Consider the following 55,187-nt stretch of genomic DNA (forward strand, 5'->3'; position numbering starts at 1 on the left):
GCGGTGATAAGGCCCCAGGCGATGAACGCCCCGATGTTGGGCATGATCATTCCGGACAGGAACGTCCCGAACTTCTGGACGCCAACACGCACGCTTGTGCGGGGTTTTGCAACTGTCTCTGTTGCCATGTGCTTTCCTAACCGTCATTCCTGCTGCTGCGCAGGATGGGTCCGATAGTTACGACGACGTGCTGGTGGAGATCCGGTGAAGCCATTCGAGGAACAGTTTGAGTTCCGAGCTGGAGAGCTGGTCTGAGTGCGATGCCTGGAGTGCCGCGTTCAAGGCGATCGCTGCCACCACCACCGAGGATTTACCGGAGTCGTCCGGTCCGGCACCGGCGCTCTGCTCCGCGGACACCGCAAAAATCATGGCGTCCCGGGTCATGATGGACAGTTCAAGGTTCCGTTCCGCGGCGGGTTCCGCAATCAGCATGAGTGTCACACCCACGTTGGCGGCCAGGATGGACCTGGCTGCTTCCCGCGGCGGGACATTCAGTTGGCCCGCCACCGCCGCCTTGTTCAGCATTTCCTCCATCAGGGCCTCGGCATCGGCGACGATGGCGGGGCGGCTTTCCGGGCGGATATTCCCGAACATCACCAGGTAGAGTTCCGGCTGCTTGAGCCCGAACTGCACGTGGTTGTCCCACATCCTGCGGATGTCCTCCAGCGGCTGGCCGGACGGGGCGAAATCCCTCTCGCCCGCAACATACTCTTCAAAACCTGCGGCGACGACGGCGTCGAAAAGACCTTCCTTGTCACCGAAGTGGTGGTACAGCGTTGGCGCCGTAACACCTGCCAGCTGCGTGATCTGGCGGGTGGAAACGGCCGCCCCCGCGGAATTTGCCAGCAATTCGGCTGCTGCTCGCAACAGTCGCATTTTGGGGGGAAGCTGGCCATCCAAACTCATAGCCGCTACCCTATCACCTATAGCATTGCTATATGAACTGAATCACATACAATTTTTTCAGGCACGTATTCGCTGTCGCACGCAGTCGTCGCGACGGACCCGGCATGGCGCCGGGAACCATGAGGGCGCGCCTGGCTACCGGCAGAGAATGAGGACTTCAGTGCAGACCTTCCCAGGAGTAGGCGTCAGCCCCGGCCGCATCATCGGAACCATCCGCCAGATGCCCAAACCGATCAGCGAACCCCCCGCCGGTGAGCAGTTGGCCGCCGGCACCTCCGCCGAACAGGCCACCGCCGGCCTCAAGACAGCCGCTGCCGCCGTCCACGACGAACTCAAGGCACGAGCTGAAACGGCCAGCGGTGACGGCAGGGCGGTACTGGAGGCCACTGCGCTGATGGCCAAGGACACCATGCTCCTGAAGAACGCCGCCAAGCTGATCGCCCGCGGAACTTCGGCGCAGCGTGCCATCTGGGAAGCCGGCGCCTTGGTTTCAGAAATGCTGCACAACCTCGGCGGCTACATGGCCGAACGCGCAACCGACGTCCTGGACGTCAGGGCCCGCATCGTGGCCGAGCTGCGTGGCGTTCCGGCACCCGGCATCCCCTCCGCCAGTACGCCGTTCATCCTGGTGGCCGAGGACCTGGCTCCGGCAGACACTGCCACCCTGGATCCTGAGAAGATACTGGCCCTTGTCACTGCCGGCGGCGGACCGCAGTCCCACACTGCCATCATTGCCCGTTCCCTGGGTTTGCCCGCCGTCGTCGCCGCAGCCGGCGTGGACGAACTCACCGACGGTACCGAGGTGTACGTGGATGGCGCCGCCGGCCTCATCAGCGTGAACCCCGACGGCGATCAGCGCGCCGCCGCGGACGCCTGGGCCACCAACGCATCGCTGCTGGCCGTCTTTGACGGGAACGGCACGACGGCGGACGGCCACGTGGTACCGCTGCTCGCCAACGTGGGCGGTGGCAAGGACGCCGTGGCAGCTGCCGGCCTCAAGGCCCAGGGCGTTGGCCTGTTCCGCACGGAGTTCTGCTTCCTGGAACGCGACACCGAACCCACCGTGGAAGAGCAGGCCGCCGCCTATAAGAGCGTGTTCGACGCCTTCCCCGGCAAAAAAGTTGTTCTGCGAACCCTGGATGCCGGCGCGGACAAGCCCCTCCCGTTTCTCACCGACGCCACCGAACCCAACCCGGCCCTCGGCGTCCGTGGTTACCGCACCGACTTCACTTCGCCCGGGGTACTGGACCGCCAGCTGCAGGCAATCGCCCTCGCCGAGAAGGATTCCGAAGCTGACGTCTGGGTGATGGCCCCGATGATTTCCACTGCCGAGGAAGCGGCGCACTTTGCGTCAATGTGCGCGGCGGCCGGGATCAAAAACCCCGGCGTGATGGTGGAAGTGCCGTCCGCGGCGCTCACCGCCGAATCCATCCTGCGTGAGGTGGGCTTTGCGAGCCTTGGCACCAACGACCTCACCCAGTACGCCATGGCAGCTGACCGACAGCTGGGCCCGCTCGCCGGTCTGAACACCCCGTGGCAGCCTGCCGTGCTTCGCCTGGTGGGGCTCACCGTGGAAGGCTCCCGCGCGGAAGGGAACAGCAAGCCCGTGGGCGTCTGCGGTGAGGCAGCCGCGGACCCGGCTCTCGCCGTCGTCCTTACCGGCCTGGGGGTCAACACCCTGTCCATGACCGCCCGCTCTTTGGCCGCCGTGGCGGCGGTCCTGAAAACCGTCACCCTCGCCGAGGCGCAGCAGCTGGCCAAGCTGGCGCTGTCCGCCCCCAGCGCCACCGAGGCCCGCGCCTGGGTGCGCGAAAAACTCCCGGTGCTTGAAGAACTCGGACTTTAACGCGGCCGCCCGCACCAACGCCTACCAGCGACGAACACCTACCAGGAGGAACCATGCCCGAACGCATCGCCACCATCGCCAGCCGCTCCGGCCTGCACGCCCGCCCCGCCGCACTCTTCGCGGAAGCCGCCGGCGACGTGGGAGTGGACGTCACCATTGCCATGCAGGGCGACCCGGAGGATGACGCGCTGGACGCTTCCAGCATCCTGTCGCTAATGACCCTCGGCGCCGCCAAGGGCGATGTGGTGGTGCTCCGGGCAGACGGTGACGGTGCCGACGCGGCGCTGGATTCCCTGGTCAGGCTCCTGGAAACGGACCTCGACGCAGAATAGCAGCTAGGCGGTGACGCCGAAGCCGTCTACTCCCCGCGCCCAACTGGTGATCGCTGCGGCGGTGGGCCCCGTGGCGGTGTGCTGGAAAACGTGGCCGTGGCCCGGGATTTCGGCCGCGCTGCCTTGGGGTGCCTGGGCTGCGAGCCACTGGCACCAGTCGCGGCCGGCCACCGGGTCCTTGCCGCCGCGGAGCACCAGCAGCGGCTGGCCGACTCCGCGGATCCTGGCATCCAGGGGATACTGCAGCATCACGGGCAACTCGGTGAGGTACCAGCGGGGGCCGGCCCGGAAATAGTCGGAGAAGACGAGGGTATTGGCGGACAGGCTCTCGCTGAACATGGCGTCCCGGGTCAAGGCAAGCGCCTGCCGGGCAACCGACTTGCGGCGCGGGTCCACCACCGGGCCCATCAGCACCACGCCGGACACGAACTCCGGCTCCTGCAGGGCCAGTTCAACCGCATGCTGGGTTCCCATGGAATGCCCGATCACCACGCAGGACGTCACGCCGGCGTCGGAAAGCGCTGCACGGACGAAGGCCGCGTACTCACCCACCGGCACTTGCCGCCGGGGCCTGGGCGCATCGCCGAAACCTGGCAGGTCAAAGGAGTAGACATCGGCCGCCAGGGCCAGTTCACGGTGCAGCCGCGCGAGGTAGCGGTGGGAGACGCCGATGCCGTGCAGCAGGACATACGTCCGGCGTGGACCGTCGCCGGAGGTCGCCACAGAAGGGTAGAGCCGGCCCGCGAGCCCGCCGGATTCAATGTCACGGCCGCCATTCAGTTTCACCCAGCGAGCATACCGCTGTCCCATACTGCTACCGCGCTAGGCTGTTGGCATGGCACTGATAGCTTCCAGGATGACTGCCGGCCTCCCGGCCGAGGACGCAGGAAAACTGCAGCAGGCCCTGGAGGGCGGCCAGGACATCACTGTCTTTGTGGACGGCACCGTCCACCGGCTGACACCTCAGGCGAGGGACGCCGTCGTCGACCTCCTCAGCCGGTTCGGCCGCGGCGAAGCGGTGACCGTCAGCAGCGTGGAGGAGGTGCTCACCACCTCCCAGGCGGCCGAGCTCGCCGGGATTTCCCACACGTACTTGCGGAACATGACCGATCGCGGCGAGATACCAGTGGAATACCGCGGCACGCACCGCCGGATCAGGCTGGCGTCCATCATGGCCTGGCTGGACGAGCAGAAGAAGAGCGAGCAGCACAACAGCCAGCAGCAGAAGACACCGGGGCCGGCCTAGGAATCAGGGGGCTTATGTCCCTCAGGGCACGCTAGATCCGCGGACGCGCCGCCCAGCGCCGCATTTTCAGGGCCGCGTGGAGTTCCAGCCGGGGCATGCCCTTGAGCGGGTCGACGCCCAGGAGTTGGCGGATGCGGCCCAGGCGGTTGTAGATGCTGCTGCGGTGCAGGTGGAGTTTGGTGGCCACGTCCTGGACCGCGCCGTCGTTGTCATAGATGAGCTCCAGCACAGGGAGGAGCTCGTGGTTCCGGTCATGGTCCTCAAGCATCCGGACGTAGACGGACCCGGAGTCAGCCCACGCCCCGGCACCCCCACCCGCGGATGCCAGCAGCTGGTAGACGCCCGTGGCCCGGCAATCCACCAGTTCGCCCAGCTGGGGATCTACCGCCGCCGCCTGCGCTGCCTGCCGGGACTGCCGGTACGCCTCGGCAAGCTCGCGCGGCCTCGAAAAACCCTCGCTGATGCCCAGGATAATGCGGTGCACCGGCCGTCCCGACCGTTTGGCCAGCTCCAGCTGGTAATGGACCAGGACCTGGGCATGGTTAGCGCGGCCCACGGACTCGCTGAACAGGACCACGGCGTGGGTTTCCGTGCCCGCACTGAACAGCGCCACGTCCACGCCCACGGTGGCCTGCAGCGCGGCGGACCGGTGGATCAGGGTCGAGGCGATGGGGTCGGGACCGCCGGCCCAGCCGTCGGCGTCGAGCACTGTAACCATCTGCCAGGGGCCCTTGCCCTGGATTTCCTTCCACCCCGCCACGGCGGCCACCGCGTTGACCTCGCCAACGCAGGCGGCCAGGAACTCGCGTTCGCGGCTGCGCCGAAACTCTGACTCAGCGGTGTTGGAGTCCAGCAGCAGGCCGGAAAGCAGTTCGATCCCCTGGGCCACGTCCGGCAACTGGGCGAGAATCGCCGTCGGATTTTCCTCTGCCGAGTCCTGTTGGACCCACAGGTAGCCCACGCGAAAACCGCGCACCATCAAGGGGACACAGACCCGGCCCAGCATTCCCAGGTCCGGATTGGCTGGAATCACCACCGGGCGGACCGCCGTGGCGATGCCGTGGGAAAGCTGCCAGGCGCTGACGTCAGCGGGGACCCTCTTGCTCAGCAGGAAGTTCACCCGGACCCGGTCCGCGTGGGACTGGTTGGAGCTGTAGGCGAGCAGCAGGCCGTCCAGGTCTTCGAGCGAAAGCCCGCGCCCGAGCTTCTGGGCCACCTGCTCCACCAGCTGTTCCACGTCCTGCTGCATGGGCTAACACTACTGCCCGCCCGGCCCTCCCGGCGAACGAACATCAGGCGACACCTGACGCCCGCGGACTGAACATTTGTCGATATACGAAATCCAAAATTGCCGGAATCACGCGGGACCGGTGCACTCAGGATCCAGGTTTGCTGTCAGGTGGATCACAGCGGGATTTATTCTGGAATCACAACCTTCCCCGCAATTTCGGACCCATCCGGTACGAGAACATGGAGCCCCAAATGATCATCGGTGTCCCCAAAGAGATCAAGAACAACGAATTCCGCGTTGCCATCACCGCAGCCGGCGTCAACGAGTTCCGCACGCACGGCCATACCGTCCTGGTGGAGCGCGGCGCAGGGCTGGGTTCAGGGATCACGGACGAGGAATACGCGATCGCCGGTGCAGAGATCGTGGCCGACGCCGATAACGTATGGGCCGGCGCGGACATGGTCATGAAAGTCAAGGAACCCATCAAAGCCGAGTACCACCGTTTCCGCAAGGGCCTGATCCTCTTCACCTACCTCCACCTCGCCGCTGAGCCGGAACTCACCCAGGAGCTCATCAACTCCGGCGTCACGGCCATCGCCTACGAGACCGTGCAGGAAGGCCGCACCCTGCCGCTGCTGGCTCCGATGTCCGAGGTTGCCGGTCGCCTGTCCGTGCAGGTGGGCGCCACCTCACTGATGGCACCGGCCGGGGGCAAGGGTGTGCTCCTGGGCGGCGTGCCGGGTGTCCGGCCTGCCAAGGTGGTTGTTCTGGGTGCCGGCGTTGCGGGCACCAACGCCGCGGCCATGGCACTGGGGCTGGGCGCCGACGTGACCATCCTGGACATCAACATCAACCGCCTCCGCGAACTCGACGCCCAGTACGCCGGCCGGCTCAAGACCGTGGCATCCAACAAGTACGAGATCGAGAAGTCAGTGGTGGACGCGGACCTCGTGATCGGGTCCGTCCTGATCCCCGGCGCCAAGGCCCCCAAGCTGGTCAGCAACGAGCTCGTGTCGCGGATGAAGCCCGGCTCGGTGCTGGTGGACATCGCGGTGGACCAGGGCGGGTGCTTCGAGGATACCCACCCCACCACGCACCAGGAACCCACCTACAAGGTGCACAACACCATCTTTTACTGCGTGGCCAACATGCCCGGCGCTGTGCCAAACACCTCCACCCACGCGCTGACCAACGTCACGCTGCGCTACGCCGTGGCCTTGGCCAACCTGGGCGTGCGGGCCGCCTTCGACCGCGATACCGCACTTGCAGCCGGCCTCAACATCGCCGGCGGCCACGTGGCACACCACTCCGTGTCCGAGGCTCACAACCTGCCCCTCGTCGCGGACTGGCACGAGCTCGTTTCGGCGTAGTCCTCCTTTGGCCGTTCCGGTGGTTGAGCCTGTCGAAACTTAGGTTCGACAGGCTCAACCACCGGCCTCTTTTAAGCTGAAGTTACGTGAGTTAAGACAGGAAGATCCCCGGGTTTCCGGGGATCTTCCTGTCTTTTGGTTTGGGGTGTCTGGCTACTTTCTGTGGTTGGTGGCGTGGTCGTGGATGAGGTTTAGGGCTTGGTGCTGGGTTTCGGTGGGCGCGGCGAGTAGCTCGAAGGTGCCGGTGGTGCCGGTCATTTTCATGGTGTTTCTGGTCCTGGTGCCGAGGTGGCGGAGAAGGGCTTGGTAGGAGCGCGCCGGGGTGCCGTCGTCCAGGGTGCGGGTGCTGGCCTTCCGTGCGGCGGCGGTGGAGCGGTGCACGGAGGCGACGGGCTCCTCGGGGACGGGCCGGTCTTCGTCGGTGAAGGTCAGGGGTGTGAGGGCCTGACGCAGGTGCCAGGTCAGGTGCCCGGCGAGCATGCAGAGGAACACGTGGGCGCGGGTGCGTTCCTCGGTGTGGTGGTAGATCGGGCGGATGTGCAGGTCCCGGGATTTGAGGGTTTTGAAAATCTTTTCCACGTTCGCCAGGGACTTGTAAACCCGGACCGTCTCGGCGGCGCCCATGGTGTCCTCGTTGACGCTGGTGCGGATGACATAGATCCCATCCAGATCGGCTTCCCTGGCGATGGTTTCCGGGTTCCGTTCCCAGGCCAGGGTGGTGTCGGTGATGGTGAGGGTGAAGTGCTTGGCCATATTGTTCTTCCCCAGGGTTTTCCCGACTCTGAGCCCGGTCTTCCCGGCGTCCTTGAGCCGGCCCGCGGTCACGGCTTTCTGGATGGTTTTCAACCGTTCTTCGGTCACGTCAAGGAGCTCTTCGCGCTTGCGTTTGCGCAGGGAAGCCAGGGCGGGGTTGTAGCAGGCGATCAGCCGTTCCCCCGGGTAGTCCGGGTGGCTGATTTCGGCGAGGTTCTGCTGATCGAACAGGCTCATTTGCAAGGGGCCCTGGTCCTCGGCGAGGGCCTGGATGGCGGTGTTGCGCAGGGCGCTGACCCAGCCCAGGGCGGTGTTTTTCAGGTCCTGGATGCGGGCGGAGGTGATCATGCCCCGGTCCCCGACCATGACCATGTCTTCCACCCCGGCGAGGGCCTGGATTTCCTTAGCGATGGCAATGAAAGCGGTCGGATCCGCCGTGTTCCCCGGTAACACGCGGACCGCGACGGGGATCCCGGCACGGGTGGCCAGCATCCCGTACTCAATCCGCTCCACCCCGCGCTTTTTGTCCCGGGAATAGCCATGCGCGGCCAGGGGGTTGTGGGTGCCGGTCACCCACGAGGAGGAAAGATCAAACAGGGCCAGTTTCTCCGGGTTCGCCTCCGGGCGCAGATAGGTGAGGACCAAGGCTTTTTCAATCTGTGCTTGGCGGGTGCCGAGCCAGTCCATGGCCCGGTACAGGTCATCGGTGCTCACCGGCCCCAGGTCAGCCCCGAGGGTAGAGTCGGCGAACCAGGACAGGGTCGCCAGCTTCGAGGACGGCGCGCAGATCCGTGCGGCCAGCAACGCCATGACCAGATCCCGTTCCCGGCACGCCGGACCCACCATCGCCTCGAACCCGAGTCCTCGGGCCATGGCGTACACGGCTTCGATATGGCCGTGAGGCAGGGAGCGGGTGATCTGCAACGCCACTCCGGCCTCCACCATCGTCTTGCCCGCCAACGACGCCTTCAGCGTGTCAATGGCTGGAGCCGGCAGCGCCGAGAGGTTGGCGAGGGTTTCGTGTTTGACCTTCCCGTCCTCCCGGAAGGAGCGGCGCAGCAGCACTGAGCGGTACTCGACCTCCACCCCGGACTTGTTCGTCCGGCGGGAAGTATTCACGGCTACATGCATGGCAGGCGCTGCCTTGGTCATACCCCGACAATACGCTTCACCGCGGTCAAAGTGAAGAGATATTCAAAATAATTTAGTGGCTACAAATGTCGGTACAAAAATGGTCCTTCCCCCGGAATCCAGAAGGAAAACGAGGAAAGGACCAACGTAACTTCAGTTTAAGCCAGGTCCCGTGCTCCTTCTATGAGTTTAAGGACGTCGACGGCGGCTGTTGGGTCTACCGGGAGCGGCAGTACGGAGGTGGTTCCGCCGGCGCGGATCTTGTCCGCCAGCAGCCGGTAGAACTCCGGATAGGCGCCGCGTTCGGTGGGCAATGCGTCCAGGTGGCCGTCGCGGCCCAGCACACCCGCCCATTCCGGGGCTTCAACGCCGTAATCTGAATCCAGCGGGCTGCCTCCGGCCACGATGTACGGTTCCTGCGGGTCGATCCCGTGCTTGGTGAAACCGCCGGTGGAGCCGAGGACGCGGAACCGGGGACCCTGCTGGGCGCAGAGCTTGTTCATGGCCAGGTGGCTGAGGACGCCCGACTCGTGCCGCAGGACCACAAACGCGTCGTCGTCAGCCTTCTCCTCGGGCCTTCGGATTCGAAGTTCAGAATGGACCACCGTGGCGGGCCCGAACAGCTGCAGGGCCTGGTCGATCAGGTGGGTGCCGAGATCGAACAGCACACCGCCGCCGTCTGCCGCCGTCGCGCTGGCTTTCCAGGCTTTAGAAATCTGGGGAGTCCAGCGCTCAAAGCTGGATTCAAAGCGCGTCACGTTGCCCAGCGCGCCGCCATTCAGAACCTTGCGGACGGTCAGGAAATCCCCGTCCCAACGCCGGTTGTGGAAGACCGTAAGGACCCGGCCCAGCTGTTCAGCCAACGCGATGAGGTCCTGCCCCTGGGCGCTGCTGACGGCGAAGGGCTTGTCCACCACAACGTCCAGGCCGGCCTCCAGCGCAGCCTTGGCTAGCGGGAAATGGGTGGCCGGCGGCGTCCCCAGCACCACGAGGTCAAGGTCACCAGCCAGCTCAAGGACGGCACCGCCGTCGCGCACGGTTTTGATGCCCGGGTAACGCTCCGTTGCGGCAGCCTGGCGGCCGGCGTCGGACGTTGCGATGACTTCCAGCGAGTAGCGGCTGTCCGCCGCGATGAACGGCGCGTGGAAAACGCTTCCGGAGAGGCCATAACCGACGACGGCCGTCCGGATGGTGCGTTCAGGTTCAGGCCAGGTCATAGGGTAAACGCTACCTGCACGCTCTCTCACTTCCTGCATGTTTAGGACGTACGCTCTCGCACCCTTTAAGGGTCGTTGACCGGCGACGGCCCGACGGTGAGCGAGCGTCCGGGAAAAACCAGCAACACGTGAGAGAGCGTCCGATGGGGCGGGAGTTCTACTTCTTTACCCAGCCGAGGGTGGTCCAGTCCGGAACCTGGGACAGGCTCTGGAAGAGGGACGGGCCGTAGTTGGCGAGGCCGGTGCGAACGAATGAGATCTGCGGGCCGTTCATCACCACACCCATGGAGAAGTACTTCGCCATGTGCTCTTTTTCAACGTCCATTGCTGCCTTGTTGCGCTCGGCGTTGTCCTCGATGGAGGCCAGGGCGGCGATCTTCTTGTCCAGCTCGGCATCGCCCAAGCCGTTCAGGTCGGTCTTGGAGTCGTAGTACTGCTTGACGGCATCCGTGGCGTCGGGGCCCACGGTGTAACCCGAGACGCTGAGGTCGAACTCGCGTGAGCCCAGGACTTTGCCGAAGTCGGCAGATGCTCGCTGATCGATGCCAACATCCATGCCGCCGGCCTGGAGCTGCTTCTGCAGGGTCTGGGTGAAGGCGAGGGTGGTGGGATCGTCACCGAAGTTGCTGATCTTGAAGGCGGCAGGCTTGCCGTCCTTCGCCATGATGCCCGCGGAGTTGGGTGTGTAGCCGGCATCAGTGAGCACCTTCTTGGCTGCGTCCGGGCCGGTTTCCTTCACGGGGTAGTTGTCCTGGTAGTAGTCGGAGAAGGGCAGGAGCATCATGGAGCCGGAGCTGGGCTCTTCCCAGTTCAGGCCGTTGAAGCGCACCTTGCGGAGAGCCTCGCGGTCAACCGCGGCAAAGATCGCCTTGCGCACGTCGACGTCGGTGATCCTCTTGGCGTTGATGTTCATGCCGCCGGCAAACAGGCGCTGGCCGCGGCGAACCTCTGCGTCCTTGGTGCCGTCGAGTTGCTTGTAGAGGGAGATGGTGTTGGCCGACATGCCGTCGATTTCGCCGTTCTTGAAAGCAGCGACCTGTGCGCTCGTCTCCAACTGGCGGAAGACCACGCTTTCCAGGATCGGTTCAGTGCCCCACCACTTGTCGTTGCGTACCAGGCTGACCGTCTTCGCGGCAGCATCGTACTGGTTCAGCTTGAAGGGACCGGCCATCCACTCGGGGTGCATATTGCCGTTGAAACCTTCGTTGAAGATCTCGGGGGTGTTCACGGCCGGGTGGATCAGGCCGAAGAAGAGGGAGTCAATGGGGTAGACCGGCTGGGTGGTCTTGACGATGACTTCCTTGTTGCTGCTGCCGGCCTCCACCGATTCAACGAACTGGTACGCACCGGAGCTGACGATGTCGTAGCCCGCGTCGGGGCTCTTCAGGACGTTCCAGGTGTTCTGGAAAGCCCTGACGTCGATCGGCGTGCCGTCATTGTAGGTGGCCTTGTCATTGACCTTGATGGTGATGGTCTGCTTGCCGTCGACCACTTTGCTGTCCACAGACTCGCAGAATTCCTTGTTGGGCGTGACCTTACCCGCGAAGTCGACCTTCCAGCAGCCGCCAATGCCTCCACCTGTGACCGCGACTGGATTTATCGGGGCCATCAGTGCGGAGTTGTCCGAGCTGTTACCGTTGTTGGAGAACCCGTTGAAGTCCGGCCCGATGCTGCCAAGCGGCAGGGTGACCTTGCCGCCCTGCTGGAGATCGGCTGCAGGCTTTTCGTTAATGCTGATGAGCTTGGAGAGGTCGCTGCCTGCCCCCTGACCCTTAGCGGTTTCCGGTCCGGTGGGCGAGCCTCCACCGCCGCAGGCCGTCAGCGTGAGGGCCGCGGCAATGGCCGCGGCTCCGCCGATCTTGGTCAGATTCCTCATAATTTTCCCTTCATAAGTGCGGGTGGTGCTTGTGATGAGTGTATGAAAGCTAGGGTGCATTGTGGTCCACCCGGTCGTAGACAACCACCATGTCCGGCTCCAGCTCCCCGTCCGGGAAGAAGCAGGCGAACTGCTGGTCAAGGGGCGCGGTGGGTCCGGCTTCGAGGGCCTGCACGGCGGCAGAAGGGCGCACAGCTTCCAGTGGCGGCTCGAGGGTGAGGCACTTTTCCTGCTTCGCGGCCGGAAGCGCAGTATATACGGGGCACCGGGTGGCGAAGTTGCAGCCTTTCGGGGCGTCCAGTGGCGAGGGAGGGTCGCCCTGCAGGATGATGCGTTCGCGGGTGCGCTCCAATTGCGGATCCGGAACGGGGATGGCTGACAGCAGGGCCCGCGTGTACGGATGGCGCGGGTTGTCAAAGACCCGGGCCACCTCGCCGATTTCCACGATCTTGCCGAGGTACATCACAGCCACGCGGTCGGAGATGTGCCGGACCACGGAGAGGTCATGCGCCACCATCAAGTAGCTGAGGCCCAACTCGGCACGGAGCTTGTCCAGGAGGTTGATGACCCCGGCCTGAACCGAAACGTCCAGGGCAGAGACCGGTTCGTCCAGGACCACGAGCTTCGGGTTGACCGCAAGGGCACGGGCAATGCCGACGCGCTGCCGCTGGCCGCCGGAGAACTGGTTGGGGAACCGGTTGACGTGGTCAGGCTGCAGCCCCACAAGCTTCATCAGTTCCATGATGCGCTTCTTGATGGCCGGCCTGTCCATGCCTGCGTTCTGGAGTGGTTCAGCCAGGACCTCGTAGACGGTGAAACGCGGGTCGAGGGCTCCCGTGGGATCCTGGAAGACCATCTGCATTTCCCTGCGCATGGCACCCTTGGCCTTGGCATCGACGGCCTGCTTATTGCTGATGCCGCCGATGACCACCTCGCCGTCCTGATCCTTGTGAAACTCCATGATTTCCAGGAGGGTGGTGGTTTTGCCGGAACCGGACTCCCCAACGATGGAAAAGCATTCGCCTTCGCGAATGTCGAAGCTCAGGCCGTCCACCGCTTTGACGGTCCCGATGCGTCGCTTGAGGAGGGCGCCCTTGGTCAGCGGAAAATGCTTGCGGACGTCTCTGAGTTCCAGCACGGTGGCACGTTTCCCGCGGGGAATGGCGTCAAACCGGGACATCGGAACCGGAGGCGCCGAGAAGATTTCCAGGGCATCCGCACCCGCACCAAGCTCGTCGGACCGGATGCAGGCCGCCCTGTGCCCGGCGTTGCCGTCGGCTGCCAGCAGCGGCGGTTCGCCGGCGAGGCAGGCGTCTGTGACCAACGGACAGCGCGGCGCAAAGGAGCAGCCGGTGGGCGTGTGCAGCAGGTTCGGCGGGATCCCGTCGATGGGGACGAGCGAGGATTTCTCCGCGACGTCCACCCTAGGCACCGCGCCGAGCAGGCCCATGGTGTACGGCATCCGCGGGTTGTAGTAGATGTCGTCCACTCCGCCGGTTTCCACCGGCTTCCCGGCGTACATCACCATGATGTCGTCGGCGATGCCCGCCACCACGCCCAGATCGTGGGTGATCATCACGACGGCGGCGCCCGTTTCCTCCTGCGCCGTATGCAGCACCTCCAGCACCTGAGCCTGGATGGTGACGTCCAGCGCCGTCGTCGGCTCGTCCGCGATCAGCACCCGGGGATTGTTGGCGATGGCGATGGCGATCATCACGCGCTGGCGCATGCCGCCGGAGAACTCGTGGGGGAAGGCTTTGAGCCTGTTCTTTGGGCTGGGAATGCCCACCATGGCCAGAAGTTCGACGGCGCGGGCTTCCTTCGCCAGTTTGCTCATGCCCGGATTGTGGATGGTCAGGGCCTCGGCGATCTGTGCTCCCACCGTGTACACCGGGGTGAGGGAGGAGAGCGGGTCCTGGAACACCATGGCCATGTCGTTGCCGCGGTGCGCACACATGGCTTTGTCGCTAAGGCCAAGCAGTTCCTTGCCGTTGAGCCGGACCGAGCCGGAGATCTCCGCCGTTGCCGGCAAGAGGCCCATGATCGCCAGCGACGTCACCGATTTGCCGGACCCGGATTCCCCCACGATTCCCAGCGTCCTGCCCGGCAGCAGGTCGAAGTCCACACCGCGGACCGCGTGCACTGAGCCGTTCTCGGTGTTGAAGCTGACGTTTAGGTCCCGGACGGACAGCACGGCGTCCGACGGCGCGTTCAGGCCTGCGACGTGGAGCCGTTCGACGGTCGTCCGGGCGGCGTCAGCCGGCTCAATGAAGGTTCCGTTGCTCATTTGCCCTTCCCCTGTCCGCGCTTCTTCCTGGCTTTGCCCACTGAACTGGAGCTCGGATCGAAGGCGTCCCGCAGGCCATCGTTCATCATGGCCAGCGATCCGGTAAGCAGAAACATCACCATCAGGGGAACCCAGAACATCCACGGGAAGGTCTGGACCTGCGATGAGGCACCGCCGATCAGGACGCCAAGGCTGATATCGGGAACCTTGATGCCGATACCGATGAAGGAAAACGCGACTTCGGCGAGGATGGCTCCGGTGACGCCCCGGGTGACGTCCAGGACGAGGAGTGACCCGATGTTTGGCACCAGGTGCCGCCACACGATCCGGCGCGGCGGCACACCCATGTACTGGGCCGCCTTCACGAAGTCCCGCTGCATCAGGGACATGGACATGGACCGGATCAGCCTGGCGGTACCCATCCAGCTGAACACCAGGAGCACAATGATCAGCAGCAGCCAGGACGGCAGGTTCTGCTTGAAGTTCGCGCCGCCGCCGCTCGTGGCAACCGCCACCACCAGGAGGGCGGGCATCATGATGAGCGCTTCGAGGACAAAGAGCATGACCCTGTCCACTTTGCCGCCGAAATAGGCCATAGTGCAGCCGTACACTGCCGCTATCAGGACGGAAACGAGTCCCACGATCAGGCCGATCAGGATGGAGATGCGGGTGCCTTCAACGGTCATGGCGTAGAGATCTATGCCCGCCTGCGACGTTCCCAGGAAGTGCTCCCCGGAAGGTGGCATGGCAATGTTGAAGGGATCGATGGTCTCCTTGTCCCACTGCGTGAAAAAGCCGCCCACGAAGGAGAAGACGGTCAGCGCCAGAAATATCGCCAGCCCCGCGACCGCCGTCTTATTGCGCATAAAGCGGCGGAAGATGATGGTGGACTTGCCGATCACCGCATCGGTGCTCTCCAGATGCGCGTCCTGGGCAACAGCTGCCGGGTCAACGGCGTTGAGGTTCGTCATGGTTACTGCACCCGCACTCTCGGGTCAACAAGCGTTGTGGCGAAGTCGGCCAGGATGGCGCCAAGGGCGAAGATCACCGAGCCGTAAGCAAGGGTGGCCGTGGCAGCATTGACGTCCTGCAGGGAGATGGCGTCGATGCTCCAGGACCCGACTCCGGGCCAGGCAAAGATCTTCTCGGCGAAGAAGCCGCCGGCAAAAATGGCGGGAATGGTAAATGCGATGCTCTGGGCGACGGGAATAAACGACACCCGAAGGGCGTGCCTGGAGATGGCCTGGTTGCGGGTCAGGCCCTTGGCGCGGGCCGTCCGGACAAAGTCCGCGTTGACGTTGTCCAGCAGGTACTGCCGCTGCGCGATTTGATACGAACCCCAGCCGACCAGGGTGATGGCGATGGTGGGTACCGCATAGTGCGCCAGCATGTCCACGAACTGCCCCCACCCCGGTGCCATGCCGGGAGTGGAGATACCGGTGACGAAGAAGATGCGTTCACCGACGGTCTCGTTGATGTTGATGGCACCCAACTGCACCAGGAAGTACGCGATGGGTGCGGGCACGATGTAGGCAAGGTAGCTGTAGGACGTGATGGCCCGGTCCTGGAACTTGTACTGGCGGGCCGCCGAATACACGCCGAGGGCAACGCCGATGACCAGCGTCAGAATGATGGCAGCCAGGAAGAGCCGGGTGGAGATCCAGACGCGGTCGCCGAATTCGGCGTTGATATAGGCGCCGTTGGGGCTGCGCCCCCAGTCCCAACGGGTCACAATGCTTATCAGCCACTCCACGTAGCGCTCCCACGGGCTGAGATCCGGGTCCAGCCCCTTCAGGCGCATGGAGTTGGCCACCTGCTCAGGGGTGGGCCGGGGAATCCGCTCCTGTTCAAGGAGGGCTGGCTTGAGGGAGCTGACCGCCAGGAAGTATCCGGCCGAAGTGGTCAGGAAAATCATAAAAATGTAGGTGATGCCACGTTTGGCAAGGTACCGGAGCATATGGCGTCTATCTCAGGATCGAGGCCGCTCGGGGTGCGGAAGGAATCCCCAGCGGCTCGTCCTGGTGGGCCACCGGATAACTTGCCTTGACTTCATCCATGTTCCAGATCCTTCCGATGTCCGGCAGCCTGCGGATCTTGCTGCTGCCGGGTGTCCACCAGCGCGTCGCTGGCCTCCAGCGACCCCAGGCACGCCCGGATAGTGGACCATGTTACGGGTCACAGTCCAGAGGAAAGTACCACATACACGGAGCCGCGGGGCGCGCCATTGCACCAAAACCGCCGGCCCGTATCAGATCGTTATGAAGAATTCCTTAAAACTGATTTGACTGGGCGATGCCGGAATCTGGAATATCCTATTGGCCGCCGATCACCCGTGTAACAAGTTCGCGCCACGAGGCTGTCAACCGTTCCGGCGCCAGGCCCCGGGCCCGGACGGCGTGCAACAGCCGCTCCGGTTCCAGCGTGGCCATCAGCGCCATGGCCATGAGTGCGGGGTCCGCGTCCATCCCTTCCTCCCGCAGCAGGATCTCCACGTGGCGCTGCCAGAGAACAGCTGCGGGTACGTCATGCCGGTTCTGGGCCAGCTGAACGCCCCCGAGCAGGTTGACGTGGTCATCCACGAAAGCCTGGACAACATCCCGTTCTACAACGAGGACATCGACGTCGAAGGCCAGGTCCCCGCCGCAGCGGCCGCCCTCCGCGCCGCCGCCAACGATGCCGACACCCTCCTCCTGGTCACCCCGGAGCACAACGGCACGGTTCCGGCATCGCTGAAGAACGCCATCGACTGGCTGTCCCGCCCCTACGGTGCAGGCGCCCTGTCCGGCAAGCCCACCGCCGTCGTCGGTACCGCCTTTGGCCAGTTCGGTGGCGTCTGGGCCCAGGACGAGGCCCGCAAGGCCGTCGGCATCGCCGGCGCCCAGGTCCTGGAGGACGTCAAGCTGGCGGTTCCGGGTTCCATGGTCCGCTTCGCCGAACTGCACCCGAAGGACGACGCCGAGGCTGTTGAGCAGATCAAGGGCGTCTTCGACGCGCTGACCGCCGCCCAGCCCGCAGCGTAGGGCCGCCGCAGGCGTAAGCCCGCGATCAAGCCAACTGCATGCCCCGGACACCCAAGTGGTGCCCGGGGCATCAGTCTGTGCCGGTATTTTGTTACCGCACCGTGAGCATGCAAGTGACCATTGGCGCCTGCGTGACCAACTCTTGCCCCAACCGGTACCGCGCGGACATGTTCAGCGCCCCGAGAGCGCCGTAACGTTAATGCACGGTAAGCACGGGAATGGGAACGCGGTGCGGACATGGCAGGCACACGGACGGCCGGGGGACTCATGGCGACGGCGGCGGCGCTGACTCTTCCGCTGTTGCTCGGCTCCTGCAATCCCGGCTCAGTCCCATTCGCCGGCGGCAGCATCCCCGCCGGGGCCACCGCGGTTGAACCCACAGAGTCCGCAGCGGCAGTTCTGGTCCCGGCGCCCCAGCCGCAGGCACCTCCCCCGCCCCTGACAACGCCTGTTGAAGCCGAAGCCGCCGCGCCGCCCCCGCAACAGTCTGCGGTACCCTCCGCCTACGGGAGCACCCCGGATGCCGGCGGAAGCACTGCACGGGTGCCGGGGTCCCTGTCCGGCGCCGCCCAGCCGCGGCCTTCGCCAAGCCCTGAGGCCTCCGCGGCACCGCCGGGACGGCCCTCCGCCGGGAGACCCGCCGGGCCGCCCAGCCAACAGACCGGGGCCAGGCCGGTCACGGCCTACTACGTGCTGCTTGACGACGGCGGCGCCGGCGGGGTTCGCTTTGGCTGCAATGACAGCCTGGCCAGCGTCCGCCGCTCCGAGAGAGGATCCGCCGACCCGCTGGCCGCCGCCATGAACGCTCTGCTGGACGGATCCGCAGAGCCTGCGCCCGGGCTGCACAACGCACTGGCGTCCTCCACGCTGACATTCCTGTCCGGGACGTTCGACGGCACCACCGTCACCGTCTACCTGGCCGGAAAGCTCCGTCCGGGCGGCGTGTGCGACATCCCACGGGTCGAGGCCCAACTCACGCAGACCGCCGTGGCGTCAGTGGGCGCCATCCGCGCTGAGGTCTACGTCAATGGCGTGGGCCTCGCCAAAACCCTGAGCCTCAGGTAACGCCGTCGGCGCGTTGGGGCAAGTTCAAGAAACAACAGGTGTTGCCTTATTGGCAACTGTCGGCTGTATCCTGAGGACGTGACCCACGAAACACTTGACGCTGCAGAAGTGCCGCTCCCAGCCGAAGCCATTGACGCCATCGAACGAGCCGCCACGTCCGCCCACCGCTCGGCCCATCCGCACGAGGCGCTGTTTTCGGAGCGGGCAGCCAATATTAAGCAGTCCGCCGTCCGGGACGTTTTCGACATCTCGCTGCGCCCCGGCCTCGTGTCCCTCGCCGGGGGCAGCCCCTACCTGCAGTCCCTTCCCCTGGCGCGGCTGGCAGCCACGGCCGCCGGCATCATCGCCAACGACGGGCTGACCGCGCTCCAGTACGGCGGCGGGCAGGGGACCGAAGAACTGCGCACCCAGATCTGCGAGGTCATGGCGGCCGAAGGAATCCCGGATGCCCTGCCGCAGAACGTGGTGATAACGGCAGGCTCCCAGTCGGCCCAGGACGTGGCCACGAAGGTCTTCTGCAACCCTGGCGATGTGGTGCTGGTGGAGGACCCCACCTACGTTGGTGCCCTCAATACGTTCGAGTCGTACCAAGTGGAGGTGGCCGCCGTGGAGATGGACCACGAAGGCCTTGTGCCCGAGCTGTTGGAGGCAAAGATCGCAGCACTTCAGACGGCAGGAAAGAGCATCAAGTTCCTCTACACCATTCCCAACTTCAACAACCCCTCCGGAATTACCCTGGCCGGGGATCGCAGGCAACAGATTGTGGATATATGCCGGAAGGCGAATATTTTGGTGCTGGAGGACAATCCCTACGGCCTCCTGCGCTACAGAGGCGAGCCACTTGAACCACTCCGCGCAGCCAACGCCACCGACGTAATCTACCTGGGTTCCTTCTCCAAGATTTTCGCTCCCGGCTTGCGCATCGGCTGGGCCCTTGTCCCAGAACATCTCCAGCGCCGCTACTATCTGGCGTCCGAGTCGGTCACACTGTGCCCGCCCACCCTCAACCAGATGTTGGTGTCCGCGTACCTCCGGGACTACGACTGGAAGGGCCAGATCGAAACCTACCGCGGACTCTACGCCGAAAGGTGCGCAGCGATGCTGACGGCGCTGGACGAACACATGCCGGCCGGCACCAGCTGGACCAGCCCCGAGGGTGGCTTCTTCGTGTGGGTCACACTGCCGGAGGGCGTGGACACGTACCCCCTGCTGCAAAAGGCGATCGACGCCGGTGTCGTCTTTATCCCTGGGGCTGCCTTCACCCCCTCCGATGAACCCTCCAACAGGCTGCGGCTGGCGTTCAGCGCCGTGCCGCCGGCCGCCATCGAGGAAGGTGTCCGCAGGTTGGCCGGGGTACTGCGGGATTCCGTCGCAGCGTTGTAACGTTGGCCGGACTGAACTATGGCCTATTTCATCTCTACCAAGGAGTGCAAAGCATGAGCGGAATAATCGTCGTGGGCGTTGACGGCAGCGGAACTGCCAAGAAGGCCGCCGAAGCGGCGCGGGATCTCGCCGTCGCCGTCGGCTCCTCGCTGCACGTGGTCTCAGCCTTCGACAGCGACCGCACCGAGGTCTTCGGCTCCGGCAGCGACCGGTGGATCGTTTCCGATGCCGACGGCGCCGAGCACGTGGCCAAGACCGTTGCCGATGCCCTGGCCGGTTCAATCAAGGTGACCTACTCGGCGGCCCGCGGCAAGCCGGCCGACGCCCTGATCAGCGAAGCCGAGCGCCTTGGCGCCCGGATGATCGTGGTGGGCAACCGGCGGATGCGCGGCATTGGCCGTGTGCTCGGAAGTGTGGCCAACAGTGTTGCCCACAATGCCACCTGCGACGTCTATATCGCCAACACCTATGACGCCGACTAACTGATGACCTGACACCATGCACCGGCCACACCTATCCGGTGCATGGTGTCTGTTCTCACCCCTTTGAGGCCGGATCCGGCACAGCCGAGGCGATAAAATCGAAGTGCCCCCAACGGAGCGGACAACCACCTCCCACTCAGCCAAAGGGGCCCTCCTTGCTTACTCTCCAGCGCCGCCAGCTTGTTGGCCACGACATCCTCCTCGCCCGCCACGGCAACCACATCTGCTCCATGCGGGTGGACCACGGCAGCGGCCGGGTGATTGCGCTTCTGGATGACGGCTCCGTGGACAGCGCACCCAACCTCATCTCGCCGGATCTTCGCCTCCCGGCCACCATACGGAGTGTCCTGCGCGAGGACCGGAAGTTCTTCGCTGCCGTCACAGCCGCCGCCCTGATCGTTGTCGGCCTGCTGTTCGGAACGTCCGCGGCCCTGGCGGGGACTTGGGCCGGTGATCCTGAAATGGTCGAGATGCTTACGGCCTACTCCGCACACCCCTTCTAAGGGGTGAGAGTCTCTCACCAACGCGGGCACGGAGCCCGTGGACATCTCCGCTGGATCAGGCGCGACAACAAAGACGGCGCCGGCGACGCGTTCATTGAGTTCGTCCCCGGTACGATCATCCAGCCCGGCGCCTTCGAATCGTTCGAACCCGAGCCTGCGTGGCGCCGTTGTTGCGCGTCAGCGGATTCAGCCTGAAGGACAACGACCCCACCAGCGAGGTGCGGGTCGCAGCGGGCACGGTCATCGGGCGGGTACCTTGTGGACGGACGAACGCGGCAGCTGCCGCGTCAGGCTCGGCAAGAATGACGAAATCACAGTCCTGACCGCGGACGGCCTCGGCCTCGTCGACCAGTGCGCCTTGAATCCGGGCCTCTTTCGTCAGCAGCCGTACGTGCCGCCGCTAGAGAAGCCAGCCGCGCAGAAGCAGCCATAAACAGGGCATCACTATCGCGCCGAAGAGTGAGCCGGCCACCACCTGGGCCAGAGTGTGCGCGCGGAGCACCACGCGTGACCAGCCGACGGCGGGGATCAGCAGCAGGAGGGGCAGCCATGCCGGACCGAGCATCAGTACAAAAATGACGGCCGCCGACGATAGAGCGGCCGCGTGTCCGCTGATCTTCCAGAACGGGCTGACTGCGGCCAGCACTACGATGCCAGCGACGAGGGCGAGCACCATGACCACCACGCTGCGCGGCGAACCGACGGTTTCCAGCACCACCAGCCCCGCGATGACAGATGCCAGCGCCATAATCAGCACGGGTGCACGCTGGTGGCGGTTGCTGATGTGATGGTCGGAGACCTTGCCCAGCCTGACGAGGGCGAGCAGCACGAACAGCGGAAGTACGCAGACAAAAAGGGCCGCCAGCGCGCCATACCCCAGTGTGCCCGGGAAGCCCGGTTCGATCACGGAGCTGATGAGCAGCTGCAGCGTCACCACCACCGGAGGCTGGAACAGCTCGGTCAGCCATCTGGCCGCCCGGTTCCTACCCCGGACGGCGGCTGGGTCCACGGACTTGTTCTTCCTAGTCAAGAAGGAGCGCCGGCTCCTCAAGGATGGCGGCGACGTCGGCCATAAAGCGGGCGGACAGGTCACCGTCAACCACCCTGTGGTCGAAGGAACCGCCGAGCGTGGTAATCCAGCGCGGAATGACTTCGCCGTCCAGCACCCACGGTTTCTGCTTGATGGTTCCAAAGGCCACGATGGCCACTTCGCCCGGATTAATGATCGGTGTTCCAGTGTCGATTCCCAGCGCACCGATGTTGGTGATGGTGAGCGTACCGCCCTGCATCTCGGCCGGCTGGGTCTTGCCCGCGCGCGCCGTGGTGGCCAGGTTGTTCAGCGCCAGCGCCAGCTCTTTGAGCGAAAGATCCTGCGCGTCCTTGATGTTCGGAACCATCAGTCCGCGCGGGGTGGCCGCTGCGATGCCGAGGTTCATGTAGTGCTTGACCTGGATCTCGGCGGTGTCGGTGCCGTCCACGTTGTCCACCCAGGTGGCGTTGACGCTGGGGTTCCGGGCAGCGGCCCAGATGACGGCCTTGGCCAGGATCAGCAGCGGAGAAACCCTGATCCCCTCAAAATCGCGCGAACCCTTCAGCCGCTTGACGAATTCCATGGTGCGGCTGGCGTCAACGTCAACAAAGATGCTCACGTGGGGCGCCGCGAAAGCCGACTCCACCATGGCCTTGGCCGTCGCCTTCCGGACCCCCTTCACGGGGATCCGTTCAATCCGCTGGCCCTGCGGCTTGCCGGCTTTGCCCCAGAACCCGTCGGCTTTGTCCAGCTCTGCATCGCGCTGGGACTGGTAGCTGACCAGGTCCTCGCGCGTCACTTCCCCGCGGAAACCGGTGGCCACCACGTCGGCGAGATCGATCCCCAGGTCCCTTGCGATCTTGCGGACGGGTGGTTTGGCCAGGACGCGGTTCACGAGGCCGGTGATGGTTCCACCCAGCGTGGGACGGGTATCGACCGCCCCGGTAATTGCCTGGGTCGCACGAGGATTGACCACCGGCGGACGGGTGACCGCTCCCGTGGCTGGGCGGTTCTCGGCAGGCTCGACCACTGAGCTGGTGGCGGCGGGAGCCGCCTTCCGGGGGCGCCGTTTCAGGGCGTCCGCCTTGGGACCCGATCCCACCAGCGGTCCGCCGGCAAGGGCAACGCCGGACGAGTCGCCGTCGTCCGCGGGAAGCTTGCCGTACAGCGGCTGGACGGGAGTGGCGGGCGCCGGGACATCGGCGGGGCTCGGGTCCCCCGAGAGGGCATCCGAGACACTGATGATGGCGGTGCCGACGTCGATGGTCACGCCCTCAGGGACCAGCAGTTCGGTGACAGTGCCGGCAAAAGGGGACGGCAGCTCAACGAGCGACTTCGCGGTCTCGATCTCGCAGAGGACGTCGTTGACGGCCACCATGTCCCCCGGCTTAACCTTCCAGGCGACGATTTCCGCCTCCGTGAGACCTTCGCCCACGTCGGGCAGGTTGAACTTGTTAAGCGTCATGATGTCCTCTTTTGCGACGAGTTTTGCGGCGAGCGCAGGCGGGGCCGGGCGCTTAGTAGGCCAAGGCGCGGTCCAGCGCCTCCAGGATGCGGTCGATGCCGGGAAGATAGTCTTCCTCGACCTTAGCCACGGGGTACGGCATGTGGAAGCCGCCAACGCGGATCACGGGAGCCTCCAGTGACAGGAAGGCGCGTTCGCTGATCCGGGCCGCGATCTCGCCGCCGATGCCGCCGAACGTCGGGGCTTCATGGGCCACCACGAGGCGGCCGGTCTTCTTGGCGGAGGCCGTGACGGTGTCGAAGTCGATCGGCGAAATGGAGCGGAGGTCGATGACCTCGACACTGCGGCCGTCTTCTGCGGCGGCCTCCGCCGCGGCGAGGGCCACGGGGACGAGGGGACCGTAGGCCACCACCGTGGCGTCCGTCCCCTCGCGCAGCACGTGGGCCTTAAAGGGATCGGCCGACGCACCCGGGGATTCCGTGTCAACCTCCCCCTTGAGCCAGTAGCGGCGTTTCGGTTCGAAGAAGATCACGGGGTCCTGGCACTCGACAGCCTGCCGGATCATCCAGTAGGCGTCGTGGGCGTTGGACGGCGTGATGATGCGCAGGCCCGCCGTGTGGGCGAACAACGCCTCCGGTGATTCCGAGTGGTGTTCGATTGAGCCGATGCCGCCGCCGTACGGAATGCGGACCACGACGGGAACTGACAGGTTGCCGTTGCTGCGCGCGTGCATCTTTGCCAGCTGGGTGGTGATCTGGTTGAAACCGGGGAAGACAAAGCCGTCGAACTGGATCTCGCAGACAGGCAGGTAGCCGCGCAGGGCGAGTCCTATCGCCGTGCCGATGATGCCGGACTCCGCAAGCGGGGTGTCCACCACGCGGTCTTCGCCGAATTCCGCAAGGAGGCCGTCCGTGACACGGTAGACGCCGCCGAGGGCGCCGATGTCCTCGCCCATCAGCAGCGAGCGGGGGTTGTTGCCCAGGGTGGCGCGCAGGCCTTCGTTGATGGCCTTGGCTATGGTCATGGTGGTCATCAGCGGGCCGCTCCTGTTCCTGCGTCATCGGATTTGGCCCTGTCAGGCCCGGCGCCGCCGGCGTCGGCTTCGTCCGCGAATCCTGCGCTGTACTCCTCGAACCAGGCCAGTTCCTCGGCCACCAACGGGTGCGCTTCGACGTACGTGTTGGCGAAGGCGGTCCGGATGTCCGGGGTTTCCAGGTCATGCGTGGTTTTGCGCACATAGGCGGCGAGGTCGTCGCCGTCGGCCTTGACCTGCTCGAAGAAGGCGTCGTCCGCCAAGCCTTGGGCCCTGAGGTACTTTTCCAGGCGGTCTAGGGGATCTTTGGCACGCCAGAGTGTTTCTTCGGCTGACTCCCGGTATTTTGTGGGGTCATCGGCTGTGGTGTGGGCGCCCACCCGGTAGGTGAAGGCTTCGATGAGCACAGGCCCGTGGCCCTCGCGGGCATGCTCCAAGGCCCACTCGGTTACGGCGTGGACGGCGATGACGTCGTTGCCGTCCACGCGGATGCCCGGGAAACCATAGCCCTTGGCACGGTTGGACAGCGGAATCCGGGTCTGTACGGAACTGGGCACGGAGATGGCCCAGTGGTTGTTCTGGCAAAAGAACACCACCGGCGCGTTGTAGGAGGCGGCAAACACCATGGATTCGTGGACGTCGCCTTCGGAACTGGCTCCGTCCCCGAAGTAGACCATGACCGCGGCCTTCGGCTCGGCCGGGCGGTCTGCCGCCGCATCAGTCGCCGCAGCCGCCATTTTCTGGTCGCGCTGGATCCCCATCGCATACCCAACGGCGTGCGGGGTCTGCGCGGCAAGGACCAGGGTGTAGAGGTGGAAATTGGTGTCCTGAGGGTTCCAGCCGCCGTTGGAGACGCCGCGGAACTGGCGCAGGAGTTGGGCGAGGTCCACATTGCGGGTCAGTGCCACACCGTGCTCCCGGTAAGTCGGGAAGATGTAGTCCTGCGGCTGGCTGGCCCGTCCGGAACCGATCTGCGCGCCTTCCTGGCCGGTGAGCGGAACCCAGAGCGCGAGCTGGCCCTGGCGCTGGAGTGCAGTGGCCTCGACATCAAAGCGGCGGATCGTGGCCATATCAGCGTAAAAGCCACGGAGCTTGTCGCCGTCCAGCCGGTCCGCGTATGGCCAAAAAACCGGGTCTGTGCCCAGGGTCCCGTCGGGCGCCAGCAACTGCACCATGGGCTCGACGGGATCACCCAGCCGGGCCTCGGCCTCGGCCTCGAGCTGGTCGTCTACCGCTGTTCCATTGAACTCGGTGGAGGGCAGATGTGTGGCGCCCATACCGTCTCCTTGCTTGCCGCACGCGGATGCGCCGCAATCTCGCTGGGATATATGCCGCGCGGGGAATGCATTCCGCTGATGGCATATATGGTGGCTTTCTGGTCCTTACTTTATCTTCAGTAGGCGCCGCTCCTGACGCAGGTTAGGCGCTAGGAATGCCGTGGCGGCCTTGTGTAGTTCGCACAGAGCTGGAGGAACCGACTGTTGGCTTCCGGTTCGCCGATGCTGACGCGCACTCCCTCGCTGCCAAAGGCGCGCACCGAAAGTGCCTGCTTCCCTGCCAGCTCGGCGAATTCCCCACTGTTTTCGGCCAGATCCAGCCAGACAAAGTTGCCCTGCGCGTTGGGAACTGACCAGCCCAGGTCATGCAACCCGGAAGTCACCCGGGCGCGCTCGTCCACGATGCTTTGTACCCTTTCTACAACCTGAGGGTAGTTCTGCAGCGAAACTATCGCGGCCTGTTCGGCAACCTGCGAGACGGCGAAGGGCGTGGCTGCCACCCTCAGGTACTGGGTCAGCGCCGGGTTCGAGACACTGTAGCCCACCCTTAGGCCGGCGAGGCCATGGGCCTTGGAGAACGTCCGGAGCACCACCACATTGGGGTATTTGCGGTACATCGCGATGCCATCCACAGCATCCTCGGCGCGGACAAACTCCTGGTATGCCTCATCGATGACCACCACCACATCCGCCGGGACGGCCTGGATGAACCACTCCATTTCGGCGGTGGTCAGGATGGGACCAGTGGGGTTGTTGGGCGTGCAAAGGAGAATGACTTTAGTCCGAACGGTGACAGCCGCGGCCATGGCGTCAAGGTCATGGCGTCCGTCTGCTGTGAGCGGGATCCGGACGCTTTCCGCACCCACCAGGCCCACGCTGATGGGATAAGCCTCGAAGGAGCGCCACGCGTAGATCACCTCGTCAGCTTTGCCGTCGTCGTTCTGGCCGGCGAACGTGGTGAGCAGTTGGTTCAGTGCCCCGAGGCTGCCGGCGCCGGTGACGATGTCCGCCGCCGGGACATCCAGGAATTCGGCGAGCGCCATACGCAGCTTAGTGCTGAGCGGGTCCGGGTAACGGTTGAAGTCTGTCTGGCCAGCGATGGCCTCAAGCACTGCCGGGAGTGGCGGCAACGGGTTCTCGTTGGAGGAAAGTTTGTAGCTTGCCAAACCGTCCACGGCGGCCGGGGGCTTTCCTGCGGCGTAACGGGGAAGCCGGTCCACCACTGGACGGGGCCGGATTTCCCCGGACCGGATCTCTGATGACGTCATGAAACCAGCCTACTTTGCTGGGCAGGCATGCCCGCTGGCATGCCTGCCTGCTGTGTGCAGGACCGGATACTTTTGACGGTACCTGCAGCCGAAATGAGCCGGAAGCCTGAACTCCCGGCGGAGGCTCAGCTCGCCCAGGCGCCCTTGCAGACGTACGACGTCGTGGAAGTGTCTCTCTTCGACCATCCCGTGGGCAGGGATGAATCCGTGTCCGCAGTGGATTCGCTGTGGCTCCGCAGGGCGGCCCGCAGGGCTGGCCGAGGGACAGTCCGCATGTGACAGCATTGGCTCATGCTCTCCTTCATTGTTCGGGTCCTCATCAACGGACTGGCCCTCTGGATTGCCGTCTGGATCCTGCCGGGCCTTGATATTTCCACCACCGCTACTACCGAGGCTGTGGTCAGCACGGGCGTAAACCAGGGCACGGAGACTGTCGGCATCATCCTTGCCTATCTGTTTATCGGCCTGATCTTCGGCGTGGTTAACGCGTTTGTCCGGCCGCTGGTCAGCTTCCTGTCCCTGCCGATCACCATCCTCACGCTGGGCCTCTTCACAATCGTCATCAACGCCGCCATGTTGTACCTGACGTCCTGGCTCAGCAGCTACACACCGGTGCATTTCACCATCGACTCGTTCTTTTGGACAGCGGTCTTCGCGGCCATCATCATCACCCTCATCTCGCTCGTCGCGGGAAGGGTGCCGGGCGGCCGCAGGCGCTAAAGCCACGATGCAGGTTGGCCAGGCCTGCTGCCTGGCGCAGCTCTTGCAGTTAGCTGCTGCCCTACGCGACCGGCCGGCCCGACTCCGATTGCTGTGGTGAGGGCTGGCGCGTGGGTTGCAGCCTCGGCCCGGGCGCACTCAGCGTTTCAGCCTTGGTCCGCGTCAAGGCGAAGCGCGTGGCCGTGGCCGTTCCGCCGGCACCAAGCACACCGGCGAGGACAGCTGTGGAATCCTTCAGGGTGGGATCGTCGCTGGCCCCCACAAGGCGTGCAGCGTCCTGGTAATTCGCCAGCCTGTGGCCCGGACCGAGGCCTAAGTCTTCACCCTCCTGCGTGGCCACCGGGCTGCTCAGCGTTACCGTGACCCGATCTCTGGTGTCCGGGTTCGGTGTTCCGTCAGCCCCGGGCACCCAATCCTGTCTATGCTCCAGATGTAGGGAACTGACGGCTGCGGCCGGAACGATGCCACCTACGGGAGACCCTGCCGTCAGCACATATTTCATGTCGTAATCGTTGACGAACAGCTCATCGGCGGCAAGATTCATGGCGTGGATCCCGCCCTGGCTGTAGCCGACTGCCACCACCGAAGCCCCTTTCTCCGCGCCGGCGGACTGCAAAGCGTCCAGTATGGCCGCCTTCACTTCCGCGGAACGGTTACCCAGGCCCTCCGCAATGCCTGCCTCATCGAAGGGGTTGGTCCCGCCCACTACTCCTCCGGCCTGCGTTCCGGGAATAACCACCACGTAGGCCTTCTGGCCGCCGTTATCCACTTCGATAACCTCGATGTAGCCCGCGCCCCGCGCATCGATGATCCGGGCACGTTCCAGAAGGGCGGCTGGAGAGCCATCGAACTCCACAGACAATGACTCTTTGCGGTCCGCGATGACCGGACGCGTCCGGAGACTGCTGGCCGCGCTGCCGAACATACCGGTAAGCAGTGGAACCGCGGCCGCAATGTGCCTCCCTGCCGCCAGGTCCACGCTGAGCGCAATGAAGAAGCGTTCCGGCGAGAGAGCCAGTAAGGCAACCATGGCCAAGGGCCCAGCGGCGAGTTCGGCCACTTCCCTGTTGGGAACGAAGCCCAGCCCAAGGTCTTGTGCCTGCCGGCTCATTGTTCCGGTACTGGTCAGCCCGCCGCCCAGTCCACGCGCGACACTCGCCCACGCCTCCGCCGCCTCGTAGTTCTGCTTGCTGGCGCGCACTTGGCTGCTGATTGTCCGCAGTTCTTCACGGACAGCCTGAACGCTCCACTGGGCCTCCCCGACCGACATCAGCGCCTCCGTCCCGGACAGCCGCGAATCGTTCTGGTATGCCCCGAGGTCTCCCCAAATGCGATGAATTTCGACTTCCACGGCGGCCAGCGCATCCGCAAGGACATCGAGTTTGCCAGCCCCGACCATGAGTTCTTCAAGCTGGAAGGCAATACCCCCGAGGCCGCCCCTGATTTCCAGCCCTCCGTCCACGGCTGGCCCGGTCAGCTCTATGGGCCCCCCACTGCCCGACGGCGTCACCTCGGCCATCAGTTCCGCCCCGCGGCCGTGCCGGCCGACGCCGCGACCGCCCGCGCATGGCGGCCCACGGCGAGCTGGGCGTCCGTAATCCGTCCATGCGCCCGTCCCAACGCGGACGCCTGGAGGGCCAGGGAATCTCGGTATGCCCGCCCGGCAGGCGACTGCCACGTCAGAAGCTGGATATCCCAGGCCCTCGCCATGACCGTTTCCACCTGTTCAGTACATTGGGCGAGCCGGGACGCCAACCGCTGGATCTCATAGGCGCGAGCCATGCGCCCCGCGTCAGCTCCCGTCATCTCACCACCCACGCGTCTCCCCTTGCCTAATGCACTGCCTTTGGCTGACGAACCGTGCTGCCTGCCGCATCACGTGTCGCGTCGCCCATGAACTCCGAGGCTACGGAAGCCGCCCAGGCGCCGGAACCACCGCAGTCGGCTATGTGCATAAGCCACCCCGGACTGACCGCTTAAGCGACCGCCCGGACTTCGTGAAAGAATCAGGACATGCCTGAAACTGCCGCCACAGCTGATACCCGAACGCCCTCCGGACGCCTGGCCCTCGCCGCGTCGCCGGAGCCGATCGCCCTGGGCCCGCTGGACGGCCGCTACCAGTCCGCCGTCGGACCCCTCGTTGACTACTTGTCCGAGGCGGCACTGAACCGTGACCGCGTAGCCGTGGAAGTCGAGTGGCTCATCCACCTGACCAGCAACAACGTCCTCCCCGGCGCAGGCCCGCTCACTGCGGAACAGCAGGAAAAGCTCCGCGCCATCGTCACGGAATTCAACGCCGCATCCGTCTCAGAACTCGCCGAAATCGAAGCCGTCACGGTCCACGACGTCAAGGCCGTGGAGTACTACATCAGCCGCCGCCTGCCCGCGATCGGCATCGAAAACCTGACCGCCATGGTCCATTTCGGCTGCACGTCCGAGGACATCAACAACCTCTCCTACGCCCTGGGCGTCAAGGGTGCTGTGGAGGACGTGTGGCTGGCCGCCGCAGGTGCCCTCGTGGCCCAGATCAGCAAGATGGCCGAAGACAACCGCGCGGCTCCCATGCTGTCACGCACGCACGGCCAGCCTGCCACGCCCACTACGCTGGGCAAGGAACTGGCAGTCATGGCGCACCGCCTGACCCGCCAGCTGGACCGGATCGCCAAGACTGAATACCTCGGCAAGATCAACGGCGCCACCGGCACCTACGCCGCACACGTGGCATCCGTTCCGGGCGCAGACTGGCAGCACGTGGCCAAGTCCTTCGTCGAGGGCCTGGGCCTGACGTGGAACCCGCTGACCACCCAGATCGAAAGCCACGACTGGCAGGCCGAGCTGTACGCCGACGTCGCACGCTTTAATCGGATCCTGCACAACGTCTGCACGGACATCTGGAGCTACATCTCCATCGGCTACTTCGCCCAGATTCCGGTGGCGGGCGCCACCGGGTCCTCCACGATGCCGCACAAGGTCAACCCGATCCGCTTCGAAAACGCCGAGGCCAACCTGGAGATCTCCTCGGGCCTCCTGGACGTGCTGGGCTCCACGCTGGTGACCTCCCGCTGGCAGCGCGACCTCACCGACTCCTCCAGCCAACGCAACATCGGCGTGGCGTTCGGCCATTCCCTGCTTGCCATATCCAACGTTGCCAAGGGCCTGGACCGGCTGGACGTTGCCGAGGACGTCCTCGCGGGCGACCTGGACCACAACTGGGAAGTCCTGGGCGAGGCCGTCCAGATGGTCATGCGCGCCGAGGCGATCGCCGGCGTCGAAGGCATGGAAAACCCGTACGAGCGCCTCAAGGACCTCACCCGCGGACAGCGTGTGGACGCCGCCCGGATGCAGGAATTCGTCCAAACTCTGGGCCTCTCCAAGGACGCCGAGTCGCGGCTGCTCGCCCTCACCCCCGGCAAGTACACCGGCATCGCGGACCAGTTGGTGGACCACCTCAAGTAAGACCCTTCCCGCGGTTGAGCTTGTGCGAACCGCGGGGACCAGGAAGTACGACGGCGGCGCCGGGCTCAATCGGGCCCGGCGCCTTCGCTTTAAGTGCCAAACTGGAGTCATGAAGCTCCTCCTCATCCGCCACGGACAGACCCCCGGAAACGTACTGGGCCAGCTGGACACCGCCCATCCGGGACCCGGGCTTACAGGACTGGGTGAGCGGCAGGCTGAAGCCATGGCGCGGTCGCTGGCCAACGAGCAGATCGCGGCGTTGTACGCGTCCACGCTGGTGCGGACGCAGATCACCGCCGCCCCGCTGGCCAGGAAACAGGGCCTCAAGGTTGAGGTGCTGGAGGGCCTGCACGAAATCGAAGCCGGGTCACTGGAGAAACTGACCGACCACGAGTCGCACATGCGCTATATGGGCACCGTCTTCGCGTGGGCTGCCGGCGACCTTGAGCGCAGGATGCCGGCCGGGCCGGACGGCCACGAGTTTTTTGAACGGTACGACGCCGACATCGCCCGGGTGGCCGAACGCGCCGCCCGCAACGGGGACTCAGCCGTTGCCGCCGTGGTCAGCCACGGCGCCGCAATCCGCACCTGGGCAGGCCTGCGCGCCGCCGACGCGGACGCTGATTTTGTTGCCCGTCATGTCCTGGCCAACACCGGGATCGTGGCCGTGGAAGGCGACCCCGACTCCGGCTGGAAGCTCATTCACTGGGACGGCAGCCCCATCGGCGGCCTGGCCCTGGCAGATCCCACCGCAGAGGACCCCACCGGGAAAATGTGACCCGTGGTCAACGCGGCCGGCTGCCGGTGGCAAGCTACCTGGCCAGCCTCCGCGCCTTGACGGCCGCCTCGGCAGCGGAAGGCCGATCTGCGCTGCCCATGGCAGTCACCGCATGCAGCAGCTCACCCCAGCCGGATCCCAACGAGGTTGGGATGACGGGCCCGCGGAGGGTCCGGGCCACCAGTGACTCAACGGCCGTGCCGGAATAGGCCCGGGTCCCCGTCAGGAGCTCCAGAAGGACCAGCCCTAGGGCGTAGACATCCCACGACGGCTGGGCTGCCCCGCCCGAGGCCTGCTCCGGGCTCATGTAATGGACCGTGCCCGAGGAAATGCCGGGCTCAGGTGCCGCACCAGCATCCACGGCAATGCCAAAGTCCACCACTCGCACCGGGCTTCGCCGCAATCCACTCAGCATGAGGTTTCCTGGCTTGATATCGCGGTGAACCATACCCTTGCCGTGAAGATAAGCGAGGGCGTCAAACAGGCCCCCGGCCCATGTTGCCACGTCCCGGGGAGAACATGGCGGGCCACTGAGCGTCGCGGCGAGGGAGGAGCCAAGCGCCAATTCCTCCACCAGGTAAGGCCGTCCGGACCACCGCCCCTCCACGGGCATGGTGCCTTGCCCCAAAAACGTGATGATGGACGGGTGATCCAGCGCCGCCAGGATGCGGGCCTCGCTGTCGATCCTGGCTCGATGCTTCGGGGAGGCATCAGCGGCCACTTTCACCGCAACGTCACACCCGCCGGCGAGGTCGACGGCACGGAACACATCCGCCATGGAGCCCCTGCCCAACCGCTCCTTGAGGTCGAACCGGCCTTCCAACACGACTTCCCCGGCTGGCAGGAAGTTGGCGTCGCCTGATGCCGGGCGTGCGGGTGACACCGCGATCATGCGTGCAGGGCGCCGCTCAGCGCTGGGAACGGTTCACCCCAGGCTGTGGGTTCTTCGGACATGTCGGTTTGGCCTGAAACCCAGGCGTCGAGTTGGAAGCCGCAGCTGCAGCGCCACACGGGAGGCAGCAGCACAGGGTGGTCCTGTGGTTCGAACGTGGAGCCAACGGCAGCCGCCCCCACCGCAGGTGTGGTTATTTCCATTTCTGTGGAGCAATGGACCGGCCAGGTGGGCGGCGCGTTGCTGCCCTCAGCGGATACAGAAGGTAAAGAACCCGGCGAAGCCGCCTCGGATAATGCTTGGATCGCGCTCATGACTCCCTCTGGATTCTGTCAGGATCAATCATAAGCCTACATATTACTAGTTCAGCTAACTAAAACGACGGGCCGCTTTCTTGCCGGCTCTCCTTTTCATCCTGGATTGCAGACGTCATGTGCTGCAGGAATTCGACCACCACGCGTGCGTCGGCGGCGGACAGCCCTTCCGCCACGGCCATCATCCGCCGATGCATGGACCCGAGAGTAACCCGCACCTCGCGGTCGGATTCGACAGTGGGAACCACCACCACGGAGCGCCTGTCCGTGGGATGGGCTTCCCGCCGGACGTGGCCGCTGCCCACGAGCCTGTCGATGAGTGACGTGGTGGAGGCGCTGGTAATACCGAGGAACCGGCTGAGGTCCTTGGGCACTACGGTGCCTCCCGAAGCCTGCACCCGCAGGAGGTACCGCAACGCCAGGATGTCCGTTTCACCCATTCCCATGGAGTCGCGGGTGGAACGGCGGACTGCTGTCTCGGCGGTGCGGTAATCCCGCAGTGCCTTCAGGACCGCGACGCTGGAGTCCAGTTGGCCATCCGGCCCATACCAATATCCAGAACCTTCATTAGCTGCGGGACTCATGCACTGATCTTAGTCGGACGTATAACTAGCCTATCGAGAATGTTTCGCCACGCACCGCAGTCCGGGAGGGCGTCGTTCGCCCAGTCCTTGCCGCAAAGAAACACACGCGTAACCACCCGCCCATAGGCTGGGCAGGAATAACCCTTCGGCGAATCGAGGCAGTCATGCAGACCAACCCCGTCTCAACATCAAGGTCGTGACCTGGTCCAACCCCGTGGGCGCCGATCTGCGGAAGGCCCAGCAGGCGGAACTGGACACCCGCTTCGGTACGCCTGACCACGACCCGGGACCCCGCCGTCGGCCGCCGACTGTGCAGTGTTCCTGGTTGCGTACGGTAAAGGCTCCGGCCAGCCCGTAGGCTGCGGCGGCCTCAGGATCCTGGACGATGCCGCTGCCAAGATCAAGCGGCTCTGCGTACTCCCACCTTCCGGACGCGCAAATGGGTCCGGCCCGAGGACCTCAACGCCAACGGCACACTGTTCGGTGGCAGCCTGCTGAAATGGATCGACGAGGAAGCGGCCATCTACGCCATCCTCCAGCTCGGCAACGGGCGCGCGGTGACCAAGTACATCTCCGAAATCAACTTCGTCAGCTCCGCCGTCCAGGGCGACCTGATCGAGATGGGCCTGACCGCCACGCGCTTCGGCCGGACGTCCCTGACCATGCGCGCCGAAGTGCGGAACATGATCACACGCCAGAGCATCCTCACCATTGAGCAGATCGTTTTTGTGAACCTCAGCCCCTCCGGCCAGCCCGAGCCGCACGGCTACACCGAAATCACCTACGACCGGGACCGGATCCCCTCTCACCACCTCACCGAAACGCTCAACCAGGACTGACGACGGCGGGACGCGCCTTCGTGATCCGGTCTGCCTTCTCCCGCAACGTTCACCGCGCGTTTACGCACTGTGCCCGGAATGTTCGGGCAACTGGACCAGACTCAACAGCCGGGTTGTTTATCGAATCGATAGCTTTTCAAGCCCATATCTCTCGAATCCAGCTATAGGCTAGCCGGACCATGCTCCGAACCAAGTCCAGAAATGAGTCCTGACCGTGCGTAAATTGCAGACTTTGATGGCAGCCGCCGTCGCCGCCAGCCTGTTGGCCGGCTGCGGAGCCGGTACCGCAACCCCGGCGGCGTCCGGGGCTCCCTCCTCCACGTCAACCGTTCCTACCGGCGAAACCCTGGTGGTCTACACCAACTCCAACGGCGAAGGCCGCGGCGACTGGTTGACCGCTGAGGCCACCAAAGCCGGCTTCAAGATCGAAGTGGTGGGAGCTGGCGGCGCAGACGCCACGAACAAACTCATCGCGGAAAAGAACAACCCCATTGCCGATGTCGCCTTCGGGCTGAACAACATGTACTTCGCCCAGGTCAAGGCCGCTGGCGCCCTCGAGCCGTTCGAGCCCGCATGGGCGGGCGAAGTGGACACCGCCGTGGGAGACACCGGTGATGGGAAGGCGTACTGGCCACTCGTGAAGCAGGCAATCCTACTCGGCTACAACTCGGACAAGTTCAGCCCAGACGCCGCGCCCAAGGACTGGACGGACCTCTGGACCAAGGATGAGTTCAAGTCCCGCTACGAGCGGGTCACAGGCCTCGGAACCGCCACTGCGCAGCTGGTTTTCGCCGGCATCCTGTCCCGCTACAAGGACGCTTCCGGTGACCTGGGCATCTCCGCCGAGGGCTGGAAGCAGGTGGAGCAGTACTTCCGGAACGGCTCCCCGGCCGTGGCCAAGACTGACCTCTTTGCACGGATTGCCTCCGGCGACGTGGACATGGGCCAGATGCCGTCGTCCATCATTGCCGAGCGTGAGAAGTCGTTCAAAGTCAACGTGGAAACGGTCATTCCCTCCGCCGGCGTTCCACTCGCTGTGGAGCAGATTGCCCTGGTGAAGGGGACGGACAAGAAGGCTGAGGCGGTGAAGTTCATCGACTGGTTCGGCAGCGCGGACGTGCAGGCTGCCTTTGCCAAGAAGTTTAACTCGATGCCTGTCAACAAAGTCGCGGCAGAGCAGGCCAACCCTGACGTGGTGAAGTTCTTCTCCACCGTGAAGCAACAGGACATCGACTGGGGATTTGTCCAGGAAAACATGGGTGCCTGGGTGGAGAAGATCGAGCTCGAATACATGCAGTAGGACTCACCTACCGCCTCGTCCCCGCACCGCAGCCGGGCCAGCCGGCTTTCCCCCAGACAGGAACCCATGATCCGCCTAGACAACATCGAAGTTACCTTCGGCGATTTCGTAGCCATTCCGAACCTTGACCTGCACGTCAAACCTGGCGAGTTCTTCACACTGCTTGGTCCCTCCGGGTGCGGAAAAACGACGGCGTTGCGCACGTTGGCGGGCTTCATCGAACCTTCTGCGGGTACGGTCCACGTGGACGGGAAGAACGTCACCCGGCTTCCAAGTGACAAGCGGCAGGTGGGCATGGTGTTCCAGAACTATGCCCTGTTCCCCAGCATGAGCGTCTGGGAAAACATCGCCTTCGGGCTGCGGGTCCGGAAGGAAAAGTCCGCCGAGAGCGACCGCCTGGTGCGCGACATCGCGCGCCGGGTGGAGCTCAGCGATGAGCAGCTGCATAAGAACGTGGCGGAACTTTCCGGCGGCCAGCAACAGCGTGTGGCCGTGGCCCGCGCGCTGGTGTTGCGGCCCAAAATCCTCCTGTTGGACGAGCCGCTCTCCAACCTGGACGCCAAGCTCCGGCATCAACTCCGCCAGCAACTCAAGGACCTGCAGAGCGAGTTCGGCATCACCACCGTATACGTCACCCACGACCAGGATGAAGCCCTGGCCATGAGCGACAGGGTGGCCGTCTTCAACAAGGGCGTCGTGGAACAGGTGGGGACTCCGCAGTCCATCTACGATCACGCAGCCACCGAATTCGTGTGCAACTTCATCGGTGACAGTTCGCCGCTGACACCGGAGTTCATCGCTGAACTGAACAGGCTCTCCGGCGCAGGACTCAGCCCCACCGCCAACTCCTACCTCCGGGTGGAAAAGGCGTCACTGACGCCGCCCGAGGATGGAGGCGCCGCCGTCGGGCTCTCCGGGCAGGTGGTCTCGCGCACTTATCACGGGCTCCACAGCCGCTACATCGTGCGGAGCCACGGCGCGGACCTCCGGCTGCTGGTTAAGGAAGACGGCGCCGCGCACCCGGAAGCAAGAGCGGAAACCACCGTGTACGTCCAGCCCGGGCACGTGCTGCAGTACCACCCGGACACCGGCAACGCCCTGGAGCGACGGGGCCGGGAGGTGGCCCTGCCATGAGCCGGTCCTCCGCGAAAAGCATGCTTCGTTCCCCGTTCATCCTGATCGTGGGAACGGTGCTGACCTGGTTCATCGCCGCATTCCTGGTCTGGCCCAACCTGAATGTCCTGATCTCAACGTTCTTCCCGGACGGGAGCTTCTCGGGCCGGGCCGCGGAGAAGCTGTTCTCCTCCCAGCGCGCCATGAAGTCCCTTGGAAACAGCTTTATGCTTGCCGTGGCACTGTCCGTCACGGTGAACGTGGTGGGCATTTTCATTGTGCTGGTCACGCACTACTTCAAGATCCGCGGGTCCAGGATTTTGTTCCTGGGTTATGCCTCCACCTTCATCTATGGCGGAATCGTCTTGGCAGCCGGCTACAAGTTTATTTACGGCGACAAAGGCATTGTCACGTCGCTGCTGCTGAAGGTCTTTCCGGGCATGGATGCGGCATGGTTCTCCGGGTTCTTCGCAGTCTTGGTGGTGATGACGTTCGCCACCACCACCAACCACATGCTGTTCGTGGCCAACGCCCTCAAAGGCGTGGACTACCAGACCATCGAGGCCGCCAAGAACCTGGGCGCCTCCCCCTGGACGATTCTGCGCAGGGTGGTCCTGCCCATGCTTAAACCCACGCTGTTCGCCGTCACCATCCTGTCCTTCCTGACCGGGCTGGGAGCACTCAGCGCACCGCAAGTACTGGGCGGCCGCGACTTCCAGACCATCACGCCCATGATCCTGACCTTCACCAACAGCCCCACCTCGCGGGACCTGGCGGCCCTGCTGGCCGTCATCCTGGGCGTGGCCACCATCCTGATGCTGGCCGTGATGACCCGGCTGGAGAAGGGCGGCACTTACTTCTCGGTGTCCAAAGTTTCCTCTGCCCTGCAAAAGCAGCAGATCACCAACCGGGCAGCCAACGCCGCCGTGCACCTGGTCGCCTACCTGCTGTTCGCCGTGTACACCCTGCCCGTGCTGCTGATCGTGCTGTACTCCTTCGCTGACGGGGCAGCCATCCAGACCGGGCAACTCTCGCTGGGCAGCCTGACGCTGGACAACTACATCCGCGTGCTGACCCAGGAATCCGGCCTGCGGCCTTTCATCATCAGTGTCATCTACAGTGCACTCGCCACGGCGATTGCCGTGGGCGGGCTGCTGTTTGTGGCGCGCCTCCTGCAGAAGTACCGGAACTGGGTCAGTTCCCTCTTTGAGTACCTCCTCCACATCCCCTGGATCCTTCCCTCGGCCCTGCTCGCCCTGGGGCTGATCATCAGCTACGACCACCCCAACCCCCTCGTTGGTGGCGCGGTGCTGACCGGAACCACGGTGATCCTGCTGATCGCCTTCGTGACGGTCAAGATCCCCTTTACGCTCCGCATGCTCAAGGCGTCGTTCGCGTCGGTCAACTCCTCGCTGGAGGAAGCCGCGTCAATCATGGGCGCGAAAACCCTCTATGTGTTCCGCCGCATCCTGCTGCCCCTGGTGCTTCCGGCCGCCGCAGCCATCGCCGCGCTGAATTTCAACAGCATGCTCGATGACTACGACACGGCGATCTTCCTGGCGCACCCCCTGGTCCAGCCGTTGGGCCTGGTGATCAAGGCGAACACTGACGGCGCCGAAGGGGTGGAGGGCGTGGCCAACACATTCGTTTACACCGTGCTGCTGATGGTGATCACGGGCCTGACCATGTACCTTGTCTACGGCCGGTCCAGCCGGCGCGGCGCCGGCAGTAGCCTCAGCGGTACCGCCGGGAAGCGCGACGGCGCTTCCGCCGGCAAGGTGACCGTGGCAGAGGCAGCGCCCGCGCCCGCGCCCGATGTGGCGGTGCTGCCCGCCGGCCGGCCATAAGCAGGCGCCGCGGGGTTCGGCATAGGATCGATAGCCGGACCCATTGAAAGGACCCACTTGTCCAAGCTTTACTTCCGCTACGGCGCCATGAACTCCGGGAAGTCAACCGGGCTCCTGCAGGCCGCGTTCAATTACGAGGAACGCGGGCAGCGGGTCCTGCTGGCCAAGCCCGATGTTGACACTAAGGGCGACACCGACATTGTGTCCCGGCTGGGGATGACGCGGTCCGTGGACTTCCTGGTCTCCCCTGACGCGTCCGTCCGCGGGCTCTTCGCCGCCCAGGCCGCCGGTGACGACCCCAACGCACTCCTCGAACATGTGGACCAAAAGCCGGTGGCCTGCCTGCTGGTGGACGAGGCGCAGTTCCTCACGCCCGAACAGGTGGATGACCTGTTCCGTATTGCCGTGCTGGACAACGTGCCGGTGCTGGCCTTCGGCATCCGGACCGATTTCCTGACCCACGCGTTCCCCGGCTCGCGCCGGCTGCTGGAAGTGGCGCACACGCTGGAGGAGCTCAAGACCATCTGCCGCTGCGGGCGCAAAGCCATCTTCAACACCCGCCGCGTAGGCAACGAAGTGGTGTTCGACGGCGACCAGGTGGCCATCGACGGCAGGGACGTCTGGTACGAGTCGCTATGCGGCGCCTGCTACCTCGAAGAATCCGGCGGCCGGCTGGGCTCCTAGACGGCGCCCGGCCAGCCGGTGTACGCCTCGGCGAGATAGGCCATCCCGTGCCGTGAGGAGACCACGGAATGCAGTTCGCCGAGCTGACGGGCACGGGAAAAGTCATCCGCGTCAGTGGGGGTGTGCAGCATGGTGGTCATCCAGTAAGAGAACTGCTGCGCCTTCCATACGCGCTCGAGGGCACGGTCGCTGAAGCTGTCCAGCAGCGCAGTGGAGCCGCTGCCGTAGAAGGATTCCAGTCCCTCAAAAAGAACTTTGACATCCTGGATGGCCAGGTTGAGGCCCTTGGCGCCCGTGGGCGGGACGGTGTGTGCTGCGTCGCCGGCCAGGAACAGGTTCCCATGGCGCATCGGGGTGTGTACAAAGCTCCGGAACGGCAGGACCATCTTGTCGATGACCGGCCCCTCCTTGAGCTCGAAGCCGTTACCGTTCACGCGGCTGCGGAATTCGGCCCAGATCCGATCGTCGTCCCACTCGGCCACACTTTCCGTGGGAGCACACTGGAAGTACATCCGCTGGACGGTTTCGGTCCGCTGGCTGATGAGGGCGAAGCCGTTGTCCGAGTTGGCGTAGATCAGCTCGTCAGAGCTGCGCGGGGCTTCAGCAAGGATCCCGAACCAGGCGAACGGGTACTCGTGGAAGTACTGGGTCCGTGAGGCCTCCGGCACCTGGCGGCGGCAGTGGCTGCGCGAACCGTCCGCGCCCACGAGGAACTCGGCCTGGATCTCGTACTCGACTCCGTCCGAGTCGGTAAACCACACTTTCGGCTTACCCTCGAGGTCGTGCACGGAGGTGTCCGTAACGCTGTAGCGGACGTCGCCGCCGTCGGCCTTCCGGCGTGCAGCGAGATCCAGGAAAACGTCCGTCTGCGGGTAGAGCCAGACTGACTCCCCCACGAGATCCTTAAAGTCGATGCGGTGGCTTTCACCGTTGAAACGCAATTCGATTCCGTCGTGCCGGTCGCCGTCGCGCAGCACCCGGTCCGAGACTCCGCTGTCCACGAGCAGGTTGACCGTGCCGTGTTCCAGGATTCCGGCGCGGACCGTTTCGGAGATTTCCTTCTGGCTGCGGACCTCGATCACCCTGGACTCGATGCCGGCCTTGGCAAGCAGGTGGGAAAGCATGAGGCCAGCGGGACCGGCGCCCATGATGGCCACCTGGGTGGTGATGGCTTTGCGTGGTGCCATGACTAGTTCTCGCTTCGTTGCGGGGGCGGGCGCTGGTGGCGGGCCGATGATTGGGTCTGCTAACAGTTTGGGCCGGGCAACGTGCCAGGCGTTACGGCAATTCCATTCAACGGAAGAGCGGACTACGTTCGCTGTTGTCGAGCCTTCGCGCAATGCCCCGCGCGGCTGTTTGCAGCGCCGGGACCAGCGCCTGGAGCCGCACCTCCCGCAAGGGCACCACGACGCCGAGTGCAGCCACGGCGCGCTGCCTAGGATCCATAACAGGGACGGCGATTCCCCAGGTATCCGGATCAACCACGCCGGCCAGCTGCGCGAAGCCCTGGTGGGCCGCTTCAGCAAGCAACACCCGCACGGTTTCCGGCTGCATCTTTCCCGCCGGATCGCCGAACTGCTTCAAGTAGTCCCGTTGCGTGACTTTGTCCTGGTATGCCATCAGGGCGAGTCCTGCCGAGGAGATATGAACGGGCATCCTGCCGGCCACCTGCGCCCGGTTGGCCACGGATCCGCGACGGGACAGCCGCTCCACAAACAGTGCCTCCCAACCGTCCAGTACCGCTAGGTTTACGTTCTGGTTGAGGACCTGCTGGATGTCCTCCATGAATGGCATGGCGGCCTGACGGAGCGCCAGAGTAGGCGAATTGCGGTTCACGAGTTCCCACAGGCGGAGACCCAACCGCACCGTTCCGGCGTCGCCGGTTTCCAACAGTCCGTGCCCGGCCAACTGCCGGACCAGCCGGTGGGCGGTGGTGAGCGGGAGTCCGGCGCGGACTGCCAGGTCAGAGAGCTGGAGTGTGCTGACTCCCTCGGGAAAGGCGGAGATTACCCGGACCACCCGGTCCACCACCGAGTCGCCGGAGACTGAATTTGCCATGCCTGCCGCTTCCATTCAACGGTACGGGTGAAATGCCCCCAGACTATACCCGGCGCAGGCGGCGCCAAGCCACGGGTGCCAGCACCACGGCAACGCCAACGGCCGCACCGATCACCGTTTCGACAATCCGGTCACGAAGCAAGATGCCAGGCGAAGAGGGCACCACCAGCAGGGTGGAAATCAGCGCCAGCGGCGTGACAAACAGCTGCGCCAGCACGTACTGGCGGGCAATGAACAGTTCCGCACCGAACTGGCACACCGCGATCACCAGCACCGTCTGCCACGGCGCCAGTCCAACCAGCAGGACACCGGCGAGCAGGGCCAGGCCCAGGATCGTTCCCATAATCCTTTGGATGCCGCGGCTGACGCGGTGCCGCGTCGTGTGCCCTACAAGGGGCACCACCGCTGCCACCATGGCCCAATAGTTATGGCCGAAACCGAGCCATTGACCAGCCACCGTGGCCAGCGAACCTGCCACGCCGGCAGCCACGAGATAACCGAGGCCTTCGAGCCAGGTGGCCCGCCGTTCATCCGCCAGGAGCCGCAGCGGCGGTGGCCAGGTCCAGGGCGTCCGGCAGCGGGGCATCAGCCTGGCCGAGAATCCGATCACCAGGGCCAGCGCCGTGGTCAAGACAGCCACCAGCATCCCGTCCCCCAGCGGCGGCTGGTTGGGGACGGACGCGATGGCCGCAAACGCGAAGATGTGGAACAACGAACCGGCAGGGCGCAGGCGCAGCAACGAGATGGCCACCGAACACGAGCCCGCCACCAGCGTTGTAGCCAGGACCAGAAGCCAGGTGGACGCCATCCCGTCCAGCCCCCACGCGTCCCCCATGCGGCCGGCGAGCGCAGCCAGGAACATCACCAGCAGCATCAGGAGGCCGGCACGGAGCTGCAGCACCAGCCGGGTTCCATGCGGTTCGTTGCGTCCGTAGATGCCGGTAAACGCACCGAATGAGGCGAAGATTGCCAAGTCCAACCGGCCGAGCACCACCAGCAGTATCAGTGGTACGAAAATACCAATCGCGCACCGGATTGCAGGGTGGTGATCGTTCTTGCTGGGGCCAATGGTGAACATGCCCTCGAGGACTTTCACGGTCTGGTTTGCGCCTTTCCTCGACGGACCGCACACAGCGCTCCACCTAAATCCTATGTCCCACGCCGTTCGAGGATCGGAACAGCGGGGCAACACCGCCGAAACACCCCCTGTGATCCTTGAGGCATGAAGCGAACTGCCAGCAACACTCCCGCTGCCCAGCTGAGGTGTGAGGTTGGCGGCCCCGCACGGTTCTGCACGACCAGCCGGGTGCGCTGCAGAAGCCCACCCGCGCCCTCGCCCGCCTGGATACCAACATCCTGAGCATCCACGTCCACCCGGTGGCTGGCGGTGTATTGGACGAGTTTGTGCTGTCCGCCCCCGGAAACATCAGCGAACGCCAACTGCTGGATGCCCTGCACGACGGCGGCGGGTCCAGTTCCCGTGTCTGGCCTACCACGGCGCTGGCCATGGCAGACGGGCATACCAGGCGTTGAGCCTCGCTGCCAGGATCGCCGGCGCACCGGACGAACTGCCGCTGGCAGTCGCCGAACTGCTCCGCGCCCGGATCCTCACCCCGGCGGAAGTTGCCTTGGAACGGCACGACGCCGGGACGCACCTGAAGATCCCCGCCGCCCGGCGCCCCCCAAGTGACTGGCACTTAACGTCGTGAAAAGCGCTTTTCACGACGTTAACTGCGAGTCAGTTGGGCGGGTTACAGGCGCACGGTGAGGGCCCCGGGATCGATAGTCATGACGACTTGCTTGGCATCGCCCTCATGGTCGCCGTCGATCTGGTAGTCGTCGTTGTGTTCAAGCCTGATCTCCACGGATTTCCCCTGGAAATACTCCACCGCAGTGTCCTTGTTCCGGCCCCGGCCCCGGCCCCGGCCAATGATCCCGACGATCACCGAGAGCCAGCCCAGGCGCCCGTGGTGGGGCGCCAGCACCGCCACGTCCACCAGGCCATCGTCCATTTTGGCGTCGGGGAAGATCTCCAGTCCGCCCTGGACCTTGCCGCAGTTGCCCACCATCACGCTGCGCACCCCGCGGTGAACCACGTCCTTGCCGTCGATCTCGATGGTGGCCTTCACGGGCCTGCCGGGCAGGTTCCGGATGCCGGCATCCACGTAAGCCAGCCAGCCCACCTTGTCCTTAAGGTCCTCGTTGGTGTCGGCCATGATGGTGGCGTCGTAGCCCACCCCGGCCATGACCAGGAAGACCTGCTCCTTGTCGAGGTCGTCCCGCCGGGCACGGACCACGTCGATCTTCCGCTCAGTTCCCGCCAGCGCCCCGGCCATGGCACCGTCAAAGTCCGTGATGTCCATACCGAGGTTGCGGGCCAGGAGGTTTCCCGTCCCCAACGGCAGCAGCCCCATGGGCACGTCACCGCCGGCCAGGACCTCAGCCACGCACCGCACTGTACCGTCACCGCCAGCTGCAATCACGACGTCGGCCCCTTGCTTAAGTGCCTCCTTCGCCTGCCCGACGCCGGGGTCCCCCTTGGTGGTCTCCAGCCAGATGGGCTCACCCCAGCCGTTATCCGCGCTGTGCTTGGCTACGAGTGCTTCGACGTCCACGTCCGCCGTTTTGGCAGGATTGATGATGATGGCCGCGCGCTTGAGGGCCGTGGGGCTGTTGGCAGTCATGGTGTCCTTCGCTGGGGTGGGGGAAGTGGGCCTGTGGAGAAGCGTACTTGGCTACAGCGCTTTCACGGCTCCCAGCACTTTGGCCAGGGAATCTTTGGCGTCACCGAAGAGCAGGGACGTCTGCGGTTCGTACAGGAGTTCGTTCTCTATCCCGGCGAATCCTGGGCGCATGGAGCGCTTCAGGAAGATCACCTGGCGGGCGTCGGCCACTTCCAGGATGGGCATGCCGTAGATGGGCGAGCCGGCGGATGTCTTCGCTGCCGGGTTCACCACGTCATTGGCGCCCACCACCAAAGCGACGTCGGCCATGCGGAATTCGGAATTGATCTCGCCCATCTCCTTGAGTGATTCGTACGGCACGTTGGCCTCGGCCAGGAGCACGTTCATGTGCCCCGGCATCCGGCCGGCCACGGGGTGGATGGCGAAGTCCACCTCGATGCCGCGGGCTTCAAGGGCCAGGGCCAGCTCTGCCGCGGTGTGCTGGCCCTGGGCCACGGCCAGGCCGTAGCCGGGGACGATGATCACCCGCTGTGCGTACCCCAAAAGCACTGCCACGTCCTCTGCGCTGGAGGACCTGACTGGACGTTCGCTCACGGCGGTGGATCCCGCCGTCGAACCTCCCTTGAACGCACCGAACAGGATGCCGGCCACACTGCGGCCCATCGCGGCCGCCATGGCCCGGGTGAGGATGGTACCGGAGGCGCCCACCAGCGTGCCGGCCACCACCAGCAGCACGTTGCCCAGCACCACGCCCGACGCCGCCACGGCCAGGCCGGTGAACGCGTTCAGGAGCGAAATAACGATGGGCACGTCGGCCCCGCCCACCGGCAGCACCAGCAGCGCGCCGGCGGCAAGGCCCAGCACCATCAGCAGCACCGCGAGTGCCAGGGAACCGGTCAGGACGACGGCGACGGCGGTGCCCACGGCGGCGAGCAGCACGGCGGCCATCACCACGGGGAGCCCGGGGAACACCACGGGGCGGGTGGTCATGAGCTCCTGGAGCTTGGCGAAGGTGACCCCGGATCCGGCGAACGACACTGCGCCCACCAGGAGGGTGAAGACGATGGCGAGGCGGACCCAGGGGTCCGCGGTGTGGCCGAGTTCCAGGAGCGCGACCAGTGCCGCGGCACCGCCGCCCACCCCGTTGAACAAGGCCACCAGCTGCGGCATTTGGGTCATTTTCACCCGCCGGGCCACGGGCGCGGCCACCGCCGTTCCCAGCGCGATGGCGGCAATGATCCAGGGAATGTTCTCCAGCCTGGCCGACAGGAACACGGTGACGACGGCGAGCAGCGCGCCGAAGGCGCCGATCAGGTTGCCGCGGCGGGCGGTGCGGGGAGAGCTGAGGCCGCGGAGGGCCAGGATGAAGAACACTGCGGCGGAGAGGTAGAGGAGCGAGGTCCAGACCGGACCGAGGAGGCTCACTTTCGGTCCCCCTTGGCCGTAGCTCCCGTGCCCGCCGCTTCCTTGCCCGCTGCATCCTTGCGGACAGGCTCCGTCCGGCCATGGAACATGTGCAGCATCCGGTCGGTGACCACGAAACCGCCCACGAGGTTGGCGGTGGCCAGCACGACGGCCAGCAGGGCCACGGCCAGCACCCACGGATCGGCTGCCTGCCCGGCCACGATGACGGCACCCACCAGGATTATGCCGTGAATGGCGTTCGCGCCGGACATCAGGGGCGTGTGCAGGGTGCTGGAGACCTTGGAGACCACTTCGAAGCCCACAAACACCGCCAGCACGGTGACCGTCAGCAGGCTCATGCCATCCATCATCAGATTCCTCCCTCGTTCCGGACCCCGTCGGCCTCTAGCCTGGGCGCATGGTCGGGCAGGGCGGGAATGAGCGCCGCCAGCGCCTCGGCCGTGGGCCGGTGCCGAACCCCGCCGTCGTGTGTGAGGCACGAACCCGCGATCACGTCGTCCTCGAAATCGGGCGCCACCGTGCCGTCGCGGGTCATCAGGGCGAGCAGGTTGGCCACGTTCTTGGCGTACAGGCGGGACGCGTCCGAGGCCATCGCGGACGGCGCATCCTTCAGCCCCACCAGAGTGACGTGGCCCTGGCCGTCAGCGGTGGGCACCAGGATGTCCGCACCGGGAACGGCACCCTCCACGTTGCCGCCGGACTCTGCGGCGAGGTCGACGACGACGGAACCGGGGCGCATGCCCTGCACCATTTGGCGGCTCACCAGGAGCGGCGCCCGCCTGCCGGGGACGGCCGCCGTCGTGATCAGGACATCAGCCTGCGCGACGTGCGGGGCGAGGAGTTCGCGCTGCAGGGCGCCGCGGTCGGCGCTGAGCTCCCGGGCGTAGCCGCCGGAGGCCTCGGCCGTTTCCAGGTCCAGTTTGATGAAGGTGCCGCCCATGGACGCCACTTCGTCGGCGGAGGCGGGCCGGATGTCGTTGGCGGAAACGCGGGCGCCGAGTCGTTTCGCGGTGCCGATGGCCTGGAGCCCGGCAACGCCGGCTCCCAGCACCAGGACGCGGGCCGGCGGAACCGTGCCGGCAGCGGTCATGTAGAGCGGGAAGAATCTGGGGAGCCGGATCGCGGCCTCCAGCACGCACCGGTAGCCAGCCACCAGGGCCTGGGAGCTAAGGGCATCCATGGACTGGGCGCGGGAGATGCGCGGCACCAGTTCCAGGGCGAATGAGGTGACGCCGGCTTCGACGAGGGCCTGCACCGTGGCCAACTCGGACGACGGCGAGGCAAGGCCCACTGTGACGGCGCCCCTTTTCAGGGCCTTCGCCGTCGCGGGTTCCAAGGGCCGCACGTGGGCGAGGATGTCCAGGTCAGCGAGGTTGAGGGCCTGGACGATCCGGGCTCCGGCCTGGGCGTACTCGTGGTCTGAGTGGCCGGCCGCGGCGCCTGCATCCGCTTCAACCAGGACCTCCAGGCCCAGCCCTGACAGTTGTTTGACCGTTTCCGGCGTGGCGGCCACACGCCGCTCACCTTCATGCCGTTCCTGCGGTATGCCCAGTTTCAACCGCCAACTCCCTTACGGACGTAGTTGGCTCGAGTCTATGGCCCCCTGCGCGAACTGGCAGCTAATTCCGTCAGTTTCGCGTTGGGCGTCTGCTGCCGGTTGGCGCCTCAGCCCCGCGCGGTCAGGTCCGCGGAAACCAGCTTGGCCGTGGCAACGATTTCGCGGGCAGCCGCAGCCAGGTACGCCTCAGGGTCAGGCTGGGCCGCGACGGATTGGGCCTGCAGCGACACGTTGACCGCAGCCACGACCTTGGTTGGGCCGTCGTACACCGGGGCGGCCACGGACATCAGCCCAAGTTCCAGTTCCTGGTCCAGCAGGCACCAGCCTTGGGCGCGGACCGTGTCTTGTCCGTGTACACGCGGGTCACGCAGCCGACGCCCGTGAGCGGGTAAGTGCAGGCTTCCACGATCTTCGCCGCGCCCTCACGGGTCAGGAGCGTCATCATCACAAAGACGTCCTTGGCACCGGTGGCCAGGTCCATGGCCCCGCCAACGGCCGGGATGGCGTCCGGTGCGCCGGTGTGCCAGTTGGCGAGGTCGCCGGTGGCCGAGACCTGGAACGCGCCAAGGACACAGATGTCCAGGTGGCCGCCGCGCATGATCGCAAACGAATCGGCGTGGTGGAAGTAGGAGGCACCCGGCAGCTCGGTAACGGGGATCTTACCGGCGTTGATGAGGTCGCCGTCGATCTGCTCACCCTCGGCGGCCGGCCCCATGCCCAGCATCCCGTTTTCCGTGTGGAGCGTGATGTTCTGCTCCGGCTTGAGGTAGTTGGAGACGAGCGTGGGCTGGCCGATGCCGAGGTTCACGAACGAGCCGGGCACAATGTCCCGCGCCACGAGTTCGGCTAGTTCGTTGCGGCCCAGGGGCTTGTCGCTGGTCTGGATGCTGGTTGCGATGCTCATGGTCAGGCCACCTTCACGATGCTGTTGACGTAAATTCCGGGGGTGATGACATTTTCCGGGTCGAGTCCGCCGGTGGGAACGATCTCGGACACCTGGACCACGGTGTGCTTGGCGGCGGCTGCCATGATGGGGCCGAAGTTGCGGGCGGTCTTGCGGTACACGAGGTTCCCCACGCCGTCGGCCTTCAGTGCCTTGATCAGTGCGACGTCGGCGTGGATGGGCGTCTCAAAGACCTGGCCGCGGCCGTCGATGATGCGGGTTTCCTTGCCCTCGGCCAGCATGGTGCCGTAACCGGTGGGCGTGAAGAACCCGCCGATGCCGGCGCCGGCGGCGCGGATCCGCTCGGCCAGGTTGCCCTGCGGGACGAGCTCCAGTTCGATTTCGCCGGCGTGGAACTTGGCGTCGAAGTGCCAGAAGTCGGACTGCCGCGGGAAGGAACAGATCAGAAGACGGCCCAGATCTCCAAACTCCCGGTGGCCGATCTCCTCAAGGGCCACTGGCGCGACGTCCTCCGCGTCGTGGCCTGTGCCTTTATCGCCGCCGTGTCCACCGTGTTCGGGACCCTGGCCATCAGCTACGCCAAGACCGTCGCCGGCGTTGACGGCACCACCACCCTGTGGCTCGTGGTCGGCGCCAACCTGGTGGCCCTGGGCACCCAGCCGCTGTTCGGCAAGCTGGCAGACCGCATCGGCCGCAAGCCCGTCTTCATCTACGGTGCGGTAGCCAGCGCGATCCTCACCCCGGTGTTCCTGCTCAGCCTCGAATCCGGCAGCATCCCGCTGATGTTCGTCGCAGCCATCGGCTTCTTCTCCTTCGGCTACGCAGCCTCCAATGCGGTCTGGCCGTCCTTCTACGCCGAGATGTTCAGCACCAGGGTCCGCTTCTCCGGCCTGGCGATCGGCACGCAGCTCGGCTTCCTGATGGCAGGCTTCGCCCCCGCCATCGTGGCCGCGATGGGCGGCATCAGGCCCGGCGGCTGGGTCCAGATCAGCATCTTCACTGCCGTCATCTGCGGTATCGCGGCCATCTCCGCGCTGACCGCCAAGGAAACCTTCAAGGTCCCCACCAGGGAGCTCGGCCTGAAGTAAGTCCGGCGCTTCAGCGATCAGCCCGCCACCTTCCGGGGTGGCGGGCTTTTCCGTGCCTAAAGCCTGCCGGTCTCCAGCACCTGCGCCAGGTCGAAGGTGACTGGCTCCTCCAGCTGTTCATACGTGCAGGACTCGGGATCGCGGTCCGGCCGCCAGCGCGAGAACTGGGCCGTGTGCCGGAACCGGTCGCCCTCCATGTGGTCGTACCTGACCTCCACGACGAGCTCCGGACGCAGGGGGACAAAGGACAGGTCCTTGCCGGCGCTCCAGCGGCTGCCTTCAGCTTTGCGGGGCGTCCGTTCGCCTTCTTCCTGCTTGGCCCAGGCCCACGGGTGGCCGTCAAAATCGGTGACGAGCGCCTGGAGCTCCTCGTACAGTTCCTGGCGGCGTTTCATCGGGAAGGCGCCGATCACGCCCACACTGGCCAGGCCGCCGTCGTCCTTGTATAAACCGAGCAGCAGCGAACCGATCAGGTCCGGCCCGCTCTTGTGCACCCGGTAGCCGGCCACCACGCAATCGGCGGTGCGTTCGTGCTTTATTTTGAACATCACCCGCTTGTCCGGCTGATAGCTCCCGTCCAGCCGCTTGGCCACAATGCCATCCAGCCCGGCACCTTCGAACTGTTGGAACCAATGTTCAGCGGTGTCCTTGTCCCGGGTGGCCGCGGTGACGTGGACGGGCGCATTGCTGCCGGCAAGCGCCTTCTCCAACGCGGCGCGGCGCTCAGTGAAGGTTCGGTCGGTGTAGTCGTCGTCGCCCAGCGCCAGCAGGTCGAACGCCACGAAACTGGCAGGGGTCTGGGCTGCGAGGAGCTTGACCCGGCTGGCGGCGGGGTGGATCCGCTGCTGCAGGGCGTCGAAATCCAGCCGGTCCCCGGAGGCTCCGATGAGGACAATCTCGCCGTCGATCACGCACCGCGGCGGCAAGTTTTCCTTCAGGGCTTCCACGAGGTCGGGAAAGTACCGGGTCATGGGCTTCTCGTTGCGGCTGCCGATCTCCACCTCATCGCCGTCTCGAAAGATGATGGAGCGGAAGCCGTCCCACTTGGGTTCGTAGCTGAGCTCCCCCTCCGGGATGCCGCTGACGGCCTTGGCGAGCATGGGCGGGACGGGCGGCATCACGGGAAGTTCCATGGTGCCCATTCTTGCCCGGGAGCCGTTCCGTGGGTAGGCCTGGGACAACAAAAGCGCAGGTGAACGCTCGACGGCGGTTCGTCCGTTGAGCTGGACCGTTACGGCTGCCGCCGTTTCCAAGTGCGCTGTGAAATGATCTACCATGCGCGAAATGCAGCACTCCAGCAAACTCCAGGACGTCCGGTACGAACTCCGGGGGCCCATCCTCCAGGCCGCCAAGAACATGGAAGCCGAAGGGCACCGGATCCTCAAGATGAACCTGGGCGATACCGCGCCGTTCGGCATGGAGGCGCCCGAGTCGGTGGTGGTGGACATGATCCATCACCTGCGCGGCGCTCAGGGCTACAGCGATTCAAAAGGCATCTTCTCGGCGCGGACCGCCATTTCGCAGTACTACCAGACCCGCGGCCTCATGCAGATCGGCGTCGAAGACATCTTCATCGGCAACGGCGTCAGTGAACTCATCTCCATGTGCCTGCAGGCCTTTATGGAAAACGGCGACGAAATCCTGGTCCCGGCCCCCGACTACCCCCTGTGGACCGCCGCGGTGACACTGACGGGCGGCAACCCGGTGCACTATCTCTGCGACGAGGCCGAACAGTGGTGGCCGGACATGGCCGACGTCGAGGCAAAGATCACGCGCCGCACCAAAGGCATCGTGATCATCAACCCCAATAACCCGACGGGCGCCGTGTACCCGCGGCACATCCTGGAACAGTTCGCGACGCTGGCCCGCAAACACAACCTGGTGCTGTTCTCCGACGAAATCTACGAGAAAGTGCTCTACGAGGACGCCCAGCACATCCACACGGCGTCGGTGGCGGAAGACGTGTGCTGCCTGACTTTCAGCGGCCTCTCGAAGGCCTACCGCATGCCCGGCTACCGCTCCGGCTGGGTGGCCATCACGGGTCCGCTCGCCGCCACGGCGGCCTACCGTGAGGGCCTGGAGCTCCTCGCGTCACTGCGGCTCTGCCCCAATGTCCCTGCCCAGCATGCGATCCAGACCTGCCTGGGCGGTTACCAGAGCATCGAGGCGCTGGTGCGGCCCGGCGGCAGGTTGCGCGATCAGCGGGACCTCGCCTACAAACTCCTGACGGCGATACCCGGCGTCACCTGTGTCCCGGCAGCGGGTGCCATGTATCTCTTTCCCCGGCTCGACCCGGAGCTCTACGCGATCAGGAGCGACGAGCAGTTTGTCCTCGACCTCCTCCAGGACCAGAAGATCCTGGTCTCCCACGGCTCCGCTTTCAACTGGCCCACGCCGGACCACTTCCGCTTTGTGCTCCTTCCGTCCGTCCTGGACATCGAAGAAGCCGTGCGCAGGATCTCGACGTTCCTTGCCGCGTACCGGAGCAGTGTGGCGGACTGACCGACGCCGGCAGCGTCACGGTGGTGTGGCCCGCCCCTCGGCGGCTGCAATAAGCTTTTCGGTTTCCCGCAGCACGAGACCCGCCGTCCCGGACCCGACCCGCACCGTCATGTTCCGCGAGGGCAGGTGGACCTCCCGTGGCACGGCCCCGGGGCGGATGCCCTGGGTGGCCTCCGCCGCGGCAACCCGGCCGAGTTCCTGGTCCTGTATTCCCACGGCCAGCGCGCTCATCAGGTCAGCGTCCTCCGGTGTAGCCAGATCGCTGCCGATCAGCTGCACCAGGACCTTGATCCCCGCCAGCCGCCGCGGGGGATCGATGGCGTTCAACGCGGAGTCGATGCCCCACTGGGCCCGTTTCCACCATTGGTCGCGCCTGTCCGCGCGCGCCCTCTGCCGGTAGGTCAAATACGCCACCAGAACCACTCCGAAGGTCGCAAGCGGCGCCACCGCCGCCACGGCCAGCAACCCGGTCCAGACGCCCGTTGCGATCTCCATGCCACCACCTTAGGCTCCAAGCTGCAGGATGCGGTTGACGCCGCCGAAACCGGCCCGGCGCAGAGAACTTACCGGGCCCTAACCGTCAGGAAACAAGGCCGCAACAATACGCCGCCACACTGGAAGTGCCGGCAAGTGCAGGCATCAGCTCCAGCCAGGAGGCCCAGCCATGTTGAAGGAAGCCAAAGCCAATGTGACCCGGATCCGCGCCCTGGACCAGCTACACCCCGGCGACGAAATCGAAGCGCGCCTGGCAGTTGGCCCGAACTACGACGACGTGGTCATCCGCCGCGGCAGCGTCCAGGAAACAGCACCCGGGATCGGCGTTGTGTGGATCATGGACCACCACACCGGCTCGCGGAAGGCCATCAACACGGACGAATGCAGCGTGTGGCGTCTCGCGAGGCTAACCGCCGGCCACTGACTGGATGACCAGCACCTCCTGGCCGGCAGCCACCTCGGTTTCCAGGCCCTGGAGCCGCCGCACTTCGTCGCCGTTCACGTAAATATTCACGTAGCGGCGAAGTGCTCCGGTTTCGTCCCGCAGCCGCCGAGCCAGCACCGGGTAATCCCCGGTCACCGTTTCCAGCAACTTTCCCACCGTCAGAGGTCCTTCGGCGGGCGCAGTCAGGATGGACTGCCCGCCGGCCAGCGGCTGCAGGACGCTGGGGAGCACCACCCTGATGTCAGGCACCGAGGGCCGCTGCCGCTTCCGGAACCGGCAGCGCCGCACCCGAGATCACAGCCGCCCTGACACAGAGGACGTCCGGGAGGTGCGATGCCACCTCGGCGAATGTTTCACCTTCGTCCGCACTGGCGTACACCGTGCCGCCCCGCGTGCCGAAGTAGACGCCTGCCGGTTCAGCGGAATCGGCAGACGCGGCGTCGCGCAGCACGCTGTTGTATTCGTTGGCGGGCAGACCGGAATCCAGCCGCTTCCAGGTGGCCCCGGCGTCGTCCGTGCGGTGCACCGCGAGCTTGCCCTCCGGCGGAATCCGCTCGCCGTCGGCCTTCAGCGGGACAACCCAGGCGGTGCCCTCCCGCCGGGGATGGGTCAGCATCACAAAACCGAAGTCCGCCGGAAGGCCTTCGGCGATCGAGTTCCAGTTCTCGCCATTGTCGTCCGTGCGGTACACGCCGTGGTGGTTCTGTGCGTACAGGCGGCCTTCGACGGCGGCATCCGCTGCGATCTTGTGCACGCACTGGCCGAACTCGGGGTTCGGATCCGGCATGAAGTAGGCCGAGATCCCCTTGTTCCGGGGCTCCCAGGAAGTCCCGCCGTCGAGCGAGCGGTACACGCCTCCGGTACTCATGGCGATGTGGACGGTATCCCCTGCCGGGTCCACCACGATCGAGTGGGCGGCCGCGCCGCCGTACCCGGCGCCCCAGTCGCTGCGGTGGGGATGGTCCCAAAGCCCGCGGTTGAGCTCAAAGTGCTCACCGCCGTCGGTGGATTTCCAGACTGAAATCGGCTCGGCCCCTGCCCACACCACGCCGGGCCGGGACTCGGCGTCCGGGTAGATCTGCCAGATCCGTTCCACCGCCGCGCCGGTGTCTTCGGGAAAGGTAATGGCGCCCTTTTCGGGTTCGGACCACGTGGCACCAAGGTCATCCGAATGGGCCACCGTGGGACCCCAATGCTCGGATCTGACGCCCACCATGATCCGCGTCCGGCCGTCCCGGGTGTCTATGCCGATGCTGGGTATTTCGCTCATGAGGAAGTGCGGGCCGGAAAAGGACCAATGCTGCCGGTCCTGGCTCGTAGCCAGCCAAAGGCCCTTTTTGGTCCCGATCGCCAGGACAAAACTCTCTGCGGTTGCCATGCACCCTATGCAACCACCACGGCCGGGGAGGCCGCAACGGTTTTTTGGCTATGTGGGTCAGGCCCGCAAACGCGCCGGCTCAGTCGACAAATTCGGACTGGGTCTCGATAAAATCCCAGTCCGCCTCGGTGAGGACCGCGACGGGAGTCCCGGGATGCGGTCCGCCCGCTTCGGCGATGCCCTGCAGCACCGGCAGCGGCAGCTCCTCAACGCGGAGGTTCTCCCGCAGCCATTCCTTGCTCTCCAGGCTCAGGTCCAGCCACCACATGTAGATTTCCATGCCAGTCACGCACCTTTCGTATGACTCAACGTTAGGCGCGGGCAGGTCACCGTTCAAGGGTGCTGGCTACCCGCGCGGCCCGAGTGTTCGACCCCGGGAATGTGCCGCCGTTTCCGCGTAGGGGCAGGTATCACCGCAGCTCAAAGGCGCTTAAAGACGAGTACCCGCTACTCACGACCAGCCCTCGCCCACTCCCCTAGCCTGAAGTCTCACGCAAAGCTGACCGTGCTGCTGGGGCACAGGTAGTCCGCTACTCCACCCCGCCACGGTCCGTGTCAAACAGACTGGGGAGAAACACCATGAAACGAGCCTTTCCTATTTTGGGGGTCGCGGGGCTGGCATTGCTCAGCGTCACGGCCCCGGCCTACGCCACGAATGAAAAAATCGACATTTGCCATAATGGCAAGATGAACAGCGTCAATTACAACGCTGCCTCACTGAACGGTCACATCGGTCACAGCGACGACATCATCGCACCCAACGAATTCCTGAAGGCCGGGCTGAACTGGGATGTTGCTTTGGGTTACACACAATGCGGCGGAACGGCCGTACCGCCGGTCGACCCGCCCGTGGACCCGCCGGCCGTACCGCCGGTCGACCCGCCGGTCGACCCGCCCGTGGACCCGCCGGCCGTACCGCCGGTCGACCCGCCGGTCGACCCGCCCGTGGACCCGCCTGTCGATCAGCCCGCAAAGGAACAGCCAGCCGTCCAGCCTGAAACACCGGTAACTCTGACACCAGCAGCACAGACGCCTGCAGGCCAGGCGGTAGCAGTGCCGCAGGGTGCGGTCGCCAGGACGCCGGCAGCAGTGCCGCAGGGTGCGGTCGCCAAGACGCCGGCAGCAGCAGTGAGCCGCGGCACCAACCAGGGCTTCAATGCGCAAACGGCAGTGGGCGGATCCAAGGCGAACACCACCTGGCTGGCCGGGCTGGGCCTCATGCTGGGTGCGGGTGCCCTGGTTGCGGTGCGGCGCACGTCCCGCAAGGAATCGCCGACGGCGGGCTGACGCCCCCAGAGCGTCCAAACGGCTCCACTGAGGGCGTCCTGCCAGACCTGGCGGGACGCCCTTGGACCTTTCCCTATCTTCAGCACCTGAGCACCGAACGAATATAGAGGGGGCA

Annotated in this window: 54 protein-coding genes and 4 pseudogenes (1 of these 58 running past the window's edge); 23 read left to right on the plus strand and 35 right to left on the minus strand. The window is 65.2% G+C overall.

Annotated features, from left to right (window positions below):
* Both ABIB27_RS09600 and ABIB27_RS09605 read right to left on the minus strand, forming a co-directional pair.
* On the minus strand, positions 1 to 128 hold the start of the coding sequence (locus ABIB27_RS09600) for a PTS mannitol transporter subunit IICBA (RefSeq protein ID WP_354217691.1). 1,936 nt of this gene lie to the left of the window's left edge; only the first 128 of its 2,064 coding nucleotides appear in the window; it begins with the start codon at positions 126 to 128; the stop codon falls past the left edge of the window.
* Positions 129 to 177: 49 nt separating this feature from the next.
* The gene (locus ABIB27_RS09605) at positions 178 to 906 is read right to left on the minus strand and encodes a TetR/AcrR family transcriptional regulator (RefSeq protein ID WP_354217690.1); all 729 of its coding nucleotides are present in this window, start codon (positions 904 to 906) and stop codon (positions 178 to 180) included.
* Positions 907 to 1,066: 160 nt separating this feature from the next.
* On the opposite strand from ABIB27_RS09605, the gene ptsP reads away from it, so the two are divergent.
* Together ptsP and ABIB27_RS09615 are read left to right on the plus strand one after the other, a co-directional pair.
* Positions 1,067 to 2,752, plus strand: coding sequence for a phosphoenolpyruvate--protein phosphotransferase (gene ptsP / locus ABIB27_RS09610; RefSeq protein WP_354217689.1), 1,686 nt, complete (start codon positions 1,067 to 1,069; stop codon positions 2,750 to 2,752).
* Positions 2,753 to 2,805: 53 nt separating this feature from the next.
* The gene (locus ABIB27_RS09615; protein ID WP_354217688.1) at positions 2,806 to 3,084 is read left to right on the plus strand and encodes an HPr family phosphocarrier protein; all 279 of its coding nucleotides are present in this window, start codon (positions 2,806 to 2,808) and stop codon (positions 3,082 to 3,084) included.
* 3 nt (positions 3,085 to 3,087) lie between these two features.
* Here ABIB27_RS09615 and ABIB27_RS09620 read toward each other — a convergent pair whose 3' ends face one another.
* The gene (locus ABIB27_RS09620) at positions 3,088 to 3,870 is read right to left on the minus strand and encodes an alpha/beta fold hydrolase (RefSeq protein WP_354217687.1); all 783 of its coding nucleotides are present in this window, start codon (positions 3,868 to 3,870) and stop codon (positions 3,088 to 3,090) included.
* Between the two features lie 49 nt (positions 3,871 to 3,919).
* Here ABIB27_RS09620 and ABIB27_RS09625 point away from each other — a divergent pair, with 49 nt between their 5' ends.
* Positions 3,920 to 4,330: a helix-turn-helix domain-containing protein gene (locus tag ABIB27_RS09625; protein ID WP_354217686.1), complete on the plus strand. Its 411-nt coding sequence runs from the start codon at positions 3,920 to 3,922 to the stop codon at positions 4,328 to 4,330.
* Between the two features lie 31 nt (positions 4,331 to 4,361).
* Here the strand turns inward: ABIB27_RS09625 and ABIB27_RS09630 are convergent, their stop codons facing one another.
* Positions 4,362 to 5,579 (minus strand): PucR family transcriptional regulator, encoded by a 1,218-nt coding sequence (locus ABIB27_RS09630; RefSeq protein ID WP_354217685.1) that lies wholly within the window; start codon positions 5,577 to 5,579, stop codon positions 4,362 to 4,364.
* Positions 5,580 to 5,812: 233 nt separating this feature from the next.
* On the opposite strand from ABIB27_RS09630, the gene ald reads away from it, so the two are divergent.
* Positions 5,813 to 6,931, plus strand: a complete 1,119-nt coding sequence (gene ald, locus ABIB27_RS09635; RefSeq protein ID WP_354217684.1) for an alanine dehydrogenase — start codon at positions 5,813 to 5,815, stop codon at positions 6,929 to 6,931.
* 153 nt (positions 6,932 to 7,084) lie between these two features.
* On the opposite strand, the gene ABIB27_RS09640 is transcribed toward ald, so the two are convergent.
* From ABIB27_RS09640 to ABIB27_RS09670, 7 genes are all read right to left on the minus strand, one after another.
* Positions 7,085 to 8,836: an IS1634 family transposase gene (locus tag ABIB27_RS09640; RefSeq protein ID WP_354253828.1), complete on the minus strand. Its 1,752-nt coding sequence runs from the start codon at positions 8,834 to 8,836 to the stop codon at positions 7,085 to 7,087.
* A 137-nt stretch (positions 8,837 to 8,973) separates the two neighbouring features.
* Positions 8,974 to 10,032: a Gfo/Idh/MocA family protein gene (locus ABIB27_RS09645; protein WP_354216988.1), complete on the minus strand. Its 1,059-nt coding sequence runs from the start codon at positions 10,030 to 10,032 to the stop codon at positions 8,974 to 8,976.
* 157 nt (positions 10,033 to 10,189) lie between these two features.
* A complete protein-coding gene (locus ABIB27_RS09650; protein ID WP_354216987.1) occupies positions 10,190 to 11,908 on the minus strand; it encodes an ABC transporter family substrate-binding protein in 1,719 nt (572 codons plus the stop codon).
* A gap of 49 nt (positions 11,909 to 11,957) precedes the next feature.
* Positions 11,958 to 14,195 carry an ABC transporter ATP-binding protein gene (locus ABIB27_RS09655; protein WP_354216986.1) on the minus strand — a complete coding sequence of 746 codons (2,238 nt, stop codon included), beginning with the start codon at positions 14,193 to 14,195 and terminating at the stop codon, positions 11,958 to 11,960.
* Positions 14,192 to 15,166 (minus strand): ABC transporter permease, encoded by a 975-nt coding sequence (locus tag ABIB27_RS09660; protein ID WP_354216985.1) that lies wholly within the window; start codon positions 15,164 to 15,166, stop codon positions 14,192 to 14,194. The genes ABIB27_RS09655 and ABIB27_RS09660 overlap by 4 nt, the downstream gene beginning before the upstream one ends.
* Before the next feature lie 2 nt (positions 15,167 to 15,168).
* Positions 15,169 to 16,152: an ABC transporter permease gene (locus tag ABIB27_RS09665; protein ID WP_354216984.1), complete on the minus strand. Its 984-nt coding sequence runs from the start codon at positions 16,150 to 16,152 to the stop codon at positions 15,169 to 15,171.
* Between the two features lie 355 nt (positions 16,153 to 16,507).
* Positions 16,508 to 16,687: a hypothetical protein gene (locus ABIB27_RS09670; RefSeq protein ID WP_354216983.1), complete on the minus strand. Its 180-nt coding sequence runs from the start codon at positions 16,685 to 16,687 to the stop codon at positions 16,508 to 16,510.
* Between the two features lie 33 nt (positions 16,688 to 16,720).
* Between ABIB27_RS09670 and ABIB27_RS09675 the strand changes: the two genes are divergently transcribed.
* The 5 genes from ABIB27_RS09675 (at position 16,721) to ABIB27_RS09695 (ending at position 20,648) form a co-directional block, all read left to right on the plus strand.
* Positions 16,721 to 17,215: an NAD(P)H-dependent oxidoreductase gene (locus ABIB27_RS09675; protein ID WP_354216995.1), complete on the plus strand. Its 495-nt coding sequence runs from the start codon at positions 16,721 to 16,723 to the stop codon at positions 17,213 to 17,215.
* Positions 17,216 to 17,452: 237 nt separating this feature from the next.
* Positions 17,453 to 18,280 (plus strand): hypothetical protein, encoded by an 828-nt coding sequence (locus tag ABIB27_RS09680; RefSeq protein ID WP_354216982.1) that lies wholly within the window; start codon positions 17,453 to 17,455, stop codon positions 18,278 to 18,280.
* A gap of 78 nt (positions 18,281 to 18,358) precedes the next feature.
* Complete coding sequence (locus ABIB27_RS09685; protein ID WP_354253829.1) at positions 18,359 to 19,663, plus strand: aminotransferase-like domain-containing protein; 1,305 nt, start codon at positions 18,359 to 18,361, stop codon at positions 19,661 to 19,663.
* Positions 19,664 to 19,716: 53 nt separating this feature from the next.
* Positions 19,717 to 20,145 (plus strand): universal stress protein, encoded by a 429-nt coding sequence (locus ABIB27_RS09690; RefSeq protein ID WP_354216980.1) that lies wholly within the window; start codon positions 19,717 to 19,719, stop codon positions 20,143 to 20,145.
* 155 nt (positions 20,146 to 20,300) lie between these two features.
* On the plus strand, positions 20,301 to 20,648 hold the full coding sequence (locus ABIB27_RS09695; protein ID WP_354216979.1) for a hypothetical protein: 348 nt from the start codon (positions 20,301 to 20,303) through the stop codon (positions 20,646 to 20,648).
* A gap of 400 nt (positions 20,649 to 21,048) precedes the next feature.
* Here ABIB27_RS09695 and ABIB27_RS09700 read toward each other — a convergent pair whose 3' ends face one another.
* The 5 genes from ABIB27_RS09700 to ABIB27_RS09720 all read right to left on the minus strand — a co-directional run bounded on the left by ABIB27_RS09700 (position 21,049) and on the right by ABIB27_RS09720 (position 26,721).
* Positions 21,049 to 21,678, minus strand: a complete 630-nt coding sequence (locus ABIB27_RS09700; RefSeq protein ID WP_354253830.1) for a phosphatase PAP2 family protein — start codon at positions 21,676 to 21,678, stop codon at positions 21,049 to 21,051.
* Positions 21,671 to 23,143 carry a dihydrolipoamide acetyltransferase family protein gene (locus ABIB27_RS09705; RefSeq protein ID WP_354216976.1) on the minus strand — a complete coding sequence of 491 codons (1,473 nt, stop codon included), beginning with the start codon at positions 23,141 to 23,143 and terminating at the stop codon, positions 21,671 to 21,673. Before ABIB27_RS09705 ends, ABIB27_RS09700 begins: the two co-directional genes overlap by 8 nt.
* A 52-nt stretch (positions 23,144 to 23,195) precedes the next feature.
* Entirely contained in the window at positions 23,196 to 24,176 is a 981-nt protein-coding gene (locus tag ABIB27_RS09710) for an alpha-ketoacid dehydrogenase subunit beta (RefSeq protein WP_354216975.1), read from the minus strand.
* Complete coding sequence (locus ABIB27_RS09715; RefSeq protein WP_354253831.1) at positions 24,176 to 25,453, minus strand: thiamine pyrophosphate-dependent dehydrogenase E1 component subunit alpha; 1,278 nt, start codon at positions 25,451 to 25,453, stop codon at positions 24,176 to 24,178. Before ABIB27_RS09715 ends, ABIB27_RS09710 begins: the two co-directional genes overlap by 1 nt.
* A gap of 149 nt (positions 25,454 to 25,602) precedes the next feature.
* A complete protein-coding gene (locus ABIB27_RS09720; RefSeq protein ID WP_354253832.1) occupies positions 25,603 to 26,721 on the minus strand; it encodes a histidinol-phosphate transaminase in 1,119 nt (372 codons plus the stop codon).
* Positions 26,722 to 26,814: 93 nt separating this feature from the next.
* Here ABIB27_RS09720 and ABIB27_RS09725 point away from each other — a divergent pair, with 93 nt between their 5' ends.
* Together ABIB27_RS09725 and ABIB27_RS09730 are read left to right on the plus strand one after the other, a co-directional pair.
* On the plus strand, positions 26,815 to 27,000 hold the full coding sequence (locus tag ABIB27_RS09725; RefSeq protein ID WP_354253833.1) for a hypothetical protein: 186 nt from the start codon (positions 26,815 to 26,817) through the stop codon (positions 26,998 to 27,000).
* 12 nt (positions 27,001 to 27,012) lie between these two features.
* Positions 27,013 to 27,441: a phage holin family protein gene (locus tag ABIB27_RS09730; protein WP_354253834.1), complete on the plus strand. Its 429-nt coding sequence runs from the start codon at positions 27,013 to 27,015 to the stop codon at positions 27,439 to 27,441.
* A 61-nt stretch (positions 27,442 to 27,502) separates the two neighbouring features.
* On the opposite strand, the gene ABIB27_RS09735 is transcribed toward ABIB27_RS09730, so the two are convergent.
* Both ABIB27_RS09735 and ABIB27_RS09740 read right to left on the minus strand, forming a co-directional pair.
* The gene (locus ABIB27_RS09735) at positions 27,503 to 28,960 is read right to left on the minus strand and encodes a hypothetical protein (RefSeq protein WP_354253835.1); all 1,458 of its coding nucleotides are present in this window, start codon (positions 28,958 to 28,960) and stop codon (positions 27,503 to 27,505) included.
* Entirely contained in the window at positions 28,960 to 29,247 is a 288-nt protein-coding gene (locus ABIB27_RS09740) for a hypothetical protein (RefSeq protein WP_354253836.1), read from the minus strand. The genes ABIB27_RS09735 and ABIB27_RS09740 overlap by 1 nt, the downstream gene beginning before the upstream one ends.
* Before the next feature lie 207 nt (positions 29,248 to 29,454).
* Here ABIB27_RS09740 and purB point away from each other — a divergent pair, with 207 nt between their 5' ends.
* Both purB and ABIB27_RS09750 read left to right on the plus strand, forming a co-directional pair.
* On the plus strand, positions 29,455 to 30,897 hold the full coding sequence (purB, locus tag ABIB27_RS09745) for an adenylosuccinate lyase (protein WP_354253837.1): 1,443 nt from the start codon (positions 29,455 to 29,457) through the stop codon (positions 30,895 to 30,897).
* 109 nt (positions 30,898 to 31,006) lie between these two features.
* Positions 31,007 to 31,675 (plus strand): histidine phosphatase family protein, encoded by a 669-nt coding sequence (locus tag ABIB27_RS09750; protein ID WP_354216966.1) that lies wholly within the window; start codon positions 31,007 to 31,009, stop codon positions 31,673 to 31,675.
* A 34-nt stretch (positions 31,676 to 31,709) separates the two neighbouring features.
* Here ABIB27_RS09750 and ABIB27_RS09755 read toward each other — a convergent pair whose 3' ends face one another.
* Both ABIB27_RS09755 and ABIB27_RS09760 read right to left on the minus strand, forming a co-directional pair.
* The gene (locus tag ABIB27_RS09755) at positions 31,710 to 32,567 is read right to left on the minus strand and encodes a serine/threonine-protein kinase (protein ID WP_502909160.1); all 858 of its coding nucleotides are present in this window, start codon (positions 32,565 to 32,567) and stop codon (positions 31,710 to 31,712) included.
* A gap of 373 nt (positions 32,568 to 32,940) precedes the next feature.
* A complete protein-coding gene (locus tag ABIB27_RS09760) occupies positions 32,941 to 33,465 on the minus strand; it encodes a MarR family winged helix-turn-helix transcriptional regulator (RefSeq protein WP_354216964.1) in 525 nt (174 codons plus the stop codon).
* Between the two features lie 410 nt (positions 33,466 to 33,875).
* Between ABIB27_RS09760 and ABIB27_RS09765 the strand changes: the two genes are divergently transcribed.
* The 5 genes from ABIB27_RS09765 to ABIB27_RS09785 all read left to right on the plus strand — a co-directional run bounded on the left by ABIB27_RS09765 (position 33,876) and on the right by ABIB27_RS09785 (position 39,248).
* A complete protein-coding gene (locus ABIB27_RS09765; protein ID WP_354216994.1) occupies positions 33,876 to 34,304 on the plus strand; it encodes an acyl-CoA thioesterase in 429 nt (142 codons plus the stop codon).
* Between the two features lie 214 nt (positions 34,305 to 34,518).
* Positions 34,519 to 35,604, plus strand: a complete 1,086-nt coding sequence (locus tag ABIB27_RS09770; RefSeq protein ID WP_354253838.1) for an extracellular solute-binding protein — start codon at positions 34,519 to 34,521, stop codon at positions 35,602 to 35,604.
* Between the two features lie 66 nt (positions 35,605 to 35,670).
* Positions 35,671 to 36,738, plus strand: a complete 1,068-nt coding sequence (locus ABIB27_RS09775; protein ID WP_354216962.1) for an ABC transporter ATP-binding protein — start codon at positions 35,671 to 35,673, stop codon at positions 36,736 to 36,738.
* Positions 36,735 to 38,564: an ABC transporter permease gene (locus ABIB27_RS09780; protein ID WP_354216961.1), complete on the plus strand. Its 1,830-nt coding sequence runs from the start codon at positions 36,735 to 36,737 to the stop codon at positions 38,562 to 38,564. Before ABIB27_RS09775 ends, ABIB27_RS09780 begins: the two co-directional genes overlap by 4 nt.
* A 57-nt stretch (positions 38,565 to 38,621) precedes the next feature.
* A complete protein-coding gene (locus ABIB27_RS09785) occupies positions 38,622 to 39,248 on the plus strand; it encodes a thymidine kinase (RefSeq protein WP_354253839.1) in 627 nt (208 codons plus the stop codon).
* On the opposite strand, the gene ABIB27_RS09790 is transcribed toward ABIB27_RS09785, so the two are convergent.
* The 3 genes from ABIB27_RS09790 to ABIB27_RS09800 all read right to left on the minus strand — a co-directional run bounded on the left by ABIB27_RS09790 (position 39,245) and on the right by ABIB27_RS09800 (position 42,402).
* Entirely contained in the window at positions 39,245 to 40,435 is a 1,191-nt protein-coding gene (locus ABIB27_RS09790) for a 4-hydroxybenzoate 3-monooxygenase (protein WP_354253840.1), read from the minus strand. The genes ABIB27_RS09785 and ABIB27_RS09790 overlap by 4 nt on opposite strands.
* A 106-nt stretch (positions 40,436 to 40,541) precedes the next feature.
* Positions 40,542 to 41,306, minus strand: a complete 765-nt coding sequence (locus ABIB27_RS09795) for an IclR family transcriptional regulator (RefSeq protein ID WP_354216958.1) — start codon at positions 41,304 to 41,306, stop codon at positions 40,542 to 40,544.
* Between the two features lie 43 nt (positions 41,307 to 41,349).
* A complete protein-coding gene (locus ABIB27_RS09800) occupies positions 41,350 to 42,402 on the minus strand; it encodes an FUSC family protein (RefSeq protein ID WP_354216957.1) in 1,053 nt (350 codons plus the stop codon).
* Between the two features lie 176 nt (positions 42,403 to 42,578).
* Here ABIB27_RS09800 and ABIB27_RS09805 point away from each other — a divergent pair.
* Positions 42,579 to 42,991, plus strand: a pseudogene (locus ABIB27_RS09805) (amino acid-binding protein); the annotation flags it as partial.
* Between the two features lie 66 nt (positions 42,992 to 43,057).
* On the opposite strand, the gene ABIB27_RS09810 reads toward ABIB27_RS09805, so the two are convergent.
* The 7 genes and pseudogenes from ABIB27_RS09810 to ABIB27_RS09840 form a co-directional block, all read right to left on the minus strand.
* Complete coding sequence (locus tag ABIB27_RS09810; RefSeq protein ID WP_354216956.1) at positions 43,058 to 43,990, minus strand: diacylglycerol/lipid kinase family protein; 933 nt, start codon at positions 43,988 to 43,990, stop codon at positions 43,058 to 43,060.
* Between the two features lie 51 nt (positions 43,991 to 44,041).
* Complete coding sequence (locus tag ABIB27_RS09815; RefSeq protein ID WP_354253841.1) at positions 44,042 to 45,415, minus strand: NAD(P)(+) transhydrogenase (Re/Si-specific) subunit beta; 1,374 nt, start codon at positions 45,413 to 45,415, stop codon at positions 44,042 to 44,044.
* Positions 45,412 to 45,762 carry an NAD(P) transhydrogenase subunit alpha part 2 gene (locus tag ABIB27_RS09820; RefSeq protein WP_354216993.1) on the minus strand — a complete coding sequence of 117 codons (351 nt, stop codon included), beginning with the start codon at positions 45,760 to 45,762 and terminating at the stop codon, positions 45,412 to 45,414. The genes ABIB27_RS09815 and ABIB27_RS09820 overlap by 4 nt, the downstream gene beginning before the upstream one ends.
* Positions 45,763 to 45,764: 2 nt before the next feature.
* On the minus strand, positions 45,765 to 46,973 hold the full coding sequence (locus ABIB27_RS09825) for a Re/Si-specific NAD(P)(+) transhydrogenase subunit alpha (protein WP_354216954.1): 1,209 nt from the start codon (positions 46,971 to 46,973) through the stop codon (positions 45,765 to 45,767).
* Positions 46,974 to 47,080: 107 nt separating this feature from the next.
* Positions 47,081 to 47,317 (minus strand): annotated as a pseudogene (locus ABIB27_RS09830) (IclR family transcriptional regulator domain-containing protein); the annotation flags it as partial.
* On the minus strand, positions 47,260 to 47,877 hold the full coding sequence (locus ABIB27_RS09835) for a 3-oxoacid CoA-transferase subunit B (RefSeq protein ID WP_354216953.1): 618 nt from the start codon (positions 47,875 to 47,877) through the stop codon (positions 47,260 to 47,262). The gene ABIB27_RS09835 and the pseudogene ABIB27_RS09830, both read right to left, overlap by 58 nt.
* 2 nt (positions 47,878 to 47,879) lie before the next feature.
* A pseudogene (locus tag ABIB27_RS09840) lies at positions 47,880 to 48,329 on the minus strand (3-oxoacid CoA-transferase subunit A); the annotation flags it as partial.
* Between ABIB27_RS09840 and ABIB27_RS09845 the strand changes: the two are divergent.
* Positions 48,321 to 48,965: pseudogene (locus ABIB27_RS09845) on the plus strand (MFS transporter); the annotation flags it as partial. The pseudogenes ABIB27_RS09840 and ABIB27_RS09845 overlap by 9 nt on opposite strands.
* A gap of 56 nt (positions 48,966 to 49,021) precedes the next feature.
* Here ABIB27_RS09845 and ABIB27_RS09850 read toward each other — a convergent pair.
* Positions 49,022 to 50,098, minus strand: a complete 1,077-nt coding sequence (locus ABIB27_RS09850) for an ATP-dependent DNA ligase (protein WP_354216992.1) — start codon at positions 50,096 to 50,098, stop codon at positions 49,022 to 49,024.
* Positions 50,099 to 50,240: 142 nt separating this feature from the next.
* On the opposite strand from ABIB27_RS09850, the gene ABIB27_RS09855 reads away from it, so the two are divergent.
* Positions 50,241 to 51,467 carry a pyridoxal phosphate-dependent aminotransferase gene (locus ABIB27_RS09855; RefSeq protein WP_354216952.1) on the plus strand — a complete coding sequence of 409 codons (1,227 nt, stop codon included), beginning with the start codon at positions 50,241 to 50,243 and terminating at the stop codon, positions 51,465 to 51,467.
* Between the two features lie 15 nt (positions 51,468 to 51,482).
* Here ABIB27_RS09855 and ABIB27_RS09860 read toward each other — a convergent pair whose 3' ends face one another.
* Positions 51,483 to 51,962, minus strand: a complete 480-nt coding sequence (locus ABIB27_RS09860; RefSeq protein WP_354216951.1) for a hypothetical protein — start codon at positions 51,960 to 51,962, stop codon at positions 51,483 to 51,485.
* A gap of 169 nt (positions 51,963 to 52,131) precedes the next feature.
* Here ABIB27_RS09860 and ABIB27_RS09865 point away from each other — a divergent pair, with 169 nt between their 5' ends.
* A complete protein-coding gene (locus ABIB27_RS09865) occupies positions 52,132 to 52,386 on the plus strand; it encodes a hypothetical protein (protein ID WP_354216950.1) in 255 nt (84 codons plus the stop codon).
* Here the strand turns inward: ABIB27_RS09865 and ABIB27_RS09870 are convergent.
* The 3 genes from ABIB27_RS09870 to ABIB27_RS09880 form a co-directional block, all read right to left on the minus strand.
* Complete coding sequence (locus ABIB27_RS09870) at positions 52,369 to 52,656, minus strand: MoaD/ThiS family protein (RefSeq protein WP_354216948.1); 288 nt, start codon at positions 52,654 to 52,656, stop codon at positions 52,369 to 52,371. The genes ABIB27_RS09865 and ABIB27_RS09870 overlap by 18 nt on opposite strands.
* A complete protein-coding gene (locus ABIB27_RS09875; RefSeq protein WP_354216947.1) occupies positions 52,649 to 53,785 on the minus strand; it encodes a WD40/YVTN/BNR-like repeat-containing protein in 1,137 nt (378 codons plus the stop codon). Before ABIB27_RS09875 ends, ABIB27_RS09870 begins: the two co-directional genes overlap by 8 nt.
* A gap of 79 nt (positions 53,786 to 53,864) precedes the next feature.
* Positions 53,865 to 54,065 carry a hypothetical protein gene (locus ABIB27_RS09880; protein ID WP_354216991.1) on the minus strand — a complete coding sequence of 67 codons (201 nt, stop codon included), beginning with the start codon at positions 54,063 to 54,065 and terminating at the stop codon, positions 53,865 to 53,867.
* Positions 54,066 to 54,472: 407 nt separating this feature from the next.
* Between ABIB27_RS09880 and ABIB27_RS09885 the strand changes: the two genes are divergently transcribed.
* A complete protein-coding gene (locus ABIB27_RS09885) occupies positions 54,473 to 55,072 on the plus strand; it encodes a hypothetical protein (protein WP_354216946.1) in 600 nt (199 codons plus the stop codon).
* Positions 55,073 to 55,187 lie beyond the last annotated feature (115 nt).

Source organism: Arthrobacter sp. UYEF21, from assembly GCF_040546085.1.
Lineage (GTDB): Bacteria > Actinomycetota > Actinomycetes > Actinomycetales > Micrococcaceae > Arthrobacter.

Coding starts and splice junctions, on each gene's coding strand:
- ABIB27_RS09605 (WP_354217690.1), bottom strand. CDS start 906: ATGAGTTTGGATGGCCAGCTTCCCCCCAAAATGCGACTGTTGCGAGCA.
- ABIB27_RS09615 (WP_354217688.1), top strand. CDS start 2,806: ATGCCCGAACGCATCGCCACCATCGCCAGCCGCTCCGGCCTGCACGCC.
- ABIB27_RS09625 (WP_354217686.1), top strand. CDS start 3,920: ATGGCACTGATAGCTTCCAGGATGACTGCCGGCCTCCCGGCCGAGGAC.
- ABIB27_RS09630 (WP_354217685.1), bottom strand. CDS start 5,579: ATGCAGCAGGACGTGGAACAGCTGGTGGAGCAGGTGGCCCAGAAGCTC.
- ald (WP_354217684.1), top strand. CDS start 5,813: ATGATCATCGGTGTCCCCAAAGAGATCAAGAACAACGAATTCCGCGTT.
- ABIB27_RS09640 (WP_354253828.1), bottom strand. CDS start 8,836: ATGACCAAGGCAGCGCCTGCCATGCATGTAGCCGTGAATACTTCCCGC.
- ABIB27_RS09645 (WP_354216988.1), bottom strand. CDS start 10,032: ATGACCTGGCCTGAACCTGAACGCACCATCCGGACGGCCGTCGTCGGT.
- ABIB27_RS09650 (WP_354216987.1), bottom strand. CDS start 11,908: ATGAGGAATCTGACCAAGATCGGCGGAGCCGCGGCCATTGCCGCGGCC.
- ABIB27_RS09655 (WP_354216986.1), bottom strand. CDS start 14,195: ATGAGCAACGGAACCTTCATTGAGCCGGCTGACGCCGCCCGGACGACC.
- ABIB27_RS09660 (WP_354216985.1), bottom strand. CDS start 15,166: ATGACGAACCTCAACGCCGTTGACCCGGCAGCTGTTGCCCAGGACGCG.
- ABIB27_RS09665 (WP_354216984.1), bottom strand. CDS start 16,152: ATGCTCCGGTACCTTGCCAAACGTGGCATCACCTACATTTTTATGATT.
- ABIB27_RS09675 (WP_354216995.1), top strand. CDS start 16,721: ATGCCGGTTCTGGGCCAGCTGAACGCCCCCGAGCAGGTTGACGTGGTC.
- ABIB27_RS09680 (WP_354216982.1), top strand. CDS start 17,453: ATGGCAGGCACACGGACGGCCGGGGGACTCATGGCGACGGCGGCGGCG.
- ABIB27_RS09690 (WP_354216980.1), top strand. CDS start 19,717: ATGAGCGGAATAATCGTCGTGGGCGTTGACGGCAGCGGAACTGCCAAG.
- ABIB27_RS09705 (WP_354216976.1), bottom strand. CDS start 23,143: ATGACGCTTAACAAGTTCAACCTGCCCGACGTGGGCGAAGGTCTCACG.
- ABIB27_RS09710 (WP_354216975.1), bottom strand. CDS start 24,176: ATGACCACCATGACCATAGCCAAGGCCATCAACGAAGGCCTGCGCGCC.
- ABIB27_RS09715 (WP_354253831.1), bottom strand. CDS start 25,453: ATGGGCGCCACACATCTGCCCTCCACCGAGTTCAATGGAACAGCGGTA.
- ABIB27_RS09720 (WP_354253832.1), bottom strand. CDS start 26,721: ATGACGTCATCAGAGATCCGGTCCGGGGAAATCCGGCCCCGTCCAGTG.
- ABIB27_RS09725 (WP_354253833.1), top strand. CDS start 26,815: ATGAGCCGGAAGCCTGAACTCCCGGCGGAGGCTCAGCTCGCCCAGGCG.
- ABIB27_RS09730 (WP_354253834.1), top strand. CDS start 27,013: ATGCTCTCCTTCATTGTTCGGGTCCTCATCAACGGACTGGCCCTCTGG.
- ABIB27_RS09735 (WP_354253835.1), bottom strand. CDS start 28,960: ATGGCCGAGGTGACGCCGTCGGGCAGTGGGGGGCCCATAGAGCTGACC.
- ABIB27_RS09740 (WP_354253836.1), bottom strand. CDS start 29,247: ATGACGGGAGCTGACGCGGGGCGCATGGCTCGCGCCTATGAGATCCAG.
- purB (WP_354253837.1), top strand. CDS start 29,455: ATGCCTGAAACTGCCGCCACAGCTGATACCCGAACGCCCTCCGGACGC.
- ABIB27_RS09750 (WP_354216966.1), top strand. CDS start 31,007: ATGAAGCTCCTCCTCATCCGCCACGGACAGACCCCCGGAAACGTACTG.
- ABIB27_RS09755 (WP_502909160.1), bottom strand. CDS start 32,567: ATGATCGCGGTGTCACCCGCACGCCCGGCATCAGGCGACGCCAACTTC.
- ABIB27_RS09760 (WP_354216964.1), bottom strand. CDS start 33,465: ATGAGTCCCGCAGCTAATGAAGGTTCTGGATATTGGTATGGGCCGGAT.
- ABIB27_RS09775 (WP_354216962.1), top strand. CDS start 35,671: ATGATCCGCCTAGACAACATCGAAGTTACCTTCGGCGATTTCGTAGCC.
- ABIB27_RS09780 (WP_354216961.1), top strand. CDS start 36,735: ATGAGCCGGTCCTCCGCGAAAAGCATGCTTCGTTCCCCGTTCATCCTG.
- ABIB27_RS09790 (WP_354253840.1), bottom strand. CDS start 40,435: ATGGCACCACGCAAAGCCATCACCACCCAGGTGGCCATCATGGGCGCC.
- ABIB27_RS09795 (WP_354216958.1), bottom strand. CDS start 41,306: ATGGCAAATTCAGTCTCCGGCGACTCGGTGGTGGACCGGGTGGTCCGG.
- ABIB27_RS09810 (WP_354216956.1), bottom strand. CDS start 43,990: ATGACTGCCAACAGCCCCACGGCCCTCAAGCGCGCGGCCATCATCATC.
- ABIB27_RS09820 (WP_354216993.1), bottom strand. CDS start 45,762: ATGGATGGCATGAGCCTGCTGACGGTCACCGTGCTGGCGGTGTTTGTG.
- ABIB27_RS09835 (WP_354216953.1), bottom strand. CDS start 47,877: ATGAGCATCGCAACCAGCATCCAGACCAGCGACAAGCCCCTGGGCCGC.
- ABIB27_RS09850 (WP_354216992.1), bottom strand. CDS start 50,098: ATGGAACTTCCCGTGATGCCGCCCGTCCCGCCCATGCTCGCCAAGGCC.
- ABIB27_RS09855 (WP_354216952.1), top strand. CDS start 50,241: ATGCGCGAAATGCAGCACTCCAGCAAACTCCAGGACGTCCGGTACGAA.
- ABIB27_RS09860 (WP_354216951.1), bottom strand. CDS start 51,962: ATGGAGATCGCAACGGGCGTCTGGACCGGGTTGCTGGCCGTGGCGGCG.
- ABIB27_RS09865 (WP_354216950.1), top strand. CDS start 52,132: ATGTTGAAGGAAGCCAAAGCCAATGTGACCCGGATCCGCGCCCTGGAC.
- ABIB27_RS09875 (WP_354216947.1), bottom strand. CDS start 53,785: ATGGCAACCGCAGAGAGTTTTGTCCTGGCGATCGGGACCAAAAAGGGC.
- ABIB27_RS09880 (WP_354216991.1), bottom strand. CDS start 54,065: ATGGAAATCTACATGTGGTGGCTGGACCTGAGCCTGGAGAGCAAGGAA.
- ABIB27_RS09885 (WP_354216946.1), top strand. CDS start 54,473: ATGAACAGCGTCAATTACAACGCTGCCTCACTGAACGGTCACATCGGT.